Here is a 56389-nt window from a genome sequence, read left to right on the forward strand (position 1 = left end):
CCGACATCGACAGGGTTTCGACGACGACGGCGAATTTAGTTTGTGCAGACCAGTTCTCACTGCTGCGGTCATGTTCGGGCACGGGACGACCTTGTTTACGAAGCTGATTCCGCCAATTGTATAGCGTTGTTTCGGAGACCCCCTCCCTTTGTGCCAACTCGCGGATGGAGGGCGGATGCGGCGCTAGCATTCTGTTCAGGATGGCGTCTTTACGAGCCTTGGATAAACGCGACATGGTGAAATTCCGGCCCCCTGGATTGAGTATGAAATCCCTGAAAAGGGATCATCTCAACTACCCTGACACAGGGGGCGGCCGCCGGTTGGTTCAAGAATCTGGAATGGCGCGACGGCCAGGGGCTGTTCGCCACCGACGTCGAATGGACGCCGGCCGCCGCCAAGGCCATTGCCGACCACGAGTACCGTTTCATTTCGCCGGTATTCCGTTTCGACCCGCAGACCGGCGACGTGCAGCAGATATACATGGCCGCGCTGACCAACAATCCAGGGCTCGATGGCATGCAGTCGGTGGCCCTGTCCGCTTTCCTCTCCTCCCAAAAGGAACCCCCGATGAACAAACTGCTGGAGGCATTGCTCGCGCAATTGGGCCTGTCGACGCAGACGCCGGATGACCAGGCGTTGGCCGCGCTCAATGCCCACTTCGTCAAAGCCAAGTCCGACGCCGACCAGGTCGCCGCCTTGACGACCGCACACACGGTCAAGGATGCCCAGATCGCCGCGCTCAAGCTCGGCAGCACGCCGGACCCGGCCAAGTTCGTGCCGATCACGGTGGTCACCGATCTGCAAGGCCAGATCGCCGCGTTGTCGACCCAGATCAACGGCCGCGAGGTCGAGCAAACCGTTGCGGCAGCACTGAGCAACGGCCAGTTGCTGCCGGCCCAGGAAGCCTGGGCACGCGAGCTCGGTAACAAAGACCTGGCCGCGCTGCGCAGCTTCATCGCCACCGCGCCCAAGATCGCGGCGCTGACCGCGCAACAGAACGGCGGCCGCGCGCCCGAGACGGCACCCCAAGGTGCCGAGGGGCTGGATGCCGCCACGCTCGCGGTGTGCCGCCAGATGGGTATTAACCCGGTCGCCGTCGCCAAAGCCAAAGGAGCCGCGCAATGACCGCCGCCACCGCCGATCGCAATACCGGCTATCGCGAAGCCCGCATCGTCGCGATCCCGGTCGCCGCTGGCCAGATTGTCCACGCCGGGCTGCTGGTCATGGTCAACGCCAATGGCTTCGCCCTCGAAGGCAAGACGGAAGCCGATCTGACCTATGCCGGCCGGGCCGAGCAGTACGTCGACAACAGCGCCGGCGCCGACGGCGCCAAGAGCGTACAGGTCAGCCGGGGCGTGGCCTTCAAGTGGGCCAACTCGACGGATGACCCGATCGGCCAGTCCAGCTTCGGCAAGCCGTGCTTTGTCGAGGACAACCAGACCGTCGCCAAGACCAATAGCAACAACACCCGCGCGCAAGCCGGGATCGTGCTCGGCATCGATCCCGACGGCGTCTGGGTCCTGTAAGGGAGGGCTTCATGCTCGTTAATCAGGAAACCATCCAGGCGGTGTTCTGGGCGCTCAAGACGTCCTTCAACAACGCCTTCGACGCGGCACCGTCCATCTGGGAACGTATCGCCACCAAGGTGCCGTCGTCCGCCCGCCAGAACATTTACGCGTGGCTGGAACGCTTCCCGCGCATGCAGAAGTGGATCGGCGAAAAAGACATCAAGGCGCTGGCAGGCCATGGCTACACCATCGTCAACGACGACTGGGAAGCCACGGTCGAGGTCGACCGCAACGACATCGAGGACGACCAACTCGGCCTGTACGCGCCGCAAGCGCAGAACGCCGGCTTCTCGGCCAAGCAATTGCCGGACGAGATCGTCATCGACCTGGTCAATCACGGCTTCACCAACCCCTGCTACGACGGCCAGGCGTTTTTCAGCAACGCCCACGTCGTGCGCAACGCGCCGGTGTCCAACTACAGCAACCTGCCTCTGTCGGTTGCCGGCCAGGCCGCCGCTCGCGCGACCTACGGCGTGGTGCGCACCCAGATGCGCAAGATCACCGACGAGGAAGGCCGGCCGCTCAACATCAATCCCAACATCCTGCTGGTGCCGCCGGCACTGGAGGACATCGCTAACGCGCTGATGACCAACGACCGTCTGAACGACGGCATGCCCAACCCCTACAAGGGTACGGCCACCGTGGAGTGTGACGCGCGGCTGACCTCGGACACCGCCTGGTTCCTGCTCGATACCACCAAGCCGATCAAGCCGCTGATCTACCAGGAACGCAAAGCGCCGGTTTTCGTGCAGCAGACCGACCCGAACGCCGACGACGTATTCAACCGCAAGAAATTCAAGTTCGGCGCCGAAGCGCGAGCGGCCGGTGGCTACGGCTTCTGGCAGATGGCCTTCGGCTCGGACGGCACCGGCGCGGTACCGGCTGCGAACTGATGAACCCGGCGCCCCTGGCGACAGGGGCCGCCTTTCTGGAGAAACAGGATGTCGAATCGCGTTCTGCGCGTGAGCGCCAAGGCGGAGGGTTACCGCCGTGAAGGGCTGAAGTTCAGCATCAAACCCGCCAACATTCCGCTGTCGCTGCTGACCAGCGCCCAGATCGCGCATCTGAAAAGCGATCGCATGCTCGACTGCGAAGAGGTCGACGAGGTGCACGATCTGGTGATCGCGCCCGAGGAGTTGGCCGACCTGCGCGACAAAGCCGCCACGGCCGACGCGGTGCTCGCACTGCTGCCGGCCGACTGGGACGGCAGCGCCGCCGACTACGTGGTCCAACTGCAGTCGGCCGCCTCCGAGTCGCGCCAGACCGAAGCACCGGCGCCCGCCGCAGCCAAGGCCGATACCGGCCACCGCCGGGGTCGTTAAGCCATGGCCTATGCGATCCAGGACGATATGGTCAATCGCTTCGGCGAGGACGAAGTCGTCGCGCTGACCGACCGCAGCCAGTCGGGGCAGATCGATGCCACCGTGTTGGCCGGCGCGCTCGACGACGCCAGTGCCGAGATCGACACCTATCTGGCCGGCCGCTACACCCTGCCGCTGACCGGCACGCCGCGCTTTATCGCCGGCCTGTGTTGCGACATCGCGCGCTATCGCCTCAGCGGCAGCAACGCGCTGTTGAGCGAGGCCGCGCGTGATCGTCACCGCGACGCGGTGCGCTTCCTGGAGCTGGCGGCCGCTGGCAAGATCACGCTCGGCGAAATGCCCAACGGCGAGCCGGTCCAGCCCGGCGAGACCATCGCCTTCCGCCAGGGCACGCGCATCTTCAGCCGCGACGACAGGGGCGGATTCTGATGGCAACACCGGTGCCTATCCTGACTGCCGTCGAACTCGCACTGGCCGACAGGCTGCGCCGTGGCCTCGGCCGCATGGTCAATGCGGTCGAGACCTACGGCGGCGAGTTCGACGACGAGAACCTGCTCGAGGTACTCAAGCGCTTCCCCGCCGCCTGGGTGACCTTCGCCGGGGTCAAAAAGACCGTGCCGGTCGATACCCGACGCGAGAAATGGCGCGCCGAGGGCAGTTTCGTGGTCATGGTCGGTACCCGTAGCGTGCGCAGCGAGTCCGCGTCGCGCCTCGGCGGTCCCGGCGCGCGCGAGGTCGGCACCAATCTGCTGGTCTACGCAGTGCGCCACCTGCTGGCGCAACAGGATCTGGGCCTGCCGATCCGCGCCCTGGAGCCGGGTTCGGTGCGTACGCTCTACAACAGCCGGATTCAGGGGCAGGCGTTTTCGGTGTTCGCGCTCGAATTCCACACGGCCTGGGTCGAGGCGACGCTGCCGCTGGGCACCTTCCCGCAGCCGGTCGACCCGGCGAGCGTGGACGCCGGCGACCCGACCTCGGGCCTCGACAGTCTGTTCGCCCGCTTCGGTGGCCAGGTCGACCCGGCTACGCCGCAGTGGAACACCCTGGTCATGAATTACTACCTCAACCCGAGCCAGGAAGCCGGCGCTCCTGATGCTCAAGACGTTGTGTCTCTAACCGGAGCTACCGAATGAAAGTCAAAGCCGCCCCCGGCGTGCGCGTTCCCAAACAAGGCGCGCCGCGCAAATACATTACCGACGACGCGGAGGTCGTGGTCGACGCCACGCCGTACTACCTGCGCCGCCTGCGCGACGGCGACCTGATCGAGGTCGAGGATGGCGCTTCCACCGTCGAGACCCCAGTCGAGGCGAGCACGCCCACACCGACCGCCGACACCGCATCGGTGGAATCCAAGACCCCGCTGGCGGCCGCTACCTCGGCCCAGGCCTAACCGGAGACATCGATGGCCAGTCCGAACATCAGCTTCGACCAGATTTCGTCGAGCATCCGCAAGCCGGGGCAATACTTCGAATTTAATACCAGCGGCGCTGTCAATGCCCTGCCGGGTAACACGCAACGCGTGTTGATCATTGGGCCGCGTCTGCCGAGCGGCAGCGTGGCGGCGCTGGTGGCAACCAATATCTACTCGGATGGAGACGCCGAGGCCGCCTTCGGCATCGGCTCGATAGCGCATCTGATGGTGCGCGCCGCGTTGAAGGCCAACCCTTACTTGCAGCTGACGGTGATCGCGGTCGACGACGCGGCTGCCGGGGTCGTGGCGACCGGATCGTTGACCATGGCCGGCACCGCCACCGCCAGCGGTAACGTCACTCTGACGGTCGCGGGCGTGGCCGCCACCATCGCCGTCGCACTCGGCGACACGGCCCAGACCATCGCCGCCAACCTGCTCGAGCAGATCGAGAACCAGCCGGACCTGCCCATCACGGCCAGTCTCGATGCCAATAATCCCGCCAAGCTGGATATCACGGCCAAGAACAAGGGGCTGGCCGGCAACGGCATCACCTTGAGCATGCTGAGTCAGACCAGCGGCGTCACCGGCACCGTGGTGGCGATGGCCGGCGGCTTGTCCGACCCCGACATCCAGCCGGCGCTGACCGCCGTGTTTGGCGCCGGTCACAACATCCTGATCGCGCCGTTCTCCACCCAGGCGTCGCTGACCGCGCTGCGTACCCATCTCGACTACGTGTCGAACCCGATGGAACAGCGTGGCGCGCTCGGGGTCGCCGGCTGGCCGAGCTCGTTAGCCACCGCCACCACGCTGGCGGGACAGATCAACGGGGGGCGCATCACCATCGGTTGGCACAACGGTTCGGTATTACCGGCTTGGCAGATCGCGGCTGCCTATGGCGCGGTGATCGCCTCCGAGGAAGATCCGGCGCGACCGCTGAATACGCTGGCGCTGACCGGCCTCGACGTGACCGACATCACACAACGCCCGGGCCGCGAAGAACAGGAGACCGCACTGCACAACGGGGTGACACCGTTCGAAGTCGGCTCGGGCGACGTGGTGCAGATCGTGCGCGCCATCAGCACCTATCTGGTCAACGCCCAGAACATAAGCGATCCGGCACTGCTCGACATCACCACCATCCGCACGATGGACTACATGCGCTTGGCGTGGCGCCAACGTGTCGCCTTGCGCTTTCCGCGTAACAAACTCACCACTCGCATCCCGGCCAAGGTGCGCTCGGAATTGCTGGCGGTGGCGTATGAGGCGCAGGGGCTGGAAATTATCGAAAACGTCGACGCCAACAAGGACGGCTTCATTGTCGAGCCGGACTCGCAATCCACTGGTCAACTGAACGCCAAGCTACCGTGCGCGGTGGTGCCGGGGCTGCATGTGTTCGCGGGCGTGATCGAACTGATTCTGTAACGGGAGGATGCCATGGCATTGGAAGAATACGTCGGCGCGATCGTCCTGGACGTCGATGGCACCGAATACGAAGTGGTCGATCTGGACGTCCAGACCAAGACCGGGCGCAAGCTGGTCAAGACCATGAACAGTACCGGCAAGGCCAAGGGGTTTTCGAAGGGAATCACCGAATACTCGCTGTCCATCACGGTCGTCATTCCCCTGACCGGCGACATCGATTGGGCCGCGATCGAGGGCGCCAAGGTCTCGATCACCCCCGAGGCCAGCGGCGGCTCGCCCGTCAGCTATCTCAACTGCTGCACCACCGATGTCGGCGAGAAATACAGCGTCGACAACGAGGGGCGGCGCGATATCAAGATGTTTGCAACCGATAAGGTGAACGAATAATGATGACCCAGACCGATAGTCTGAAGTTCGGCGTTGAATACCCGGCCGACTCGGGCCAGATGCACTACGACTTCGAACTGCGCCTGCCGATGATCGCCGACAATATCGCGGTACTGCAGCACGTCGGCACCGTCTCCAATATGCAGGTCCGTACCGCGATCTTCGCACGCTGCCTGGTCCGGCTCGGCACCATTCCGACCGAGACGCTGACGTCCGACTTTCTGGCCGGCAATATGGTCGACGATGACTTCGACGTGCTGGCGGCCGCCGAGACCGAACTCAAAAAAAAGCGGATGCGCTCGAATCCGCCCTCGCCGAGTACCGACTCTCCGTCCTCCTCCTTGGTCGATACGGCATCCCCGAGTCCCGCATCCGGCAGCTGACGTCCGTCGAACTCGACGGGTATATGGCGGCCGCACGCCGCCTGAGCGCGCCCCCCAAGCGCCAGCGTCAGGGCGATGGGGGTGCGCCTCGCCAGCGCTTCATCTCGAAACGCCACGCCGCCAAGCCTAAGCCATGAGCCAGAACTTTCTCGTATCCCTGCTGCTAAAAACCCGCGACGAGCTGTCGGGGCCGCTCGCGCGTATCCTGCAGACGGTCAAGCGCGACAGCGCCGACGCCAGCGCGGCGGTGCGCGGGGTCGGCGACGAGAGCGCGCGCATGGCGGCGCAGCGCACGCGAGCCACCACCGCCAGCGAGAGCGCGATCCAGCGCGAACTGGCTCAGACCTCGGCCGCTTATGAGCGGCAAAGTCAGGCGGCAGTTGCCAGCGCGGAGTCAACCACGCGGGCGACGGACGGTAGCCTGTCCAAGCGCTTGCGCGACTATCAGCGCTTCCAGCAAGCATGGGAGGCGTTGGGGCTGCGTTCGGAGGCGGACATTCAGCGTGAGATCGCCCGCACCGAGGCCGCCTACCAGCGACTGGCGCGCGGCGGAATGATGTCGGCCGACGAACAGGCGCGTGCCTTCGACCAAATGACACGCCACGTTGCCGAACTCAATCGCGAGATGGGGCGGCTGTCGAGTACCGAACGCGGCATCCGCTTGTTTCAGGGCGGTGCCAGAGGCTTGCGCACGGTCGGCGACGGCATTCTCGGCGGTATCGGCGCCGCCCATGCGATCGCGACGCCGGTCAAGGAAACCATGGCCTGGGACCGTCGCGTCGCGATGATGTCCAATACCGCATTCAACGAGCGCGACGTCGGCGGCCGCATCTCGGGCGAGGCCGAGATCCGCGGAGCGATCAAGAACACCATCAGCCAGGTCGGCGGCAATCTCGACCAGGTCACCGAGACGCTCGACAATCTGCTGTCGCACAACACCATGACCCACGACCAGGTGTTCCGCCTGCTGCCGGTACTGCAGAAGTATGCAACGGCCGAGGGCGCGGACCCGAACGAGCTGGGCAATATCGCGTTTCGCGCCATTCAGAACTTTGGCTTCAACGAAAGCATGGTGCCGAAAGCGCTCGACATGGCGATTCGTGGTGGCCATATGGGCGGTTTCAAACTGCCGGACATGGCCAAATGGCTGCCGCAGCAGATGGCAGCCGCCAAGAATTCCGGGATGAACGGCGTTCAGGGTCTGGCTTCGCTGATCGCCCTGAACGAACTGTCGGTCACCACATCGGGCACCGTCGACGAGGCCGGCAACAACGTCATGGACCTGTTGACCCACCTCAACAGCCGTGACACCGCGCGCTCGGTTAAAAAATACCTGCACCGCGACTTGTCGGTGATGTTGGCCAACGGCCGTGGCAAGGGCCAAAACTCGATCGAGGTGTTCGGCGACCTGCTCGACCAGGTGGCCAAGCGTGACAAGAACTACCGTTTGCTCCAGGGGCGGCTCGCGAACGTGAAGAACGACGGACAGCGCCGCGAGACGCTGGAGAGCATGCTCGACATCGTGCAGGGGTCGGCGATCGGCAAGATCGTGCACAACCGCCAGGAACTGCAGGCGCTGATGGCCTATGTCAACCAGAAGCCGAAGTATCAGCAGATCCGCGATCAGGCGCTGGTCGCGTCCGGTTACGGTGACCGCGACTTCGACGTCATCTCGCGTACCGACGATTACAAGACCGAGCGTGCTAAGTCGATCGCCGGCATGGGAGAGAAGGACGCGCTGCGCGGCTTCGATAGCATGGTCGGCGATACCGCCGCCAAGCTCGCCAACTATGGCGCTCAGTACCCTGGCCTCACGGCCGCCGTGATGGGGGCCAAGACCGCATTCGAGGGCGTCACCCAGGCAATTCTAGCGATCGGACTCGGACGTTTGGTGTTCGGTAAGGGCGGGGAAGGCGCGGGCGGGGGGGAGACCAACGCGGGCGGGGGTGGCATCGCGTCCGGGGCCGGGCTCGGAGCACTTATTTCTAGGTTCCGCGCGGGGCTTGGCATTGGCGGGGGCGCGGTTGCCTTGGCCAATTTCACCTCGAACGAAGAAGACGAAGAACTGGCCAATGGCGATGCCACCTGGAAGCGTCTGCACGCGCACTACTCACAACAGGTGATCGATGCCGCGCGCAAAAAATACCAACCTTGGTATCAGTTCGGTGAGGGCTACGCCGCCGAGAACGAACAGTGGATCAAGCAATACCAAGCCGATCAACAGTCGGTACAAAGCCGTAACAGTGCGCCGGTCATGCCGTGGTCGGGGCAGAACGATGCAGGTAAGTTGAATCAGCAGGTGCTGGCGGCCTTGCAGGCACAGGCGACAGCCAAACCGCAGCCGATCACCATCAACAACCAGATCCACCTGGATGGCCATGTCATCGCCGAACAGGTGAACCAGATCAACACGCTCGCGGCCTTGAGGTATTGAGATGAGCTGGTCGACCTCGCTCCAAATCGCCACGTTTCGTGGCGTCACCTTCGACTGCCAGCGGACCAAGGACGCGACCAAGCGCGACGTGGCCGAACACGAGTACCCTTACCTGGACGGTACCGACACCGAGGACTTGGGGCGCAAGGGGCGCCGTATCGACCTGACGGCGGTGTTCTGGGGTGACACCTACGAGATCCAGCTCAAAGCCTTTCAGGCCGTGCTTGATCAGGCCGGCCCGGCCGAACTGATCCATCCGGTCTATGGCAGCATCCCGAAGACGCAGTTGCTCGACTACGAAGTCCTGCACGACGCGGACAACCCTGACCATTGCACGGTCGAACTGCACTTCCTCGAAAAGAGCGCCAGCAACCCGTTCTTCGTTCAGCAGCTGCCCGCGCAAAAAGCCGCTGCGATCAGCTCGCTGACCGGCACCATCCGCTCCAACGGCATCGCGGCGCTCGGCACCGCGTTAACAGCGTTGAAGGCCGCCAGCGGCAACATGCAACAGCTCAACGGCCTGCGTAGCGTGATGACGTCGACGCTGGGCGCCATCAACCGCCAGGTGCAGGGCATCACCGGCACCACGCTGGACATGATCCAGTATCCGCAGTCGTTCGCCTCCAGCGTGATCAACAGCCTGTCGGGCATCGCGGACCTGCGCTCGTTCGACGTCGGCGTCATCACGTCCGACTGGAAAAGCCTGTCCGGCCAGTTGGCGAGCGTGGTCAAACTGCCGGGCAACATCAACTCCGGTACCGCCGTCGTGCAAAGCAGCGGCGGTCAGGTCGCGGTCGGCGCCGCCAGCAACAATATCCCGGCGCCGACCACCACCAGTGGTGGCACGACCGCCACGACGCAAGCCAACCTCGACAGCGCGCTGGCGACGGGCTCTGCCTCGGTGCCGGTCAATGCGCCGGCCAGCGCCGTCGCCCCGGTCACGGCCTTCATCCAGTTGGCGGCCGCCGCGCAGTTGGCCGACACCGCTTCGTCCATTCTGCAAGACGAGGCCGACGACCCAACACTGACGCCAGATGAAATCGGGCAGATCGTTGGCGACACCCGGACCGCTATCCAAAGCGCGATCGACCTACACCGCCAGGTGTTCACGCTGGAGACCTCGCGCCCGATCGCCGAGAACCTAAAGGACACCGCCCTGGCGATACAGGACGCCGCCATCGCCGTCATCGAACAACAGCCTCAGCTGGTCCAGCGCGCCGTGACCATGCCGGGCAACCTGCATCTGACGGCCTTTCGCTGGTATGGCGACTACACGCGCGCCGACGAACTCGCGCGCCTGAACCCGAACATCACCAACCCCAACTTCCTGCAACCAGGAACCACGCTCAATGCCTACGCCCAATAAGTCCGCCACCACGGATGACAAGGTTAGCCTGATGATCGGCGGCCATGCCCATCAAGACTGGAGCAGCTACGACATCGACTCGCACCTGATCGTGCCCGGCGATGCCTGGCGCGTCGAACTGGCCGCGCCGCAAGGCTCTATTCCGGCCGAACTGGTCGTGGGCGCGCCGATCGAGGTGCGTGTCGGCAACGACAAAATCCTGGTTGGGCGCATCGACACCATCGAAGACGAAGTCGCCAAGGACCGCACTGTCTATACGCTCAATGGCCGCGACCAAGCGGCGATCCTGCTCGACTGCGCTGCGCCGATCTTCGTCGCTAAACAAGTCACGCTCGCCCAGGTCGTCGCCAACATCGTGCGACCGCTCGGCATCTCGCACATCAAGATCAACGCCGACAGCACCTATACCACCGAGAAGGTCAACGTCGAGCCGGGCGACCGCGCCTGGAACGTGCTGGCCAACGCAGCCGAGGCTAACGGCTTGTGGCCATGGTTCGCGCCGGACGGCACGCTGATCGTCGGCGGCCCCGACTACAGCGTACCGCCGGTGGCCTCGTTGATCCTGCGCCGCAGCGGACAAGGTAATAACGTCGAGAGTCTCAAGCGCACACACTCGATCGCCGAGCGCTATTCGGAAGTCACCGTGCTTGGCCAGAAGCACGGCACCGCTTTCGACCATGGCAAACACGCCATCGTAGGTAAAGCCACCGATCCTGGCGTGGCGTTCTACCGCCCCCACGTCGTGGTCGACCACGAATGCGAAAGCGTCGCCCAGGCGGTTTCGCGCGCGCGCAAGCTGTTGATGGACTCGCGCCTCAAGGGCTTGACGCTGGTCGCCAAGGTCAAGGGCCATCGCACCACCGACGGCGTGCTGTGGGCGCCGGGCCAGCGCATCCATGTGCTCTCGGAACCCCATGGCATTAACGCGGTGTTCTTCCTGTTGGGCCGGCGTCTGAGCAAGGGGCGCGGCGGTCAGGGCAGCTACACCCTACTGACCTTGAAAGAGGACGGCGTCTGGACGCTGGACGCGCATGCCCACCGCGCACGCACGCGTCGCCGTAAAAAGACCGATGGACCGGAGGAAATGATTGATGTGGGATCAGATTGACGCTCGCGTCCAGCGCGCACTCGGGCGCATTCGCCTGGCGTTTCGCGGCGTGCTGACCATGACCGGCAACGGTGTCGACAGCCAACTGGCCCAAGTGGAAGGGCTGGCGAGCGAACCGCTGCCCGATTGTGAGCTGTTCCAGCACTTCGGCTTCACCTCCAACCCGCCGCCCGGCACCGTGGTGGTGGTGTTGCCGGTCGGCGGCCGTACCGGTCATGGCATCATCGTCGCCACTGAGAACGGCGACTACCGGGTCTCAGGACTGGCGCCAGGCGAAACCGCGATCTTCAACGCCTTCGGCGATACCTTTGTGTTCAAGGACGGCCAAATCCTCGGCACCACCAAGACCTTCACGCTCACCGCCACCGAAGGCATGAAGTTCGACAGCCCGACCGCACAGTTTACCGGCCAGGTGATCGTCGATCAGCAGTTGTCGGGCAACGGCGGCCTGGCCGTCCAGGGCGGCGACGGCGCCACCTTCTCCGGCAGCGTCAAGCAGACCGGCGGCAGTTTCACCACCGACCAGGACGTGGTGGCCAGCGGCAAGAGCCTGGCCGGCCACGAGCACGAGGTCATCGCGCTGGGGGCGCCATCGTCGCCACCGCTTTAACGAGCGGCGCGGGCCTCCATACTGACACCCATCACCTGACGTCCCCATCCCCCATGCCGCGACAATCGCGGCATGGACCCCGCTCTCGATCCCGCCACCGGCACCTACACCGGGCAAATGACCCGCACGCTTTCCAACGCCGTGTACCTGCGCTTGCGTACGCCGTTGGGATCGTACTGGGCCGATACCACGCTCGGGTCCAAGCTCTACACGCTCGCGCGCGAGAAGGATGTGCCGCGTGTCGCTGTGCTGACCCGCCAGTACGCGGAACAAGCCTTGCAACCGCTGGTGGATGACGCCCGCGCGCAAAGCGTGACCGTCACGACCGAGCGCCCCGGCACAGGCTGGTTGTGGCTGTACATCGACGTGACCGACGCCAGCGGGCAGGTCCAGTCCTTCAAGCATCCGGTAAAGGTGGGCTGATGGCGTTCACACCGTTAACCTACGACCAGATCACCGCCAACATCCTGCGCGATATCGCCAATCGGCAGCCGGATGCCGACACCGGCGCGGACTCGGACTACGCGATCCGTGCCAACGCCAGCGCCAGCGCCAGCGCGGTCGAGGGGCTGTATCAGTACCAGGCGTGGATCGCCAAACAGATTTTTCCTGACACGGCCGACTCGGACATGCTGGCCCGCCATGCGCGGACGCGTGGCCTATCAAAGAAACAAGCCACGGCGGCGGCAGGCTCCATCCTGCTGTCCGGCCAGCCGGGTGCGCCGGTCACTGCCACGCTGATCGCGCAGACCCTCGACGGCAATCAATACCAGACCACCGCTACCGGGACGCTTGGAGCCGACGGCACGCTGACGCTGACCGCGAGCGCTGTCACGGCCGGCCGCGCTGGCAATGAAACGGCGGGCGCCACGCTGACCCTGCTGTCGCCCCCCAATGGCGTCAACTCGGCCGGCAGCGTCGTGTCCCTGGTCGGCGGCACCGACGAAGAAACCGACGCGGACCTGCTCGCGCGCTTGCTCGATGTCATCCAGCGGCCGCCGGCCGGCGGCAACCAATGGGACTTCCGGCGCTGGGCCATGAACGTCGACGGGGTCTCCTCGGCCTTTGTCTATCCACTGCGGCGCGGACTCGGCACCTGCGACGTGGTAATCACCTCGTCGGGCGGGCTGCCGTCCAGCACCACCCTTGCTGCCGTCCAGAGCTACATCGACAGCATGCGTCCGGTCACCGCCAAGAATTGCCTGGCGATCGCGCCGACGATCGTGACACTCGACCATGTGATCCAGGTCGCGTTCCCGAGCGGTACGGCGGATCAGGCCAAAGCGTTGGTCCAGCCGGTGCTGGCCAGCTATTTCGCCGGCCTGGTGCCGGGGGCGAGCTATATCCGCAGCCAGGTAGAAGCTCTGGTCAGCGGCGTATCCGGGGTGACTGACCGCTTGCTACTGACGCCGAGCGCCAACGTCGTGCCCGAAGCCGACGCCAACGCCGTGCAGTGGTGCCAGCTCGGCACTCTCAACGTGAGCCTGATGCCATGAAGCACGCCGACCTGCTGCCGCTGCTGATGCCGCCGGTCAGCTATGACCGGGCGGCGGACGCGCTGATCGCACAGCTAAGCGCCGAAGGCAGTGCACTCGACGCCGCGATGCAGAGCGCAATCACAGTACTGGACGCCATCACACCTTACGGTGCCGGCGCCATGCTGCCGGATTGGGAGCGCGTGCTCGGGCTCACCCCGGCCGCCGGCGCTACCACCCAGCAGCGCATCGACGCAGCCGTCGCCAAGGTCGCCCAGGTCGGCGGCCTGTCGATCCCGTACTTCACCCAGTTGGCAGCCCAGCTTGGCTACACCATTGCCATCGCCGAGCCGCAACCGGCGCGCGCCGGCACCAGCCGCGCCGGAGACGCGATGTGGATCACCGACATCATCTGGGTCTGGCAGGTCAACGTCAGCGGCACCGCCCTGGTGCGCTACCAGGCCTCGGCCGGCACCGCCTCGGCCGGCGACCCCATCACCTCGTACCAAGACCCGGTCATCGAGCAGGTCCTCAATGACCTCAAGCCGGCCTTCACCTACGTGCAATTCACCTATGGACGCTGACGATGCAACTCATCTCCTCCTCTGACAACCTGTTCCACGACGGCGACCCGACGAGCGGCGCGCTCGGCACCTTCCTCGCCGCCGCGTGGCACAACGCAGTACAGGGCGAGATCGCGGCCCCCATCCTCGCCGCCGGGCTGACGCTCGACCCGAACAACAACGCGCAACTGCTGGCGGCCATTCTGCTGCTGATCGAATCCAAGACCGGCAATTACAGTCTCGACACCGGCGCCGTCAACGCCTATGTGATCGCACTCAACCCAGCAATCAATGCTTACGGCAACGGGCTCGCGATCAAATACCGCGCCGCACACGCCAACACCGGGCCGTCGACGGTCAATGCCGGCGGCGGCGCCGTGCCACTGCTACGCGACGACGGCCAACCGCTACAGTCGGGCGACCTGCCGGCCAATGCCGTCGTCAGTGCCACCTACGATACGACGTCGGCCGCCTTCCTGGTGAACTCGGTGGTGGCCTCGCAATTCGATGCGATCCTGCAAGCTGGCGGGCCAACCTTCACGCTCGATACCGGTGCCGCCAACGCCTACGTTGGCGCCTACGCACCGGCACTGCAAACGCGCGGCGAAGGCATGGTGCTGCGGGTGAAGATAAAGACGAGCAATACCGGTCCGTCGACCTTCAACGATGGGCTTGGCGCCGTGACTGTCGTCGGCTTGGCACATCAAGCGCTTCAGGGAGGCGAGCTGGTCGCAGGGGGAGACGCCTGGTTCCAGTGGAATAGCACAGTAGGCACCGGTTCCTATGTCCTATTGCATTGCACAGGAGCACCAACACAGTTGGCATCGGCGACTCAGCCGCAACATGCGGTAACGCTGGGGCAGATCCAGACCGCAATTCAGGAAAATCTATACTCGGCGGCCACGGCGGGGGGCACTGGTGACGCCCTGACGGGCAATTTTACCCCGGCGATTTCGGCGGCAACGATGGCTGCCGGCGTTGTTGAGGTCACGGTGCGCGCTCTTTCCCCGAATGCCACGACAACGCCGACATTCACACCGAACCCAGGGGTGATTGCCCCTGCGGCAATTGTCAAAGGTGCTGGTGCGGCTCTTGCGCCGGGAGACATTGCAGGGGCAGGACACTGGGTCACGCTGCAACTGGATGCCACGCTGGGGAAGTGGGTGCTACTGAACCCTGCGACAGGCATCGCTCCGGCAGTGAATCCACAGGTCCGCCAGACGGTGCAAGCGGGAGCCACCGACAGCAATGGCCGGCCGGCCTGCATTACCGTAGGAGCAGGGCTACAGCCGCAGCTACTCGCCACCGTGATTGCTGTGCGCTTGGCCTTTGCACTGGGAACGAGCGATTACATCGAGACCATCTCTGCCGATACTCCATGGCCAGCTCTCCCCGCGAATAGCCTGGCCTACCTGTATGCCCAGCGTGCAAACGCCGGTGTGGTCACGCTAGGGAGTACGCTGGCACCGCCACAATATGGCTACAGCTACAACCAGGCGGCACAGTTGCTGCTGCATTTCGACGGCGCCAATGGGGCGACCGCCACGACTGATGACTTCGGCAATCCGGTTGCCCTGTATGGAGCGGCACAGCTCGATACCTCGGTCAGTAAATTCGGGACGTCGTCGCTCAAGCTGAACGGCACGACCGACTATGCAAAAATTCCGTCGATCACTGCACTCCCGAATGGCAGCTGGTCAATCCGGGGCTGGTTCAACCCCACATCGGTGACCGGCACCCAGACCTTTTTCAATCTGGTCAATGCGGCGGGATTTGGCCTCTCGCTGGAGATGTCTAGCGCGAAGACCTTCCTGTACCTGTCCAGCACCGGGGCGAGTTGGGATCTGGCCAACGGTACGGCCGGCACCACAGCACTCAGCATTGGCAACCAATACTTCATCGAAATCACGTTCGATGCCGTGGCGGGCAAATACTTCATCTATGTGAATGGCGCGCTGGACCAGACCATCAGCTCCTCGGCCAAAATATGCGCGGCACCAATTGGTTTTACCATTGGCGCGGTCACCTACAGTGCTGCTAACACCTTCTTTGCCGGCCATGTGGACGAGGTCGAGCTACTGCCCTATTGCGATCATCCGGCCGGCACGGCGTATGCCGTCCCGGCAGCCGTAAAATCGGTCGTCACTGCTGGCTACGCCAGTGACTGGTACAGCATCGGCGAGGGAATCCTGTACAAGGTGGCCGGCCCGAGCGCTGTATCCGGTGGTAATCCGGTGCTATTGGGTGCGGCTCGGCTGTATATAGGGGAAGGCATTGCAGGCGCGGCGAGCATCAGCAGCGTGACCGCGTATGCCTACAACGGAAGATACGACTCTGGACTGTTTGCAGCGGCAGCGGGCACGGCGTACTCCAAGTCCCACAACGTGGGCACGACGCAATATAACTGTGATGTCACCATGGCGGATGACGCTGCAGGCAGCAATGAGCGAAAGGCTACCGACTACTACTACACCGGCAGTATTCAGATCGGTTACATCGGCTATGCCCCGACCAGCCGTAACGTATACAGCCTCTACACCGGAGCGGGAGGCGTAGGGACGGGTTCCTCTGGTGGCACGGCAGCATCCGGCTATTACCGCCTGCGCGTTAGGAGGGCTTTCTGACATGACGTATATCAACACACAAGGCCAGCTCTACGAGGGCGACTGCCAACCAGGGGACCGCGAGGCGACGGATGCGGAAGTCTCAGGGCAATCTACGGCCAAGGCTTGGGTGGCCTATCAGGCCCAGGCGCAGATTCTTCTCGATGCCTGCGACCGGGTCGCGCTGCGCTGCTGGAAAGCTGGAGTCGCCTTCCCGGAAGACTGGCAAGCCTACGACAAGTCATGCCGAGCGATCGTTAGGGCCGCTGCGGGTGACCCGACGGCAGCATTGCCACAGCAGCCGAAGGACTATCCCGCAAATACTTAGTTGAGACAGCGACCGGGGGAGTGCGCGAACACTCCCCCGGACAGCTGACCCGCAGTCGTAGCCTGCAAGCCAACCCAAGACTGTCACTTTCAGCGCTGAAAGCGCCGTCAGTCTAGCGGAATAATTGGCACCACATAAGGCTTGCAGATGTTTAATGCTGAAATACGTTGTGGCCAGTGCGGTCGCAAACTGGCCTCCGGCCGCTATCTCGAACTCATCATCAAGTGCCCGCGTTGCCGGGCCATGAACCATTTGAAGGCCGAGAGCCTCACACCTGAGCGCCCTGGAGCGCCTCGACATGGAGAAGACGATGGATGCAAGTCCAATCATCCCGTGGCTAGGCGGAAAGCGCCGCCTGGCCGATAAGCTACTGCCATTGTTCCCGCCACATGAGTGCTATGTCGAACTGTTCTGCGGTGGCGCGGCCCTGTACTTCCTCCGCTACGCACCAGCCCAGACCGAAGTTCTGAACGACGTGAACGGCGAGCTGACCAATTTGTACCGTGTGGTGCAGAACCACCTGGAAGAGTTCGTCCGGCAGTTCAAGTGGGCGATCTCCAGCCGGCAGGTGTTCAAGTGGCAGCAAATGACCCGGCCGGAAACGCTGACCGACATCCAGCGTGCGGCGCGCTTTTATTACCTGCAACAGCATGCCTTCGGCGGTAAGGTCCAAGGGCAGAGCTTCGGTACGGCCACCACGGGTCCGGCGATCAACCTGTGCCGGATTGAGGAGAACCTGAGTGCCGCGCATCTACGCCTGTCGGGGACCTATATCGAGCACCTGTCTTGGCAAGATTGCCTGAAGCGCTACGACCGCGCGCATACCTTCTTCTATGCCGACCCGCCGTACTGGCAGACGGAAGGCTATGGCATCGACTTCGGCTTTGAGCAGTACGAGCAACTGGCGCAGTCCATGAGGACATGCAAGGGCAAGGCTATGGTCAGCATCAACGACCACCCGGACATCCGCCGGGTGTTCAACGGCTTCTGGATGGAAGGCGTGGACATCAAGTACAGCACTGCTAACGCTCATGGTACGCCAGAAATCAGCAAGGAACTGGTGATCACCAACTGGGAGCCGGCGGCACTCGGTGGGCTGTTTTGATTGTATTGGCGAGATATGCCAGTAAGGAGCACCACACATATACGAAGAAACTTCGGAGACTACCCGTTATGAAGCAGGGTCACTCGACGACATGAAATCGACATGAGCTGCACGCCGACGTTCATAAGCTTCTCGCCGCTCATCAAGGGTTTTGATCACATCTGTCAACGCTTGGTCCCTGTTCCATTCCCCCGGCTTGTGCTCAACAGGAGGCATCTTTGCATGCTCCCGAAGACGCTGGGCAAGATTGGATGCTTGAAGCCCCAAGTCAGCATAATCACGTTGGCGAGTCCAGAAATACTCGGGGTAGTACGGGGGGTCATCGTCGAGGTCCCCAAGAGCGGCAAGTTTATTTTGGATTTGCTCCCTCTGATCAGGCAACAGAAGGATCGCATACATCAGATCCTTGGGGAGCGCTTTCCACTGGACATCGAGATCAAGAGGTAAGAATTCAGGTGCAGCGACTGTTGAGACGCATATCCCGCCTTGCCCAGCAGGGCGACCGTACTCTGTTCCATCATCATAGGCGACCGCCGAACAACCGTTCGCAAACCTATCGAGGTGTGAGACAACAATGATTGCAAGATATTCAGTCTCTTTTTTGCGCCGGCGCCAACCGATCACAAACTCTTTTATAGCAACGAACGAGTTACCCAGTAAAACCCCGCTAATGCCCGCTGCGGCTGAAATGATCGCTGAGACGTTACCCGCGTCCATGCCCCCACCTGCCGTGGCACTCATCGAATCGCCCCTTGTCGTTAGCGTCGCCTAGAGAAGTTAGTGTGCCACACACCAATGGACGTAGAAAGGACAACGGCTATGGATGGTTTCGACACGAACAGATGCATAGCAGTGTCAATAAGCTTGTAAGCTTGCCTCCTGCCGGACCATTAACTTGGTGACAGATATTGTGCAAATCGGTGCCAAAACGCGCGCCACGTTACAGGCACGCGACAATTTGCGGAAACGAGCGGGTTGCGGAAAAACGAAACGGCCCCTGCATCGCTGCAAGGGCCGTCAATACTGGTGCCGGAGAGAGGAGTCGAACCCCCGACCTTCTGATTACAAGTCAGCTGCTCTACCAACTGAGCTACACCGGCGAGGGCGTCATTATGCTTATAACGCCGCCCGAACACAAGCGCTATTGCAAAGAGCGGTAGTTTTCGCGAAGCGGCCAAAACAGATCGGATTCCGGATTGGCCGCTCACTACGGAGGAGGGGGCTGCTTGCCGATCGGCGAGCAGCCTCGTTGCGGGAACAGGTAGGGGCGAGTGTCGAGAAATACACTATAAATAAGCACTGGATATTAATAAACACTAAGACATATCTCATATCCGTAGTGCGCTCGTTGTACCAGCGCACGCGCAGTGCTGTGCACGACAGTACTATTCCGCTACAGATGGGGTGCTTAACATGCCATGCCTTGCCAGGATAGTCCCATTCTTTTGCTTTGTGTTCTCGTCCGCTTTTGCCGCGACTCTTTCCGTCTACACGGTACACGAGCCGCCCTTGAATTTCACTACGGTCAAAGACGTCAGCTACGCCAGCGCCGAGGATGTCCGTGGGTTCTCGGTCGATATCGTCCGCGAAATCATGGCGCGCACCAAAGATCGAGGCGTCATCAAAATAATTCCCTGGCCCCGCAGCTATAAACTCTTGTCGACCGAACCCAATGTCGTACTGTTTTCCATGGCCAGAACACCGCTCAGAGAGCTGCAATTTCAATGGGTCGGTCCGCTGTCCTTCAGCAAGTCTTTGCTCTACGTCAGACGCGATAGCAAACGGGCCATCAACACCCTCGATGATGCTCGAAAACTGAACGGAATTGCCGTCATGGCCGATGATTCAAAAACGCAGTTCCTGGAAAGCCAGCATTTTACCAACCTGAATGTATCGACATCCTGGGGGGTGCTGTACCATAAAGTGCAGGCGGGGCGGATGGACGCACTGGCGGACACCAACCTCGACTTCCCGATCAAAGCGCGGGCGGAAGGGTTCAACCCGGTCGAGCTGAAACCCGTATTCGAACTTTTTGAGACCGATCTGTATATCGGTTTTTCCAAGTCCACCCCGCCGGACATCGTCCATAACTGGCAGGTCGCCCTCGATTCAATCAAGCGCGACGGAACATTTTTCAGGCTGGCAAAAAAATGGTCACGCTACTGGAACGTCCATTGGGTCGTAAAGGATGGCGCGTTGCAGCCAGAGTAGGGCTTGTCACGCTACCGGCAGCCAGGTAGCGAGTGCCCGCGTCTCGCTCATGGACTCGCCATGGTGCGGCGATGCAGCGCCGCACGATATCGACAGCGGATAAGACTGCCCCCAACCGACTAAGGAAACCCCCGGCACCTTGAGCCCGAATTCAATCATTCAGACACCGTTCGATCTCCCCTCGTTGTTGACAGAAGTAGGGCGATGCAATGCATGCGCTGCGCATCTGGTCGACGGCGTGCGTCCGGTGTTGCAAGCCGACGCGAAGGCTCGCATCCTGGTGGCGGGCCAGGCGCCTGGACGCAAGGTTCACGCGAGCGGGATTCCTTTTGATGATGCCAGTGGCGAACGGTTAAGGGCCTGGATGGGGGTAAGCCCGGAGGTCTTTTATGACGCCACGCGGGTGGCCATATTACCGATGGGGTTTTGCTACCCAGGCACGGGCAAGTCGGGAGACTTGCCGCCGCGCAAAGAATGCGCGCCGCTGTGGCGCACCCCGCTGTTGTCGGCGATGCCGCACATTGAACTGATGCTGTTGATTGGACACTATGCCGTCGCTTGGCATCTGCCGCAGTGTGCCGCGGCAAGCCTGACCGGGACGGTTCGTGACTGGCGCCGCTATTACCCCTCGGTATTGCCCCTGCCTCACCCTAGTCCACGCAACAACATCTGGCTGAAGGCGAATCCATGGTTTTCAGAGGAGGTCGTCCCCGCCTTGCAATCGCGTGTGGCAGACGTTCTGCGCTCATAGGACTCGAGCAGCCGGGTGCCCGGGAACAACCCGCCCCGTTTGTTCTGCCTCCCAATGGGGCGTGACGGGGATCGCGCTTGCGCAACACGGAAGTCGTTTCGCCTCATACCCGGTAAAGTCCGAGCGTTTCGATTTGGCCGCGCGCAAGCCTATCCAGGTGTGTGGCACTCTGTGCAGTCTGCTGGGCGGCCGCACTCGACTGCTCCGACATCTGGGCGGTATGCTCGACTTGGGATGCAATATTATTACTGGCAACGCCTTGCTCGCGAATGGCGGCCGTAATTTCGCTGATGCCCAGAACGGCATCCGCGACGTTGATTCCGATACGCCGGATGGCCTGGTCGGCATCGTCGGCGCGCGCGACGCCGGTTTCGACCCGTTGTTCGGCCGATTTCATCTGTGTGGTTGCCTGCTGCGCTTTAACGACCATGGCTTCTATGGTGGCCGATATCTCCTGGGTCGAGCGGGCGGTCCGCTCTGCCAGTTTGCGCACTTCGTCTGCAACGACGGCAAACCCGCGCCCCGTTTCCCCCGCGCGGGCCGCCTCGATGGCGGCGTTCAGCGCAAGCAGATTGGTTTGGTCGGCAATATCGCGAATGACGTCGATGATGGCGCGGACCTTTCCACTGTCCGCTTCCAATTCATGAATGCTTATGGCCGACATCTTGACCACGGATGATATTTCGTGAATATCCTTGATCGTCTGGCCAATGGTATAGGAGCCCTCATCGACGAGCTTGCCGGCTGCAGCTGCGCCGTCATGTGTCGAGCGTGCCTGATCGGCGACATGATTGACGCTTACCGTCATTTCTTCGACGGTCGCGGCCATGCTGGCGGCGGAAGCGCTCTGTGCCGAAGAGGTCGCAGAGACTTCCCCCGCCGTCTGGGAGAGTTCCCGCGAAGACGCTGCCACAGCTTGGGCGCCCTGCAGAAGACTTTGCAGACTCTTCTGCACCCCCTCCAGAAGCGCGTTGAAAGCCTGGGCGGTCCTGCCTATTTCGTCATTGGACGCAACCTTGGCGCGGACGGTAAAATCCCTGGACTCGCTGACATGCTCCAGCGTGTTCTGAATGCCTTCCAGTCCTCCTCGAATGCTGCGGTAGAGCTGCGCGGCGAGCAGCCCCGCCACCGCAAAGACCACGGCGATGATGATGGCCGACAAAAGCAAGGCCTGTTTGAATTGCTGGGTTGTTTCCTGCGCCACCTCATCCGCCAGATCGGTATTGAACTTGTAATGATCGTTCAGCGCCTTGAATACATTGTCGGCAGACTGGCGTCCCTGAACCAGAAGCTGCTCCACCGCTTCTTGCGTCTTGCCGGCTTTTGACAGTTCGATGGATTTGTCACGCGCTGCGCGGTACTCGGCCATTGTCTTTTTATCGGTACCCAGCAATTGCCTGTCGGCATCATTCGATACCTGATTTGCTTGATAGCCATCCATGGCGGCATCGAAAGCCTTGTCGGCATCGGCTATCGCGGCAAGCTCCATCTCTCTCTGGGACGGCTCCGCTGTCTGGAGGTACTTCAGTGCGTTCACGCGCATATCGGTCAGCGCCTGCTTCGAATCGTTCATCGTTTTCAGGCTGGGCAAGGTATTGAGTTGAATATAATTCAGTCGCGACTCGGCCTGTTTCAGCTGCCAGATGCCATACGCTCCGACGGCAAGCATCCCGGATAGAGCAATGGACAGAGTTAGAAATAGCCTTTTTGTGATAGTCATTTTTATTTCCCGCGCGATTTGATGGTTCAGGTCATACCAAGGGCCGAAATCCGGCAAGGATGGGAGCAGTACGATTAGGGCGAGCCTTTGATCGCAGGGCATACCGGAGCATGCCAATGACATTTGGATTTAATAAGTGGAAATTTATGAAATTGAAATAACTATAGGTTGTTATTTTCATAAATCCACTGGCGGGATCTACTCTTTCGTACAGTGCCGCGTGGGGCGGCGAGTCACGATATCTCTCAGCGTGCCTCCGGCTGGGGGTGGGTCTTGTCGACAAAAGTGACGCCGGTATCTATCGTCTGGCCGGGTAAAGCGTGTTCGGCGAGCGCGCGCACGGCGAGGGCGACGCCGCGATAGCCGATAGTGAACGGGTGCTGCAAGACCAGAGTGTGAATCTCGCCGTTTCTGACGGCAGAGAGAAGCAAGCCGTTGGCATCGAAGCCGATCAGCGGAATCTTGCCGGCCAGCCCCGCTTCGCGCAAGCTCATCAGCAGCGCCGAGCTGGTGGACTCGTTAGGGGTAAATATCCCGTTCATTTTGCCGGCCGCCGCCTTTAGCGCGTCGCTGGCACGCAGGCGCGCCATACCGATATCCGAGCCGAGATAGCCGCCGTCCCGCACGGTCAAACCGGACTGGCTCGCACCACGAATGAAGCCGGCCTCGCGCTGCTCTGTCGACACGACACCGGGCCGTAGTCGAAAGAGCAGCACCTGCCCCTTGCCGTTCAGCAGCTGCGCCATGCGCTGGCCGGCGGCAATGCCGGCGGCGAAATTATCGGTGCTGACCACGCCGGCCACTGCCGCCGAACCCGGGTTGCGGTCGATATAGACGGTGGGAATCCCTCTGCGTTTCAGTTTTTCGACGGTCGAGGCCAGCGAGGCCGCCATCGGCGCGAGGACGAGCGCCTTGCAGCCGCGTAAAACGATGGCGTCGATGATGCGCACTTGCAGCTGCGGCTGTTCTTCGTCTTTCGGGCCGCGAAAGTAGATATCGAAGCCCAGCTCCTGGCCTGCCTGCCTCGCGCCCGCCTGCACTTCGGACCAGAAGCGGGCCCCGCCACCGGCCGGGACGACACCGATGCAGTCGCGGGCGTGTACGAAAGCCGTCGACAAGACAAGGGGCAGGGCACAGAGCAGCGCGGGAAGAGAGAAGTGGAAGCCATGTTGACGATCAAACCTCATTGCAATCTCCTCGCGTCGCTCTTGCGCCGGCATGATTGACATTGACGGTTGCGGCGCCGGGCGCTGTTGCCGTGATGCACTACTCGTTTGATTTATAGCCCCTGACCGGGCGGTTTTGCCCGAAACCCTGTGTGAAGCGATCGAGGCGTCATCAGATGTGCGGCGGCCGGATGGCGCGCGGGCGCCCGGTGTCGGGCCATTCCGCCGCCTGTCGTCCCGCGCTTCAGTCCGCGACGACCCCCAACTGGCGCAACAGGCTCAGATTATCCTCCAGATGCCAGTTTTCGGCGATGCGCCCAGACTTGATCGTATAGATATCGACTGCGCGGAAATCGATCGCGCGCCCGTCGCCTTGCCGCTGTCCGAAGCGACCGCTGAAGTGGCCGCTGAAGTGTAAGCGACCAACCACCCTGTCACCGGCGACAATCATTTCTTCGACTTTCAGTCGCAGATCGGGCACCGCGCGTCGGAATACGGCGGCGGCTTGCAGCGGGCCGCCTGGACCTTGCGCGCGCCCCGCAGGCAGATTGGTGTCGATGAAATCGGGCGCGAGCGCGGCAAGCGCGTCGCTCGCATCGCCCTTGTTCCAGAAGCGATAGTAGCGTAGCGCCGCGTCGATTTGTCGATCGCGTTGGGCCGCTGGCAGACTGGCATCGACAACGATGTGCTCGGGACGCGGTGCATCGTCCGCCGCCGCCAGGGACGGGAGGGCGTACACGGTCAGGATGAGCCCGGACACTATCCAGGCCGGAACAGGGGCGATACGGGCGAATTTCATGGTGTTCTCCACGGTTTGAATGTGAAGCGATTATCTGTCGTTTACTTGGTGACGATAATTGACTAAATTCTACAACCATCTTTTCCAAAAAATTGAAGATGCGATGCTGGAACTGTCGGATATGCGTTTGTTTGTGCGCGCCATGCGCTGGGGGAGTCTATCCGCCGCGGGGCGTGAACTTGGGTTTTCACCGGCGGTGGCCAGCAAGCGGCTGAGTCGGCTCGAGACTGCACTTGGGGTGCGGCTGATTCAGCGCAGTTCGCGCCGCCTGGTTTTGACCGAAGAAGGGCGGCGCTATCTATCGCATGCGCAGGCTATTCTGGAGGATGTCGCACAAGCCGCCGCCGATATGGCCAGCGGGAGCGAGGCGAGCGGCTTGCTGCGGGTGACGGCGCCCAACGCGCTCGGGCGGCGTTGGGTAGGTCCCGAATTGGCGCGTTTCTGCGATACGCACCCGCGCGTCGATGCCAGTCTGAGCCTGGACGACAACGTGGCGGACCTGCTCGAGGGCGGCTTCGATCTGGCGATTCGCATTGGCGCTGCCGACGACTCTAGGTTGGTCTCGCGGCGCCTGGCTGGCAACCGCCGCATCGTGTGTGCATCGCCGGAATACCTGGCGCGATGCGGTTGCCCGGTGGTGCCGTCCGATCTCAAGGAGCACTCGTGCCTGTTGCTGCACGCGGCCGGAGCGCAGACGCAGACATGGCGCATCGACGGCGGACACGGTCCTCGCGATGTCCGTGTTGCGGGGCGCTTGTGCAGCGACAATGGCGAGCAGATCCACGACTGGGCGCTGCAAGGGCGGGGGGTGGCGTTCAAATCGATATGGGATGTGGCTGCCGATATCGTCGCCGGCCGGCTGGTCGAGCTTCTGCCTGGCATCAGCGGTGAGCAGGCCGATGTCTACGCCGTCTTTCCCTGCCGTCGCTTCCTGCCCGCGCGAACCCGCTTGTTCATCGATGCGCTCGTCGCTTTGTTCGGAGCGCAGGAACGCACGCTGCCATCCCTGGCTCCGATGGCGAACGCGAACCTTGGGTAAGAACGGTGGCATCTATCCTTAGTGAAAATTTTTCGTTCGGTTTCTTTTCGGCAGCTGTTATTCTTTCACGATCATAAGTCGGGTCCGCGCCACTGAATGCGGAGTCCGGAAGGAGAATGGAATGCGCTTTCGTCTGGCCGTCTTGTCGCTGGCCCTGTTGTCGCCGCTGGCTTTCGCCGCCAAGCCCCTGAGTGTCTGCACCGACGCGAACCCCGAGGGTTTCGATGTGGTGCAGTACAACTCGCTGGTTACGACCAATGCATCGGCCGATCCGTTGATGAACCGCCTGGTCGAGTACGATGCACGCACTCATAAACTGGTCCCCAGCCTGGCCACGAGCTGGAGCGCCGCCCCGGACGGGCTGTCCTACACCTTCCATTTGCGCGCCGGTGTCGCTTTTCATCACACCGACTACTTCGCCCCTAGCCGGCATTTTGCCGCCGACGATGTCGTGTTCACTTTCCAGCGCATGCTCGACCCGACTCACCCCTGGTACAAGTCTTCGCCCAATGGCTACCCGCACGCACAATCGCTGCAGTTGCCCAAGTTGATCAAAGCCGTGGTCAAGGTCGACGACCGGACCGTCCGCTTTGACCTCAACTATCCGGATTCGACCTTTGTTGCCAAATTGAGCATGGGGTTCGCTTCGATCTATTCCGCGGAGTATGCAGGCAAGCTGCTGGCGGCAGGGAGGACCGGTGACCTCAACTTCAAGCCGATCGGCACCGGGCCCTTCGTGTTCAAAAGTTTCCAGAAAGACAGCGTGATCCGCTATACCGTGAACGGGCTGTACTTCGGCCACGTCCCCAAGGTCAGCCAGCTGATTTATGTCGTTACCCCCGATCCGTCGGTGCGGGTACAAAAGCTCAAGGCGGGCGAGTGCCAGATCGCCCTGGCGCCGACGCCGCAGGATGTTCAGTCCGCGCAGTCCGATCCCAATCTGCAACGCTTGCAGACGGCGGCATTCCAGACGGCCTTTGTCGCCTTCAACAGCCAGAAGAAACCGTTCGACAATCCACGCGTACGGCAGGCGATCAATCTCGCCTTCGATCGTGCGGCCTATGTGAAAGCGGTGTTCGGTGGCCTCGCGCAGCCGGCGACGTTGCCCTACCCGCCGACGACATGGGGTTACGACCGCACGATCAAGCCCTATCCGCATGACATTGCGCGCGCGAAGAAGCTGTTGGCGCAGGCCGGCTATCCGGACGGTTTCTCCACGACTTTATGGGTGCGTCCGACGGGCAGCAGCAGCAACCCCAATCCCAAGGTCGGTGCCGAATTGCTGCAGGCCGATCTCGCCCGCATCGGCATCAAGGCCGAGATCAAGGTGGTCGAATGGGGTGAGCTGATCCGGCGCGGCAAGGCCGGCGAGCACGATATGCTGTTCATGGCCTGGTCCGGCGATAACGGCGACCCGGACAATTTCCTCACGCCACAGTTTTCGTGCGCGGCGGTCAAGTCGGGCACCAATTTCGCCCGCTACTGCGATGCGCGCCTCGACAAGCTGATCGCGGACGGGCTGCGGACCAGCGATATGGCCGCGCGTACCCGTTTGTATGCGGCGGCCCAGAACATCATCAGTTCGCAGGCGGTATGGCTGCCACTGGTCCATCCGACGACGTTCGCCCTGGCGCGCAAGAATGTCGTCGGTTATACGGTCAATCCATTCGGCCGCCAGGATTATTCTACGGTCGAGTTTCGTTGAACGGTTCAACCCCGGCGCCCACGCGGTGCCGGGGAGCGAGAATACGGTATGGATGCACTGCGTAGCAGGCCGGTCGCCGATGGCGTACCGCGTCCCCTTGTTCTGATCAGCACTTGCCACCGTGAGGTCGGCGATGTCGCTGCCCATGTCAGTTATCGTCGCTACACCGATTTCGTCCGTCTGGCGGGCGGCATCCCCCTTCTGGTTCCCGGGGCCCTGCCCGAGGAGCTCGATCTTTTGCTGGCGACGGTGGATGGCGTGCTGCTGACAGGGTCTGCCTCGAATGTGCATCCTTCCTGCTATGGCGAAAGCGTACTCGATCCCTCTTTGCCGCAAGATCGCGAGCGCGATGCCTGGACCTTGCCGCTGGTGCCGCGTGCCATTGCCGCCGGCATGCCACTGTTTGCCATCTGTCGCGGCGCGCAGGAAGTCAATGTCGCGCTGGGTGGCAGCTTGCATCAGGCGGTGCACGAAGTCGACGGTTTTTTCGATCATCGTTCCGAGTTCGCGCGCACCCCGCAGGAGCGTTATGCGCCCAGGCACACCGTCACGTTGGAGCGCGATGGTAGTCTGCAGCGCTGGCTCGGCTGCGATGAGATCACGGTCAATTCGGTGCACGGGCAAGGCGTGCAGGCGCTGGCAGACGGGCTGCGGGTCGAGGCGCGGGCACCCGACGGCCTGATCGAGGCCTTTTCATTTGCCGGCGGCACCGCTTTTAATCTTGCCGTGCAATGGCACCCCGAATGGCGCTGCGAACAGGACCCCGTCTCCCGGCGCCTCGCGCTGGCTTTTGCCGAAGCGCTGAGCGAGCACTGGTTCCGGCGCAATCGCTCAATGGCGCTGATCTGAACGACGACGCGCGCGCAGATAATGGACGAGACGCAGCAGCGCCGCGGCCACGACGAGCCCCCCCAGTCCGGCCAGTTCGAAGTGTTTGATGTCATGCAGCAACCACTGCAGGGTCTCTCCGAACACGAATCCGATGCCACCTATCAGTGGCGCCCATATGGCGGCGCCCAGCATGTTGAAAGCGACAAAACGCCAGGCACTGACCCCGCTCATGCCTATGGCCAGCGGTCCGGCTATCCGCAGGCCGTACATGAAGCGCACGGCGACGATCAACCCGCTGTGGTAACGCTCTATCAGTTTCTTGGCGCGTTCGGCACGCGTTGCGAGGCGCGGAAAGCGCGATAGCAGCGGGGGGCCATAGCGACGGCCGATGAAGAAAAAAAACTGGTCGCCAAGCGTTCCGCCGATGAAAGCCAGCGCGATGACCAACGGAAACGACAGGTAGCCGCGATGCGCGGCGAAACCGGCCAGCAGCAGCAGTGTTTCCCCTTCCAGCATGCATCCGATCAGAACCGCCAGATAGCCGTACTGGGCCAACAATAGAGTAAGTGACATGGCGGGTTTGTCCGGGTTTGCGCAGGCGGCATTCAAGGGCAGGGCAGGCTGCGGTTGCGCCCTGGCCGCGGGCGCCTGCCGTACAGTCTACACCGGGAAAGGGGGAAGGGCAGAGAAGGGACGGGCTGCCCGCGGCAGCGATGGCGTCGCGGGCAGGGAAAAGGGCGGCAGGCTTAGCGTGCCGCGCTCTTTTTTGGTGCGTGGCGGGCATGGGCCTTGTGCGTGTGCCGATGAACGCGCTTGCCATGATGCACACGGCGATGATGCTTGGCCGTCGATTTGGCATGCGGCTTGGCGGCGCGGTGGACGGCCGGTTTGGCCGGGACATTCACGCTGGCATTTCGGCTGCCCTTGACCCGGACGCTGCGCGTCGCTTGCGCCGGCGTTTTGCCGTGGGCGATGGCGTGCGCCTTGGCGCCATGTTTTCGATGGGCGCCGTGACGGGCTTTCTTGTGTGTCTGCTGCGTGCCCGTCGTCGTCGTGCTGTGGCGGACGGCGGCGTGATGGGGTTTGGCCGACGGGGCGGCAACCTGGACATCACCGGGCAGCGGGGTGTCTTCGGTGTCGGCCAGGGCCCCGGCCGCGGGTAGCAACAAGGTCAGGGAGAGCAGTGCGCTCAGAGTCAGCTTGAGTGTCATGGTGTCCGTTTTCGACCCCGTGCCGGCAGCGCAGCCGATGGGCGCGTGCCTTCGGCACCGGGTCGCATGTCTAGTCAAAAAGAGGCTTATAGTAGCATGAGCGTTCCCGGGTCACGAGTGCCGGCACCTGCATCGTGGCGAGCGCCTGTCGCGCGTGCGCTACGTGCGAGGGCAAAAGCCCAACATGGTGCGTGGAGTCTGTTAAACTTCGCACTATTCCCGCAGGTTTGGATTTTGTTGCACACATGCGTTGGACTTTTGCACGGACTTCCATGATTGCGACATAAATTGGCACAATTGCCCACGAGAACGCAGGTTTTGGGTACAATGGCACATTGTTTGCTTTGGGCTTTATGTGCCGGAGCGCTTCTGTCGGTACCGAATCGCGGCGTGGCGCAATCCGAAAGCGGATGACAGGGGGCTGCACAGGCAGCCTCCGCTTCGTTTGATGGCATTGAAGTTGATGTGCGGCGGCAATCCCGTCATTGAGTTTACCTACTAGGAGAGGTTGGATGAAAAAAACAATTGCAGCGCTGTCCGTGGTAATGCTGGCTGCCTCGCTGAGCGTTTCGGCGAAGGAAATCCGCTTTGGCGTCGATGCGTCCTACGCCCCCTTCGAATCCAAGGCCACCAGCGGCGAACTGGTCGGCTTCGACATCGACCTTGGCAACGAGATCTGTAAGCGTCTGCATGCAGACTGCAAATGGGTCGAAAACGACTTTGACGGCATGATTCCGGCGCTGAAGGCCAAAAAATTCGATGGCATCCTGTCTTCGATGTCGATGACCGAACAGCGCATGAAAGAAATCAGCTTCTCTTCCAAGCTGTTCAATACTCCGACCCGCATGGTCGCCAAGGCCCATTCCGGCCTGTTGCCGACCGCTGCCTCGCTGAAGGGCAAGCGCGTGGGCGTGGAGCAGGGCACCATCCAGGAAACCTATGCCAAGACCTACTGGGCGCCCAAAGGCGTAGATATCGTTCCTTACAAGGATCAGAACCAGGTTCAGGCTGACCTCGTGGCCGGGCGCCTCGATGCGACCCTGCAGGACGCCGTGGAAGCGTCCGAAGGCTTCCTCAAGAAGCCGGAAGGCAAGGGTTTCGACTTCGCCGGCAAGAACGTAGTCGACAAGAAGACGCTGGGCGAGGGCGCCGGCATTGGTCTGCGCAAGGAAGATGTTGCGCTGAAGGCCGATATCGACAAGGCCATCGCCTCCATCATCAAGGATGGCACCTACAAGAAACTCGAAAAGAAATACTTCGATTTCGACGTTTACGGCAAGTAAGCGCGGACCGACCCCGCGAGACGCGCTCCGGAGACGGTTCCGGGGCGCGTTTTGTGTTGAGGGTCTTCTGGTTCCAGCCTTCCGGTTGGGGATGTTGCACCCACTCATAGATTAGGGGAGTGGAGATGTTTTTGGATGGATTTGGGTCACTGATCATGGCCGGCACCTGGGTCACCATCGAGCTGGCGGTCATGTCGCTCCTGGTGGCCTTTGTCATCGGGCTTCTCGGCGCCGGCGGCCGTGTATCGACCAACCCGCTGGTCAACGCGGTGGCCACCGTGTACACCACGCTGATACGGGGCGTGCCCGACCTTGTTTTGATGTTGCTGATATTTTACAGCCTGCAAATCGGCCTGAACAAGATTACTGAAGCGTTGCACCTGAGCCAGATCGATCTCGATCCGATGGTTTCCGGCGTGCTGACGCTTGGCTTCATTTATGGCGCCTACTTTACCGAAACCTTTCGCGGCGCCTTCCTGGCGGTACCCAAAGGGCAGATCGAGGCTGGCGTCGCCTACGGACTGAGCGGCTGGCAGGTTTTTTCGCGCATTCAATTTCCGCAGATGATGCGTTTTGCCTTGCCGGGGATCTCCAATAACTGGCAGGTCATGCTCAAGGCAACGGCACTGGTTTCCATCATCGGGCTGGCCGATGTCGTGAAGGCGTCGATCGACGCGGGCAAGAGCAGTTATCGCGTGTTTTATTTTACCGTTATCGCAGGCCTCGTTTACCTGGCACTGACGTCGGTATCCAATCTGGTGCTGATGTGGCTGGAGCGTCATTACTCCACTGGCGTACGGGAGGCTGAGCTGTGAGCGATATCATTCAACAATTCTGGCGCGCCTTCCTGTGGAGCGACGGCTATCATTTCTCGGGTGTCGCCATCACCCTGTGGCTGCTGGCCATTTCGATCGCCTTCGGCTTCGTGGTGTCGATTCCCCTGTCCGTGGCGCGGGTTTCCAAAAACAAGCTGCTTGCGTGGCCGGTCTGGCTGTACACCTATGTGTTTCGTGGAACGCCGCTGTACGTGCAGCTGCTCTTGTTCTACACCGGCATGTACAGCCTGGACGTGGTGCGCAATCACGAAATGCTGAACGTGTTTTTCCGTGACGGCATGAACTGCACCTTGCTGTCGTTCGGGCTGAATACCTGCGCCTACACCACCGAGATCTTCGCCGGCGCGATCAAGGCGACTCCCTATGGCGAGATTGAAGCCGCCCGCGCCTACGGCATGTCGCGCTTCACGCTGTACCGCCGGGTCATCATTCCGTCCGCCCTGCGCCGCGCCTTGCCGGCCTACAGCAATGAAGTGATCCTGATGCTGCACGCGACGACGGTTGCCTTTACCGCGACCGTGCCCGACATACTGAAAGTCGCGCGCGACGCCAATTCGGCCACCTACGATTCTTTCGATGCTTTCGGCCTGGCCGCCTTGCTCTATCTGTGCATTACCTTCGTTCTGGTGGCCCTGTTCCGCCGCGCCGAACGCAAACTGCTGGCGCACCTGCGTCCGATGAACGGCTGATTATAAATACCGCCGCCCCGGCGCGAAGCGCGGGGCGGGTCGCCCGCGGGGCGTAAACAAGGATGTTCCTTATGTACAAACTGACAGTTGAAGACCTGCACAAAAGCTATGGCACGCATGAGGTGCTGAAAGGCGTATCTCTCAAGGCGCGCGCCGGCGATGTGATCAGCATCATCGGTTCGTCCGGCTCGGGCAAGAGCACCTTTCTGCGCTGCATCAATTTTCTGGAAAAACCGAACGCTGGCATCATAAGCCTGAACGGCGAAGCGATTCGCCTGGAAAAGGCCAAGAACGGCGAGCTGCATGCGGCCGATCACAAGCAATTGCAGCGCATGCGCACGCGGCTGGCCATGGTGTTTCAGCACTTCAATCTGTGGGGGCACATGACGGTACTGGAAAATGTCACCGAGGCGCCGATTCACGTATTGGGAGTGAACAAGGACGAAGCGCGGCACAATGCCGTGCGCTACTTGCAAAAAGTCGGTCTGGATGAGCGGACCTATAACAAATACCCGTCGCACCTGTCTGGTGGGCAGCAGCAACGTGTCGCCATCGCGCGTGCGCTGGCGGTCGAACCCGAAGTCATGCTGTTCGACGAGCCCACGTCGGCACTGGACCCGGAGCTCGTCGGCGAGGTGCTCAAGGTCATGCAAGACCTGGCCGAAGAGGGGCGCACCATGGTGGTGGTCACGCATGAAATGAGCTTTGCCCGCAATGTGTCGACCCACACCTTGTTCTTGCACAAGGGCCTGGTCGAAGAAGAAGGGCATCCGGATCAAGTGTTCGGCAATACCCAAAGCGAACGTTTGCGTCAGTTCCTGTCCGGCAGCTTAAAGTAAGCCCCCCCCGCGCCGCCGCAAGGCGGCGCGTCATTTATCCGCACCAGTTTCCCTTAGATCATACTTTATTCGTATTGGCATATTTTCTCTCGCCCCTCAGACTTGCGGTACGGCTTGGATTGCGCGCGTGCGGGATGTCCGTTTGGGTGCAGCGGTCAGAACATGATCAAAATCGGGGAAAATATGAAAAAAACACTGCTGCTTGCTTCTCTAGTGCTGGCCTCGGCCGTCGCGCATGCGGATGTGCTCAATATCTACAGCACCGGCGTTTCTGCCAACGGCAGCAGCGACACCCACTGGACGTTCGCCCAGGGGCTGGGCTCCGGAGTCTTCAGTGCCGCGCAGATCGTATCCACCGCGGGCTTCCCGTTCAACGGCGCGTGGTCTGCCGATACGGCGACTTCGTCCTGGATCGCCCCGCGTGCGAGTTATGTCGGCAATCTGTCCGATAGCGCCTACTCGACCTATACCTTCCAGACGACATTCACTATCGGTGCCGGCGACAATGCGGCGACGGCTCTCATCAACGGCGCCTGGCAGGCTGACAATATCGGCGTCCAGGTCTCCCTTAACGGCCATGCCGTCGCGGTCAGCACCTTGCCGGGCGCATCGGGCGGAGCCGGATACCAAAACTGGACACCGTTTACCATCAGCAGCGGTTTTCAGCAGGGTGTGAACACTTTGCAGTTTACCGTCCTGAATACCGGGACCGATGCCGGCAACACCGGCAACCCGACCGGGCTGCGCGTCGAATTCAGCGGCGCGACGGTTTCGCCCGTTCCCGAACCCGAAAGCTACGCCTTGATGGGTCTGGGTCTGGCCGGGGTATTGCTGGCCCGCCGTCGCCGCCGGGCATGAGAGGGCGTTGCGTATTTACGTTTGGAAACGGAAATCATATTGTCGTAATTTTCTGTTAAAATTATACTGTTGACGATACCGGTTCCAATTTTCGAAACGGAGAACCGGATTGTGTTTTTTCGCGGCGATTCGCGGATTCGCTATTGGGGGCGTAAATGAAGAAAACCGTCTTGCTGGCCTTGTTGAGTGCTGCTGCGGGCGCGGCTCATGCCAACGTCCTCGGCCTTTCGAATACCGGCACCTCTGTAGCCGCCGGCAGCGACCGCAACTGGTCGTTCGAAGTTGGCAACAGCGGGGTCTTTTCTGCCGCGCAACTCGTTTCCGCCGCCAGTTTTCCGCTGAACGGCTCATGGTCCAGCGACAGCGCGACCTCGTCCTGGGTTGCGCCACAGGCCAGCTACGGCGGCTTGGTGTCGGATGCCGCCAACACCGCCTACACCTACCAGACGACCTTCACCATAGGCTCGAACGAACTGGCTTCGACGGCCAGGCTCCTCGGCCAGTGGCAGGCTGATAATTACGGCGTGCAAATCACGCTCAACGGGCACGTGATCAGCCAGACGTCAATGCCCGGCACCGGCAGTGGCGTGGGCTTTCAGGGCTGGACCCCGTTCGCCATCGCCAGCGGCTTCCAGCAGGGTGTGAATACGCTCGATTTCACGATTCAGAACACGTCGACCGGTGCGGCCAACATTGGCAATCCGAGCGGTATACGCGTCGAATTTTCCACGGCGTCGATTTCTGCCGTACCGGAACCCGAGACCTATGCTTTGCTGGGCCTGGGACTGGCTGGCGTGTTGATCGTGCGCCGCCGCCGTCACCGCTAGACCCGGGACCCTTCGCCGCGCGCGGCGAAAACCGGACCCGTCGCCCCGTTCCGGGGGTGCGACGGGTCCGGTTTTTTATTTCACCCCCGCCATCAGCACGCCGCGCAAGGCGCCCGCTCCCCGCCCGTGTCGCCGCGCGCAGACGCGAACGTGTCACGGCACGGGCAGGGACGGCCCCCTTTTTTCGCGCCGGACGGCGTTCCCCGCCTGGGCCGCCGTACGCCCTGGCGGCATCCCCATCGCCTCACGACGGCCTTGCCCCGCAGACAAGGGCCGTGCGGCCGTGGTTTTTCATGGCCCGGCCATGCGGGAAAGCTGACGGCGTGGTAGAATTACCCTCTATTTGCCAATACAAGAAGATAAGCTTTTACCCATGACAGATCAGCTTTTCGCCAAGGAAACGATTCCGATCAGCCTGGAAGAGGAAATGCGCCGCTCTTACCTCGATTACGCCATGAGCGTGATCGTCGGGCGCGCCCTTCCCGACGTACGGGACGGTCTGAAGCCGGTACATCGACGCGTGCTGTTCGCCATGCACGAACTCTCCAACGACTGGAACCGAGCCTACAAGAAATCGGCCCGTATCGTCGGCGATGTCATCGGTAAATACCACCCCCACGGCGACTCGGCGGTTTACGACACCATCGTGCGCATGGCGCAGGATTTCTCTCTGCGCTACCCGCTGGTCGACGGACAGGGCAACTTCGGTTCGGTCGACGGCGACCGCGCCGCGGCGATGCGGTACACCGAAATCAGGATGGCGCGAATCGCGCACGAGTTGCTGGCCGACATCGACAAGGAAACCGTCGACTTCGGACCCAACTACGACGGTTCGGAAAACGAGCCGCTGATCATGCCGGCCAAGATCCCGAACCTGCTGGTCAACGGCAGCTCGGGCATCGCCGTCGGTATGGCGACCAATATTCCGCCGCACAACCTGCCCGAGGTGATCGACGCCTGCCTCGCCGTACTGGCGAACGCTGAGATGACGATCGACGAACTGATCGACATCATCCCGGCGCCCGACTTCCCGACCGCCGCCATCATCTATGGCACGGCCGGCATCCGCGAAGCCTATCGCACGGGCCGCGGGCGAGTGATCATCCGCGCCCGCACCCATTTCGAGGACATCGGACGCGGTGACCGACAGGCCATCATCGTCGACGAACTCCCTTACCAGGTCAACAAGGCGCGTCTGCTGGAACGGATCAGCGAACTCGTCCGCGACAAGCAGATCGAAGGAATTTCCGATCTGCGCGACGAGTCGGACAAGTCCGGCATGCGCATGGTGATCGAGCTCAAGCGCGGCGAAATGCCCGAAGTCGTGCTCAATCACCTGTACAAACTGACCCAGCTGCAGGACAGCTTCGGCATCAACATGGTGGCGCTGGTCGACGGCCAGCCGCGACTGCTCAACCTGAAGCAGGTGATCGAAGAGTTCCTGCGGCACCGCCGCGAAGTGGTCACCCGGCGGACCCTGTTCGAACTGCGCAAGGCGCGCGAACGCGGCCATGTGCTCGAAGGCCTTGCCGTTGCCCTGTCCAGCGTCGACGAAATCATTGCCCTGATCAAGGCGTCGGAAAATCCGGCACTCGCAAAGAGCGCGCTGATGCAGCGCGGCTGGCACTCGCAATTGGTCGAGGACATGCTGTCGCGCGTCGACCAGACCCGCGCCCGTCCGGACGGGCTGGGCGCCGAGTTCGGCCTGCAGGCCGATGGCTACCATCTGTCCGACGTGCAGGCCCAGGCGATTCTCGACCTGCGCCTGCAGCGCCTGACCGGACTCGAGCAGGACAAGATCGTCACCGAATACCACGAGATCATGGAAGTCATCCTGGACCTGATCGACATCCTCGAACGTCCGGAACGCATCAACCAGATCATCGCCGACGAAATGACGGCGATCAAGGTACAGTTCGGCGATCCGCGCCGTTCCGAGATCGAGCCGTTCGGCGGCGACATCAACATCGAAGACCTGATCACGCCGCAAGAGATGGTGGTCACCTTGTCTCACACCGGCTACCTCAAGGCGCAGCCGGTCGACGACTATCGCGCGCAGCGCCGCGGCGGACGCGGCAAGCAGGCGGCGGCCACCAAGGATGACGATTTCATCGAGACCCTGTTCGCAGCCAATACCCACGACTATGTGCTGTGCTTCACCTCGCGCGGACGCTGCTACTGGATCAAGGTCTACGACATGCCGCAGGGTGGGCGCGCGAGCCGCGGCAAGCCCGTGGTCAATGTGCTGCCGCTGGCCGATGGCGAAAAAATCAATGCCATGCTCCCGGTCAAGGAGTTCGGCCAGGATCAGTATGTCTTCATGTGCACCGCAGGCGGCACGGTCAAGAAAACCTCGCTGGCCGATTTCTCGCGACCGCGTTCGGCCGGCATCATCGCGCTGGATCTGGACGACGGCGACAACCTGATCGGCGTCGCACTGACCGGGGGCGAGCATGAAGTCATGCTGTTCTCGAGCAATGGCAAGGCCGTCCGCTTCAGCGAAAGCGATGTGCGTGCGATGGGCCGCAATGCCCGCGGCGTACGCGGCATGGACCTGCCCGATAACTGCACCGTGATTTCGCTGCTGGTTTCCGATAGCGAACTCAGCCAGGTGCTGACCGCCACCGAGAACGGTTATGGCAAGCGCACCCCGATCTGCGACTATCGCAAGAGTCGGCGTGGCACGCAGGGCGTCATCGCGATCGACACCTCCGAGCGTAACGGTGCGCTGGTTGCCGCCACGCTGGTGACCGAAGCCGACGAGGTGATGCTGATCACCACGGGCGGCGTGCTGATTCGCACCCGTGTCGCGGAAATCCGCGAAACCGGCCGCGCCGCGCAAGGCGTGCGCCTGATCAACCTCGACGAGGGCGAAAAGTTGATCGGCCTTGAAAAAGTCGCCGAAAGCGAAGCCGAGGACGAGGATGGCAGCATCGATGCAGAGGAGGGCGGCGCGGTCGACGGCGACGAGCCGGCAGTCGAATGAGCGGGGGGGCGAATCCCGGATTGCTTGAATCGCTGAGCCGGCTGTTCGTGAGTTTGCCGCATTCGCTCGCGCTCGGTCTGAGCTACCTGGGGTGCGACGCCGAGAGGCGAGTCACCCTTAGGGTGGATTGGCGCGAAGACCTGGTCGGCAACCCGGTCACGGGGGTCATCCACGGCGGGGTGATCACCTCGCTGGTGGATACGTCGAGCGCCACCGCCGTTGCGGCGCAGCTCGACAGAGCGGAGGCGATAGCCACGCTGGACCTGCGCATCGATTACCTCAAGGCGGCCCAGCCCGGACGCGCGATTTTTTGTCGGGCCGAGTGCTACCGCCTGGCGCACCAGGTGGCTTTTACGCGTGCGGTCTGTTTTCACGACACGCCGGACGATCCGATCGCCCACGGCGTTGCGACATTCATGCGCGAGTCGAGCCCGATGCCGATGAGTGGCGAGGAGGCGGTTCGATGAGCGAATTCATGCAGGCTTTTTCGGCTCTGCGCGATGCCCGTCGCTACAGCGACATCATCAATCTGTTGCCGTATGCCCGCTTCATGGGGGCCACCCTGGGTGAAGATGCGGAAGGCAGTCTGTTGTTTACCCTGCCTTATCATCCCCGCCATGTCGGCAACACCGCCTTGCCCGCACTGCATGGCGGCCTGATCGGAGGGTTTCTCGAAAATGCAGCGCTGATTCACCTGATGTGGAATCGCGACTCGCTGGAAACCCCCAAGATTGTCGACTTTTCGCTCGACTATCTGCGTCCGGGCAGGCCGCAGACCTTGTTTGCACGGTGCACCATCACCCGCCAGGGCAAGCGTGTGGCGCATGTACTGATCGAGGCATGGCAAGACAGCCCCGAGAATCCCGTGGCGGTGGCGCGGGCACATTTTCTGCTGGCCACCAACCAGTAACGCTGATTTCAGAGGATGGACATGACAAAGGTGTACAACTTCTCCGCCGGACCGGCTGTATTGCCGCACGAAGTGCTGGCCGAAGCGCAAAGCGAGCTGCTCGACTGGCACGGTTCGGGCATGAGCGTCATGGAAATGAGCCATCGCGGCAAAGAATTCATGAGCATCATCCACGAGGCCGAGCAAGATCTGCGGTCGTTGATGAACATTCCGTCCAATTACAAGGTTCTCTTCCTGCAAGGCGGTGCCTCGCAGCAGTTCTGCATGGTGCCGCTCAACCTGGCGGGTCCTGCGGCATCGATCGATGTGGTCAATACCGGGCACTGGTCCAAGCTGACGATGAAAGAGGCCCGGCGCTATACCCACGTCAATATGGTCGCCTCGAGCGAGGACCGCAATTTTTCCTATGTTCCCGATCCGTCGACCTGGCACCGCGATCCGCAGGCCGCCTATCTGCACTACACCTCCAACGAGACCATCGGCGGTTTGCAGTTCCCCGACGTCCCCGACAGTGAGGTGCCGCTGGTCTGTGACATGTCGTCCGATTTTCTGTCGCGCGAAGTCGATGTCAGCAAGTTCGGGCTGATTTATGCCGGGGCCCAGAAAAATATCGGTCCGTCCGGCCTGACGCTCGTGGTGGTGCGCGAAGACCTGCTCGGCCATGCACGGCCGGAGACGCCGACCATGCTCAACTACCAGGTGCATGCCGATGCCGATTCGATGTACAACACGCCGTCGACCTTCCCGATTTATATTGCGGGACTCGTGTTCAAATGGTTGAAGGAACGCGGCGGCATCAAGGGGGTTGCGGCGCGCAACACCGAAAAAGCCGGCTTGCTGTACCATGCCATCGATTCCAGCGAAGGGTTTTACTACAGTCATGTAGAGAAGCCGTTCCGCTCGCAGATGAACGTCGTGTTCCGCCTGCGCGACGATGCGCTGGAAGACAGCTTCCTCAGCGAGGCACGCAAGAACGGCCTGATCCAGTTGAAGGGACATCGTTCGTTTGGCGGACTACGCGCTTCGATTTACAATGCCATGCCGATCGAAGGCGTGAAGGCGCTGGTGCATTTCATGCAGGACTTTGCCCGTCAGCACCATTGAAGCGTGCCGAGGCTTGTGCACCCACCCCGCCGACGAGCGGGGTTTTTTATTGCTTTTGCTCGAACGGCAAGTCACTTATCATAACGAGTGTGCCGCAGCATTCTCGAGCCGGAGATTAGCACCAGGGGAGGCATCATGCTGAGTCCTAGCACCTTGCAACATCTGCACGCTATCTGGGAACAGGGCGCGGCCGCGAACGCAGGAGCGATAGCCCCTGCCAGTGGCCGGTTTCTATATCAATTGATTCGCGCCAGCTCCGCTCGCCGCATACTCGAAATCGGCACCGGTATCGGGTTGTCCTGCCTGTGGCTGTCACTGGCCACGCAGGCGAGTCAGGGACATGTCACCAGCCTCGACCTGGACGCCGCGTGTCAGAAGCAGGCGCTGTCCCATCTGGAATCGCTGGGGGTGGAAGGCGTTGCGAGCCTGCTGACCGTCGACGCCGGAACCTGGCTCGCACGGCTGGAAACCAGCCCGGTCGACTTCCTGTTTCTCGATGCCGACCTGGCGTCCTACCCGCAGTGGTGGCCCCATATCCAGCGCGTTCTGCGGCCGGGCGGACTCGTCGTGATGGACAAGGCGCTGAGCCGGGCGCGAGAGTGCCAGGAATTTATCGCCCAGGTGCTTGCCACCCCAGGCTATCTCGCGGAAACTTACCCGATTGAAGAAGGTCTGTTTGTCATTGTGAAAGACGAGTAAACGTGTCGGAACAACTACTGAAACAACATCGCGACGCCATTGATGCGTTGGACGCCCAGGTCCTGGACCTTCTGAACCAGCGCGCCCTGCATGCCCGCCATATCGGCGAGATCAAGGGCGGGGGTGTGGTTTATCGTCCCGAGCGCGAAGCACAGGTGCTGCGCCGGATCAAATCCATCAACCCGGGGCCGCTCCCGGACGAGGCCGTCGCCCGGCTGTTCCGTGAAATCATGTCCGAGTGCCTGGCGCTCGAACGACCGCTGTCGATCGCCTATCTCGGCCCCGAGGGTACGTTTACCCAACTGGCCGCCATCAAGCATTTCGGCCACGCGGCCCACACCGTTGCCTGCGCCACGATAGACGAGGCATTCCGCCTGGTCGAGGCGCGCACGCTTGACTATGTCGTGGCGCCGGTCGAGAACTCCACCGAAGGCGGGGTAGGACGCACCCTGGACCTGACGGTGTCCAGCCCCTTGTCGATATGCGGCGAGGTCGTGCTGCGCATCCATCACCATCTGTTGCGCAAAGGCGCAGGCTCCGACGGCATTCGCCGCGTCTATGCCCATGCCCAGGCGCTTGCGCAGTGCCACGAATGGCTGAACAAGAACCTGCCGGAGACGGTCGAACGGGTGTCGGTCGCCAGCAATGCCGAGGCGGCGCGACTGGCGAGTCTAGACGAGGGGGCCGCCGCCCTGGCGGGCCAGGCGGCGGCCGAACGCTACGGCTTGCTGAAGATCGCATCGAATATCGAGGACGAGCCGCATAACACGACCCGGTTCTGGGTGCTCGGTCGCCAGGAAACCAGCCCGAGCGGCGAGGATAAAACCTCGCTCGTGGTTTCGGCGCCGAACAAACCAGGCGCGGTTTATACCTTGCTGGCCCCCATCGCCGAAAATGGGGTTTCCATGACCCGCCTCGAGTCGCGTCCATCGCGCGGCGGCCTGTGGGAATACGTCTATTTCATCGATATGGAAGGGCACAAGGACGATGCCGGCGTGGCACGCGTCCTTGACGCTCTGGCCGAACGTGCACCCTACCTCAAGGTACTCGGGTCCTACCCGGTCGCCGTTCTGTGAGTTCGCCCGGGACGGGCGCCCGCCTCGCGCGGCAGTTGCGTAGACTGGCCCGCTGGCCGTTGTTGCTGCTGGTGGCTGCGGTCATCCTGTTCGAGGAGCTGGCATGGGACGAACTGGCACGCCTGCTGGGCCGACTGGCGGCTTTGCCCTTCGTCGCGCGCCTCGAGGCACGCATTGCTCGCCTGTCGGCGCCGTGGGCGATGACATTGTTTTTTGCCCCCTACCTGACGCTGCTGCCGTTGAAGATCCTGGCCGTCTATCTGGTTGCCGAAGGGCAGGGGGGCAAGGCGCTGCTGCTGATTTTGATCGCCAAGATCGGAGGGACGGCACTGGTGGCGCGTCTGTTCGTCCTGACACAAGCGACGCTGATGACCGTGCCCTGGTTCGAGCGCGTGTTCTTGCGCTATCAGCGGCTTAAGCAACAGATCGTGTCGGCCCTGACCGAGAGTCAGTTGTGGCGGCTGATTCTTGCCGTACGACGCATGCGCGCCCCGTGGCGGGAGGCGCTGGCCCGAAGCTGGTGCCGGGGGCGCAAGATCGTGCGACGCTGGCGCACCCCTCGCGACCGCAGACTTTAGGATATCCCATGATCATTCTTATGGCTCGTCAGGCCGACGAGCAGCAAATCGAAGCCGTGGTCGCCCGCATCCGGGCCGCCGGACTGACCGAGCATGTCTCGCGTGGCAGCGAGCGTATTCTTATCGGCGCCATCGGCGATGAGCGCACGATATCCCCGGAACACTTCGAACAACTGCCTGGCGTCGAGCGCGCGATGCGCGTGCTGAAAGAGTACCGGATGATCGCACAGGCGGCCAAGCCGGACAGCGTGCAGGTCCGGATCCGGGATCAGGCTTTCGGCGGTGCCGCCTTGCCGCTGATTGCGGGTCCGGGAACGGTGGAGAGCAGCGACCAGATGGCGCAGATTTCCAGCTTCGCGCGCGGGGCAGGGTGCCGTCTGCTGCATGGCGGCGCTTTCGCTCCCAATGTCAGTCCCTACCGTTTTCAGGGCATGGGAGCGGCCAGCCTCGAGATCGTGCGCGATGCGGCGCGCACGCAGGGCATGTCATCGATTGCCGAGCTGATCGACAGCCGGCATCTGGACAGCTTTCTCGAACTTGACATCGATGCCTTCGATATCGGGGGGGCTGCGCTGTCCAACCCGGAGTTGCTGAAAGAAGTCGGACGACTCAACAGGCCGGTCGTGCTGCGCCGTCCGCCAACCGGCACGCTGAGCGAATGGTTGCTGGCCGCCGAACGGATCGCGGCAGGCGGCAACCACCGAATCGTTTTTTGCGAGAGTGGCGTCAGGAGCCCGGGCGATGCGAGACTGACGCTGGATCTTGGAGCGATCGGAGCCTTGAAGCAGGAGTCCTACCTGCCCGTCATCGTCGATCCGACCCGAGCGGCGCTCAAACCGACGCAGCTGAGCGCGCTGTCATGTGCCGCCATCGCGGCAGGAGCGGATGGTCTGGTGCTCCGCACGCACCCCGACCCGCACGAGGCGCTCATCGATGCGGAGCAGTCGCTGTCTCCCTCGGCGCTGCAGGCGCTGGTCTCGCAATTGCAAGAGCTGGCGCCGGTCGTCGGGCGCGCGCTAGTGTAGATTCTGCCCGGCCGCTTGCGCTGGGCTTTGCGCAGATGCCGGGCGCCTCTGTTTCTTCTGCGGCGTCAGCCGGCCGGGCCCGGACAGTGGGCGCCCCCTTCAAGGCCTACCCCACGGCCTCGACGGCATCTGTACGCCCGAGGCCCCGGGGGCTGTTGCGCGCCCGGGGCCTCGCAGCAAGGCGTGCACACTGGCCGCTGACAGTTCGGGATGATTGTTCGCTTGTGTGGTCAGCGTGAGCGCCGCGCAGGCGTTGCCGAACGCCACGCTATCTGCGAATGGAAGGTCGTGCAGGTAGCCGTAGGCCAGACCGGCCATCAAGGCATCGCCGGCACCCGTAACGTCGATCACATCGACCGGCAGCGGCGCCATCCAGCCAGACTGCCTGCCATCGCTGTAATACAGCCCATGTGCGCCCAGACTCAGTATCACGTGCCGCACCCCGGCGCGATGAAACCAGTTGGCGACGGCCGGAGCCTCTTCGCGCGAGTTGAACGGCAACCCCGACAGAAGGCTGGCTTCGCGGCGATTCGGTTTCAGGGTATGCACCTGTCTCAGCCAGGGGCGAATGCGGTCCGCGACCGAGTCATTGACCGTATCAAAAAAGAGCGGACAATCGCCGTGGCAGGCAAACAGCCAGGCCAGCGCGTCTTCGCTGAGGTCCGTGTTCGCTACGATCAGAGCAGCGTTACCGAAGAGTTCGCTCTTGGTGGCCAGCCAATCGGGGGTCAGCCGTTCGACGATGCCCGGATCCCCCATCATGAAGAACATCTCTCCAGCGTGATCGTTCAGTATCAGACAGGTCGCGGTCGTTGCATCGGATACCACCAGGCAATGCGATAGATCGACGCCGGCCAGCTGTGTGGCCGCCATCAGTTCGCGTCCCTGCTCATCGTCGCCGAAAACGCTGATCAAGTGGCAGATGCAACCCAGCAGCGCCAGATTCTCGGCACTGTTGCGTGCAACACCCCCCCGTTTATAGCGCACGCAGCCACGGGTGCTTCCGTTCGGGCGCATGGGTCCGGCGGTGTGTTGTGTGCAGGCAATGTCGACATGTGAGTCGCCGATCACCAGAACATGAGGAGTGGACCCGAAAGCGGCGGGCTCAGGCAGCGGCTTTTTCATTCTCATGGACAGTCTTATTTGATGGTTATCGTTTAAAGTAATATTCGATTTTGTCGTCAGTCAAGCCGACGCTGCCGCCCGGCAATACCCGTTCCGCGTAGCCTCGGCGCAGCTTGCCGCGAGCGCTAGCATGGTCGGCGTTGAACGGGCTACGTTCATTTCACACACAAGGGACATGATGACGACACGAATGGAGAGCAAGTCGATGGGCGTCGCCGCCCTTTGCATGGCGCTGATGGTGGCGCCGGTCCAGGGCGCATCCTTCTTGCCCGGCTTGATTACGATGGGAAACAAACATGACAAAGGTTTCTACGAGATGGCGTACATCGGCGCCGAGCGCTTCAAGAAAGAATTCGGAACACCGTATCTCGAGATCCAGGTGGTCAACACGGCGCAGTATGGTCAGACCCTGCGCGCCATGGCACGCCGTGGTGCCAATCCCGTCCTGGCGATGGCTCCCGCCATGGCGCCGGCGGTTGCGAATGTCGCGCGCGAGTTCCCAAAAGTGCAGTTCATCCTGATCGATGCGAATGACGCTTCCGGGCCGAATGTGTCGAGTCTCCGTTTTCGCGAACAGGAAGGCTCATTCCTGGTGGGGATGGCCGCCGCCATGAAAAGTCGCACCCATGTCATCGGTTTTATCGGCGGAATGGAACTGCCGCAAATCCGGGCCTTCGGCTGTGGCTATGTGCAAGGCGCGCGCTATATCGACCCCAAGGTCAGGGTGGCTCAGAACATGGCAGGCGCCACGGAGAAGGCCTTTTTCGACCCGGTGCGCGGCGCCGAGCTGGCACGCAGTCAGTTCGCCCGGGGAGTCGACGTGGTATTTTCCGCTGCCAGCATGACGTCATTGGGCGTGCTGCAGCAGGCCAAGCAGTCCGGAAAACTGGCCATCGGCGTCGACAGCAACCAGAACGGCCTCTATCCGGGCACGATGCTGACGTCGATGGTCAAGCGCATGGACAACGCGGTCTACGGCGCCTTGCTGGCAATGAAAGACGGCAGCTGGAAGCCGGGAGTCAAGTCCCTGGGCTTGAAAGAGGGCGCCGTAGACTGGGCGATGGACGAACATAACCGCGCCTTGATAACGCCGGGGATGGAGCAGCGTATCAAGCAGGCGCGCGCGGACATCATCGCGGGCAAAATCAGGGTGACGGATTTTCGCACCGACAACAGCTGCCCCGTGAAGTAAGTTTGCGCGCCAGGAAGCCAGCTATCCGCTGCCGGGCGAACCATGCCGGACGCTACCGGCATCGGCGCTGGAAGTCATGGCGCGAAGTAACCGGATTGCCGCATATCGTCCAGAAGGGAGGGCTGAACGGGAGCCCAGCCCAGCCATTCCCGCGTCCTGTGCGCGGATGCCGCCGCCTCCATTTCGGCAAACGCCGTGAACCATGTGAAGTGCGCCTGGGCCTCGTCTTGGGATCTGCCCTCAACGGGCAGCTGCAACTGGCGGCCGATTTCGGTGGCAATATCACGAAATGGTATCCGTTCTTCCGCTACGGCATGGTAACGCACGCCCTTCGCTGCCCGCTCGAGGGCCAGCCGAAAGACCGCAGCGGCATCCAGCCGGTGCACCGCGGCCCAGGGATTCAGTCCCTCGCCGATATAGGCCGAAACGCCGTGCCGGCGCGCGATGTCGATCAAGACAGGCACAAAACCATGGTCGCCGGCGCCGTGCACGGAAGGGGGCAACCGAACCACGGATGCGTGAATGCCGCGCTCGACAAGCGCATCGGCAGCCGCCTCGGACGCACGGGGAAAGGCGGCTGAAATCCGGGGCGCAGGGTCGTCCTCGCGTACCGCGCGCCCCTTGACGATAAGGCCCGTCCCGGCAGCAATGACGATGGGGCGCTCGGATGCGGCGAGTTCCTCACCCATGGCCTCGATTGCACGCCGGTCGAGCATGCAGTTCTCTGCAAAATGCGAAAAATCGTGATTGAAGCCGGTATGGACCACCCCCTCGGCCCATGCCACCGCTTTACGCAGACCCGCCGTATCTTCCAGGCTGCCGCGATGCACCTTGGCGCCTGCCTGTTCGAGCGCCGCAACCCCCTTGTCCGAGCGCACCAGCCCCAGCACCTCATGCCCCGCACCGAGTAACTCCGCTACGACGGCAGAACCAATGAATCCGGTCGCTCCGGTAACAAAAACGCGCATGATCGTTTCCTCTTCGTTGGGCCGATACCGATTTCATCAGCCATTCGACGATCCTACGGCCTTGTGCCGAGACGGTCCATGCGATAAAGTCTCTATTACATTCGCAATCGTCCTGAATCGACATGGATCCACTGTCTAACGCGCTTGCCTTGCTCAAGCCACGCCACTATCTGGCCGGCGGCATGGATCTGGGCGCAAACGTTTCCTTGCACTTTGGACGGCATGAAGGCATCAAGTGCTATTCGGTTGTTTACGGCGATTGCTGGATCTCGCTCGACGATGATTCACCCGCGGTTCACCTCATGGCCGGCGACAGTTTTCTGCTGCTGCATGGCCGGGCGTTTTGCCTGTCGACGGATCTCGACACCCCTCCCGTCGATGCGATTCCCTTTTTGAGCACCATCCGCCGGGAAAACGGCGTGGCGCGCATCGGCGGCGGGGGGCGCTGCAGCATTGTCGGCGGCTTCTTTACCTTCGAGGGCAGCGACGCAAGGAGTCTCTTCACACAATTTCCGCCCATCGTGGCATTGCAGTCCGATGCGGACAAGAACGCAATGCGCGCATCGATAGAGAGCATGCGGGAAGAACTGAAGGCACAGCAACCGGGAGTCGATCTGGTCGTGCAAAACCTGGCATATCTGATGCTGATCCAGGCACTCAGACGACATCTCAGCGACCAGCGCCCGCCTTGCGCGGGTTGGCTGTTCGCGTTGAGCGATCCCGTCATGAAACACGCCATCAGCGCAATGCATCAGTTGCCGGACCAGGCCTGGACTGTCGAAAAACTGGCCCGGCATGTCGGCATGTCGCGCTCGGTCTTCGCGCAGCGGTTCAAGGAACGTGTAGGCACATCCCCCATCGAATACTTGACCGAATGGCGCATGCGGCTGGCCGAGGACCGTCTGAAAAATACGCACGACTCTCTCGGCGAAATTGCACTCTCGCTGGGTTACGAGTCGGAAAGCGCCTTCAGCACGGCCTTCAAACGCGTGATGGGCAGCTCCCCGCGCAAGCATGGCAGAAAACGCGCGGAACCGTCATGACTCCGCCGAAATAGAGCCCACCGGACTCGGCTTCCTGCCGATCACGAACAGTCTCGGCGACCCAGCGGGCCGACGTCTTCGATCACGGGCAACGAAGCCGCGCCGATACCGTGTTAGCCCCTCAAACGTGTGCCGACAGTCGATCACAAAGCGAACGGCGCCCGGCGATCGCCAATTGGCCACCCGATGGCAAGATCGCGGCTCATGCCCGCATTCTCATGCTTGCTTGCCGATGGTCAATCGGGACCATCCGTGAGCCAACTCTGGGCGGCGGCAAGATGAACCCGCCACGTCGGTCGCGGGTTTTTTCATGCAGGGAAGCTTGCAAAGCCTTGCCGTCATTTGGTTACACCCGCATGACCGTCTATAACGCAATATCGTTTCCGCAATGCCATTTATCTATTTGACGGATAACTTATGCCCAGATCAATTCGAAAACCATGGAAAGTGTTTCTCTACGTCCGTCTGCTCTGGGTGTGCGCAGGGTTTATCCTGCTGTCTGCGGCCTGTTTCTGGTGGCTTCAGCAGTCAGAAGGGCAGCGCGAAGAGGCCGCCAGGCGGCAGATCGTCGAGCAGGAGGCGCTGCCGGCCTTGACGGCCAAGCAGAAGACCTTGCATGACCTGTTCGACACGATGTACGAGAACACGCGCACCATCAGTCTGCTGCCGAGCGTCAGGGCGATTCAGGGCGGCAATCGCGCGGACGAAAAAGAAGACATCGTCGCCAATCACCGTTTTTCCGCCGATGCATTCAATACGGTGCAGCAGATTTTCAATAATATCGCCGCACGAGCCAATGTGTCCGAAGTGTATGCCGTGATGGAAGGACTGGACTTCAAAAAAGGGCAGGTGCCCTTCTTCATGTTCGATACCGTGCGTCTGGAACCGTTGGTAAACAAGCCGAAAGAAGAAGAGAAGATCAAGAACCCGGACCATCCGGAAGAACTGGAAGACGAAGAGTATACCTATTTCCCCAAGCAGATCGCAGCCATAAAGGCGGCGCACCCGGTGTTCGATTTCAAGTCGCTGGATGATATCCCGGCGGCCACATCCCCCCTGATGCGCACCTGCGACAATACCCAGTATTACTCGATCAAAGAGTGCAATGTCTACGACGCATCCGGCTTTTTGTACTCAGTGCCGATCTACGACCTCGGCCACAAAATGCGGGGGGTGATTTCATCCATCGTTCGCGCCAATGTTTTCGAAGCCGCGATGCTGGACGTTCCGTTTCTGGTACTGACCGGCAAGGATAGGGAAGAAGCGCAAAAAGCCGGCTTCAGCATGCCGCCGCAACCGGGTAATTTCGCCTTGGCCAACGCCGAGCGCGGCATCCGGATTTTCGATCGTCGCAATACCGCCCTGCCGCGCATCCTGGCCAATCCCGATCTCGCTCAACGCCTCGGCGGCGTGCTGCTGAGCCGGCCCTTGCCCATTCATAGCGACACAGCCTGGACCGTATACTACTACCTCTCTCCGGCCGTGCTGACCGAGCGGCTGGCGCCCCTGCATGCGAGCTATCGCAGCCGTTTGCTGAATGCCGCATTGCTCATGGGGCTGCTGCTCGTCTTTGCCCTGTTCGTGGTCTACCGCCAGTACCTGGGATTTAAAGAAGTCTACGATTTGCGTCTCATCGAAAAGACCATCACCCGCGTGGCCGACACCCACGACTTGACATGCCGTGTCGATGGGCTGTGCAGCAAAAAGGCCGAGCATACCGCCATGGCGCTGAACCGACTCCTGGGGACCTTGCAGAGCAGCATGCTGGAGGTCGACGACAGGCTGGGGCGCACGGTCGCGGCAAGCCAGAGCATGGGCGCGGCATCGGTGCGGCTGACCCGCTTCGCCGAAGCGGGAGAAGAAGCCTCCCAGCATATCGAGCAGGAACTCGGCCAGTTGAACCTCGCCATGCAGCAGATTTCGCAAAACAGCGGGCAGGCACGGGAACTGAGCGCGGGTTCGGTCGATGTCGCCAAGCGCAACAATGCGGTCATCCACGTCGCGCTGGCAGACATCCGTTCCGTTTCGGCTGCGGTCGAAAAAACGGGAGACTGCCTCAAGCAATTGCAGAACTCCAGTCAGGAAATCACCAAGATTGTCAGCGTCATCGAATCTCTGGCCGCGCAGACCAACCTACTCGCGCTGAATGCCGCAATCGAGGCGGCACGCGCGGGCGAGGCCGGACGCGGTTTCGCTGTCGTGGCCGATGAAGTTCGCAAACTGGCGGACAGCACCAGCCGTTCGACCGGCGAAATCGATTCCATCGTAAAATCCATCCACTCGCAAGTCCAGGTCGCGGTGCATGATATGGAAGACGTCGAAGTGCGCGTCTTGTCCAGTGTAAGCAATATCGACTCCGCAGGCGACTCGGTCAAGGCGATCAGCGATCAGTCGGACCAGGTCATGGCACTGGTGGGGACGGTCAGTACGAGCGTCGGGGTCCAGCAGCAGAGCTGCGCCAAGGTGGCCGACAATGTCGGAGACATCGCACGCAACGCCTCGCACACACTTGAGGTGGTGCAGGCCAGTAATCAGGAGCTCGGCCGTCTGAACGAGCATGTCGAGGAAATGCACGCGATCGTCACGCGCTTCAAGCTCTAGCGCAAGCCTGTGCCGGCAAGCCGTAGCCGGAGGGATGGCGTGCAGCGGGGTCAGAAGTAGCGCAGGATGGCCGGCACCATGACACGGGCAAGCTCGATGGCGGCCAGCGGCATCGCCAGCGTCCCGACGGCCAGCGCCAGCCACCCGAGGTGGCCGTTACGCCGCAACAAGGCGGCGTAAACGCGATATAGCAGATAAACCAGAGCCGTCATCAGAGGCGGCAACATGATATAGAGCGCCAGGGCCTTGCCCCGGCCCAGCGCGGTCGTCGCGGCGATGCCCACATGCAGGCAGAGCACGGCCGCAAAATACCCGGCCAGTTCGGGCTCCGTGCCGACAAAGCGCACGCCATGGCGGTCGGCGCGCAGTGCGGAGATGCTCCACAGCATGGCGGCAGCCCCGCTGACGGCATAGGAGTAGAAGAAGGGCAGCCACACCGGCGTCAACGCTTCGTGCGGCAGCACGGCGCGCACGGTGACGGCGACCATGAAAAAGCCGGCGACGTAACAGGCCTGGGCGTTGCCGTCGCGGCTGGCCATCAGACGCCACAAACCGTGCAACCAGGCCAGAGCCAGCCAGGCGGCAAACAGTCCCGACAGCGGAAACAGACTCACGCTCGATCCAGAATACGCAACCACGCCGCCGCGATCAGATCGCCGATCTGAGCCAGATAATGGGTGTGCATGTCGAAAGTAAAACGCTCCGGATCTTCGCTGGCCAACACCAGAATGCCGAACGCTTCGCCGCGATCATCGCGCAGCGCGAGCTGGCTGAACGACTGCAACACCGGCATGGGGGGAAACCAGCTGAGCACTTCGTCGTTGGCATAGGGGCCGCAATAGGGGGCGGACAGATTGCGCGCGAGGCTGCGTATATCGAGCCGGGCGGTATAGGCGGGGGCGGCCAGGACTTCAGCGGCGGGGTGCCAGAGGCGCAAGGCCGAGCGGTCCAGTCCGAACTGTTCGGACAGGGCGGCCGGCAGCACCTGCAACAGGGCCTCGGGTGTGCTGGCGCGCACGAGCGCCAGCGCCAGCTTGTGGCTGCGCAGCTGGATCAGATCGTTGGCTTCGCCATGCCGCAACAGCTGCGCGAGACGCGCCTCCTGCTGCCGGTTCTTGTCCTTGAGCTCCAGCAACTGGCGGTCGACCAGCGACACCACGACCCGGTCGTGGCTGCCGGGCTTGAGGCCGAAGCGATCAGCGTGGTGGGTCAGAAAATCCGGATGATTCTCCAGAAAAGCCAGTACGTCGTCACTCTGCATGAGAACTCCCAGACTCAGATATCGATTTCGCCGTTGAAAACCGTGATTGCGGGGCCGGTCATGCGCACGGGCGTGCCGACGCCAGCCCATTCTATCGTCAAGTCGCCGCCGCGGGTATGGACCCCGACCCGCGGATCGAGCAGGCCCAGGCGGATGCCGGACACCACCGCCGCGCAGGCGCCGGTGCCACAAGCCAGTGTCTCGCCCGCGCCGCGTTCGTACACGCGCAGGCGGATTTCATCGCGCGCGAGTACTTGCATGAAACCGACATTGACCCGCTCCGGAAAACGCGGGTGCCCTTCAATGGCCGGCCCGATGCGGGCGACTTCGGCGGTGGCGACATCCGCCACGCACAGCACGGCATGCGGATTGCCCATCGACGCCAGAGTGACTTCGAATCGCCCGGCCTCGGTGTCCAGTACCTGGCGCAGACTGTCGCTCCCGGCCAGAAAGGGGATCTCGTCCGGTGCGAAACGCGGCTGCCCCATATCGACCTCGACCAGGCCGTCCTCGTGCAGCAGCGGCACGATCACGCCCTTGGCGGTCTCAACGCGGATTTCGTTTTTGTTGCTCAGACGCTGATCGCGGACGAAACGGGCAAAACAGCGCGCACCATTGCCGCACTGTTCGACTTCATTGCCGTCGTTATTGAAAATGCGATAGCGGAAGTCATTATCGCGGTCGACCGGCGCCTCGACCAAAAGCAACTGGTCGAAACCGATGCCGAAATGGCGGTCGCCGAGCTGGCGGATGCGTGCCACGTCGAGCTTGACGGTCTGCCGGACTCCATCGATGACCATGAAGTCGTTGCCTAGCCCGTGCATCTTACTGAATTTGAGTTTCATGCCAGCCGTCGTCCCGTGTGTTCGAATTTGCATCATAACGCATCTCGGCGACCGTCACAGATCGTGCGCTACGGCGATCATCGAACGCAAGTGCGCCTCCGAACGTTCGAAAGCCCGCGTCTCATCCTCGGTGAAGCGGTAACTGAGAATCCGGTCTACGCCATGCCGGCCGATGACGCAGGGCACACTGACCACCACGTCATCAAAGCCATATTCGCCCTGCAGCATGACGCCGACGGGAAGGACGGAGCGTTCATTGGCCTCGATCGCGCGGATGATACGAAAAACGCCGGCCGCAATGCCGTGATTGGTGTTGCCCTTGCGGTTGAAAATCTCGAAACCGGCATCGATCACGCGCTGGCGGATCGCCGTCTTGTCGATGGGCGGCAGGCCATTGAGTTCGCAATAGCTGTCGACATCCAGTCCGCAGACGTTGCAGATGCTCCACGGGATGAAACAACTGGCGCCGTGGTCGCCCAGCACATAGCCGAAAATGTTCTTCGGGTCGATCTTGACGTGATCGCTGAGGATGCGCATGAAGCGGGCCGAATCTACCAGCGTGCCGGCCGAGATCAGACGTGTGCGCGGGTAGCCGGAATGGTGCAGGGCGACCTGGGTGATGACATCGACCGGATTGGTCACGATGATGACGACCGCCTCGGGCGAATAGCGTTCGACGGCGGCGATGACAGGCTGGATCAGCACGGCGTTCTCGCGCACGATCGCATCCCGCGACTGCCCCTTCTGTATCTGAGCCCCCGCGGTAATGACAACGACATCACTGCCGGCGGTATCGGCATAATCGCCAACCACCAGGTCGGGATTCTTTGCGTACGTAAAGGCCGTCGTATGCGCAAAATCCCACATTTCGGCTTCGGATTTCTCGCGCGATTTATCCACGGCCACGATCTCGGTCGCTTCCGACATATGCAGCAGGCAACCGACCAGTTCGGTGCCGACGGCACCCATCCCTATCACTGAAACTTTCACGATTTCACCCTCGTAGACGAATGCTTGTCTTGACTGTTTTTATGTCCGGTATTCTATTCGCTTGGCTGGCGGACGTCTGTGAAAAGCAAATGTCGGGCCGGGCGTCTGTTGCCTCGACGCAGACACCGGCCGCAAGGACATGCCACAAGCATTGACAGCTTACCAAGCAGTAAGTAGAGTCGGCGCATGGCACCCGACACCGACCCGCGCGGAGACACCCGCAAACGCATCCTGGATATCGCCGAGACACTCTTGCTGACCCGGGGGTTCAACGGCTTCAGCTATCAGGCGATCAGCGGCGAGCTGGGGGTGAAAAATGCCGCTATTCATTACCATTTTCCACACAAGACCGACCTCGGCATCGAATTGATCCAGCGCTACCGTCGCCGTTTTCGCCGTTTCACCGAAGCCCAGGCCGACCTCGATGCCGCCTCGCGGCTGGATGCGTATTTCGAATTGACGGACAGCTACTATCGCCGGCATCGCCAGGTCTGCCCGAGCGGCATTCTATCGACCGAGTTTCACACCCTGCCTTGCGCAATGCAGGACGAAGCCGCCCTTTTCATCGAGGAGATGCGTGCCTGGTCGGTGGCCATCGCCCGACAGGGACGCGACGGCGGCGTTTTCCACTACGCCGGGAGCGCCGAAGCAATGGGCGCGGTCATGTTTTCAGCCTTGCAGGGTGGCTTGCAATTGGCCAGGGTCGACGCGGAGCTGCTGGGCACCCTGAAATATCAATTGAAGACATTGCTTGGCATCGCCCCTGCCTTGCCGGAACGCGGGCAACAGGCCTTGAGCCTCCCCGTCGAGGGCTGACTCACCCGCCCGTCGCCATGCCTTGCGCGGATGGGTGATCACAGGGCAGAAGCCGATTCACGTCGCCAGCCCCGGCTAGCGCACGGCAGACAGTCCGCCGGCTCCGCCGCAGAGCGATGGACGCGACTCGATCCGGAGCCTGGCGGCGACTGCTGTCGTCGCTGCACGGCATGGCCAGACCCGTTATCGGATTCGGCGCTTGCAATAGGGCCCGGGCCTCGATACCCAAAACGTGGAGACACCCGATGCAATTTCGATCGATTCATTTCGAACTGCGCGACGGCATTGCCATCATCAGCCTTAACCGTCCCGATAAAGCCAACGCGCTCGACGATACGCTGTGGCAGGAGCTGCGCGCCGCGATGGAGAGCTGCGACGAGATGGCCGAAGTACGCGTCATCGTGCTGGCCGGTGAAGGGCGTCATTTTTGCGCCGGCATCGACTTGGGGATGCTGATGGGGGTGCAGGCGGCAATCCGGGACGATTGCGAGGCACGCAAGCGCGAAAAACTGCGACGCCTGATTCTCGAGTTGCAAGCCACTGCGAGCGCCCTCGAACGCTGTGGCAAACCCGTGATCGCCGCCATTCACGGCGCTTGTCTCGGCGGTGGACTGGATATCGCCCTGGCGGCCGACTTCCGCTATGCGACGCAGGACGCGATTTTTTCGGTGCGGGAGCTGGATCTGGCCATGGTGGCGGACATCGGCACCTTGCAGCGCTTGCCGCGCATCGTAGGCGAGGGGGTGGCCAGGGAAATGGTACTGACCGCGCGCGATGTGGGCGCGATCGAAGCGCAGGGCATCGGCCTGGTCAACCGGATTTATCCCGATGTGCCTGCGCTGCGGGCGGCGGCCCTGGCCTGCGCGCACCAGATCGCCGCGCGCTCGCCGCTGGCCGTACGCGGCTGCAAGCAGGTATTGAACTTCAGCCGCGACCATAGCGTGGCCGACGGTCTCGAATACGTTGCCACCTGGAACGCCGCCATGCTCCTGTCGGACGATTTGCCCATCGCAGCCATGGCCATGGCTGCGGGCGACCGCCCACGCTATCGCGACTGAAAACAGCGCTGAACGCGCATCAAGCATGAGGCCGACAAGGAACGTCCGGCCAACTCTGATAGACAGCCCTCCGTGGTGCGAACCCGTCGCCTTGCGTGTCGCGAGGGTGGGTTGGCCATGTGCTGCACATACGGCTGTTTGCACCTGTTTCGGTTAACGAAAACACATTTACTATAAATTTCAGCTTTGACAAACGGGCAGCAATCGGCCAAAGTTCGATCCTATAAGTTGCCGCTTTCCCGGATGATTCTCATTGGACCAGGCTTTTATCTCTCAGCAGTGCCCATTCAATGCGACGCCGGGATATTCCTCATGCGTTCGACAACGAACCACTCGCAACAGGAACACGCCATGAACCGTTTTCTGATTTCCGCCGCCTTCGCAGCGATCGCCACTGCTCCTGCAATGGCAGCCGATGTCGGTATTTCGATCAACGTAGGCCAGCCGGGATTCTACGGACGTCTGGATATCGGTGGTTTTGCGCCGCCGCCGGTCGTTAATGTGCAACCGGTCTTCGTGACTCCGGTCCCGGAAGACCGTCCCCCGATCTACTTGCGCGTGCCGCCCGAGCATTCGCGCCACTGGAAGCGCTACTGCCGGCAATATCACGCCTGTGGCGAACGCGTATTTTTCGTGCAAGACCAGTGGTACAACCACGAATACGCCCCGCGCTACAGGCAGGAACACGGTCATGGAAACCATGGCGATCACGGTGACCACCGTGACAATGGCCGCCACGACAATGGCCGCCACGACAACCATCAAGATCCACGCTGGATTGACCAGAATGGCGGCGACCACCGCAATTGATCGCAAAAACGGCGCCCACTGCGGCGCCGTTTTTGGGTACCAAGGACTCCCGCCTCTCAGCCGGGCAAGTCGAACAGCAATATTTCAGCCGCAAGCCCCGCATCCAGCACCAGCGGCAATGCACCTTGCAATTTGACGCCATCTCCCGCACGCATGACGTGCCCATTGAGTGTGACCTCGCCGCGCGCAACATGCAGATAGCCTTTGCGCCCGTCTTCAAGCGTCCACGTTATCTTTTCTTTGCCCTCGATCAAAGCCGCGTACAGATACAGGTCCTGATGCACGAGCAGGCTATCGTCACGCCCGTCCGGCGATACCAGCAGGTGCAAGCGCCCGCGCTTGGCCGTATCCGGATAGTGCCGTTGCTGATAAGCCGGCGTGAGCCCCGATTGCTTGGGGTGGACCCAGATTTGCAGAAAATGCACCTGTTCCGTCGCGGAATGATTGAATTC

General features: G+C 61.9%; 60 protein-coding genes and 1 tRNA gene (1 of these 61 cut by a window edge). 46 read left to right on the forward strand and 15 right to left on the reverse strand.

Annotation, left to right across the window (positions count from 1 at the left end; all coding sequences use genetic code 11):
* The coding region (locus G520_RS24415) for a transposase (RefSeq protein ID WP_084637570.1) at positions 1-235 on the reverse strand (235 nt) is incomplete at its 3' end.
* A gap of 62 nt (positions 236-297) precedes the next feature.
* Between G520_RS24415 and G520_RS22385 the strand changes: the two genes are divergently transcribed.
* The 21 genes from G520_RS22385 (at position 298) to G520_RS0110470 (ending at position 18085) form a co-directional block, all read left to right on the forward strand.
* Entirely contained in the window at positions 298-1125 is an 828-nt protein-coding gene (locus tag G520_RS22385) for a phage protease (RefSeq protein WP_281424767.1), read from the forward strand.
* Complete coding sequence (locus tag G520_RS0110380; RefSeq protein WP_028535604.1) at positions 1122-1526, forward strand: hypothetical protein; 405 nt, start codon at positions 1122-1124, stop codon at positions 1524-1526. The genes G520_RS22385 and G520_RS0110380 overlap by 4 nt, the downstream gene beginning before the upstream one ends.
* 11 nt (positions 1527-1537) lie before the next feature.
* Positions 1538-2461 (forward strand): Mu-like prophage major head subunit gpT family protein, encoded by a 924-nt coding sequence (locus G520_RS0110385; protein WP_028535605.1) that lies wholly within the window; start codon positions 1538-1540, stop codon positions 2459-2461.
* A 48-nt stretch (positions 2462-2509) separates the two neighbouring features.
* Complete coding sequence (locus tag G520_RS0110390; RefSeq protein WP_028535606.1) at positions 2510-2890, forward strand: hypothetical protein; 381 nt, start codon at positions 2510-2512, stop codon at positions 2888-2890.
* A 3-nt stretch (positions 2891-2893) separates the two neighbouring features.
* On the forward strand, positions 2894-3319 hold the full coding sequence (locus tag G520_RS0110395; protein ID WP_028535607.1) for a gp436 family protein: 426 nt from the start codon (positions 2894-2896) through the stop codon (positions 3317-3319).
* Positions 3319-4023, forward strand: coding sequence for a DUF1834 family protein (locus G520_RS0110400; protein WP_036666014.1), 705 nt, complete (start codon positions 3319-3321; stop codon positions 4021-4023). Before G520_RS0110395 ends, G520_RS0110400 begins: the two co-directional genes overlap by 1 nt.
* Entirely contained in the window at positions 4020-4280 is a 261-nt protein-coding gene (locus tag G520_RS22390; RefSeq protein WP_036666018.1) for a DUF2635 domain-containing protein, read from the forward strand. Before G520_RS0110400 ends, G520_RS22390 begins: the two co-directional genes overlap by 4 nt.
* A gap of 12 nt (positions 4281-4292) precedes the next feature.
* Positions 4293-5723 carry a phage tail sheath subtilisin-like domain-containing protein gene (locus G520_RS0110410; RefSeq protein WP_028535609.1) on the forward strand — a complete coding sequence of 477 codons (1431 nt, stop codon included), beginning with the start codon at positions 4293-4295 and terminating at the stop codon, positions 5721-5723.
* A gap of 12 nt (positions 5724-5735) precedes the next feature.
* Positions 5736-6110, forward strand: a complete 375-nt coding sequence (locus tag G520_RS0110415; RefSeq protein WP_028535610.1) for a hypothetical protein — start codon at positions 5736-5738, stop codon at positions 6108-6110.
* Positions 6110-6493, forward strand: a complete 384-nt coding sequence (locus tag G520_RS0110420) for a hypothetical protein (protein ID WP_036666020.1) — start codon at positions 6110-6112, stop codon at positions 6491-6493. Before G520_RS0110415 ends, G520_RS0110420 begins: the two co-directional genes overlap by 1 nt.
* A 133-nt stretch (positions 6494-6626) precedes the next feature.
* Complete coding sequence (locus tag G520_RS22395) at positions 6627-8927, forward strand: phage tail tape measure protein (RefSeq protein ID WP_028535612.1); 2301 nt, start codon at positions 6627-6629, stop codon at positions 8925-8927.
* Between the two features lies 1 nt (position 8928).
* A complete protein-coding gene (locus G520_RS0110430) occupies positions 8929-10293 on the forward strand; it encodes a DNA circularization protein (RefSeq protein ID WP_028535613.1) in 1365 nt (454 codons plus the stop codon).
* Complete coding sequence (locus G520_RS0110435) at positions 10277-11401, forward strand: phage baseplate assembly protein (protein ID WP_028535614.1); 1125 nt, start codon at positions 10277-10279, stop codon at positions 11399-11401. The genes G520_RS0110430 and G520_RS0110435 overlap by 17 nt, the downstream gene beginning before the upstream one ends.
* Entirely contained in the window at positions 11385-12011 is a 627-nt protein-coding gene (locus G520_RS0110440; protein WP_028535615.1) for a phage baseplate assembly protein V, read from the forward strand. The genes G520_RS0110435 and G520_RS0110440 overlap by 17 nt, the downstream gene beginning before the upstream one ends.
* Positions 12012-12083: 72 nt before the next feature.
* On the forward strand, positions 12084-12434 hold the full coding sequence (locus G520_RS0110445; RefSeq protein WP_028535616.1) for a phage GP46 family protein: 351 nt from the start codon (positions 12084-12086) through the stop codon (positions 12432-12434).
* Positions 12434-13507, forward strand: a complete 1074-nt coding sequence (locus G520_RS0110450) for a baseplate J/gp47 family protein (RefSeq protein ID WP_028535617.1) — start codon at positions 12434-12436, stop codon at positions 13505-13507. The genes G520_RS0110445 and G520_RS0110450 overlap by 1 nt, the downstream gene beginning before the upstream one ends.
* Positions 13504-14070: a YmfQ family protein gene (locus G520_RS0110455; protein ID WP_028535618.1), complete on the forward strand. Its 567-nt coding sequence runs from the start codon at positions 13504-13506 to the stop codon at positions 14068-14070. Before G520_RS0110450 ends, G520_RS0110455 begins: the two co-directional genes overlap by 4 nt.
* Before the next feature lie 2 nt (positions 14071-14072).
* Positions 14073-16673, forward strand: a complete 2601-nt coding sequence (locus G520_RS0110460; RefSeq protein WP_028535619.1) for a LamG-like jellyroll fold domain-containing protein — start codon at positions 14073-14075, stop codon at positions 16671-16673.
* A 1-nt stretch (position 16674) separates the two neighbouring features.
* A complete protein-coding gene (locus G520_RS0110465; RefSeq protein WP_028535620.1) occupies positions 16675-16980 on the forward strand; it encodes a hypothetical protein in 306 nt (101 codons plus the stop codon).
* Between the two features lie 147 nt (positions 16981-17127).
* Entirely contained in the window at positions 17128-17346 is a 219-nt protein-coding gene (locus G520_RS24420; protein WP_084637572.1) for a Com family DNA-binding transcriptional regulator, read from the forward strand.
* The gene (locus tag G520_RS0110470) at positions 17291-18085 is read left to right on the forward strand and encodes a DNA adenine methylase (RefSeq protein ID WP_028535621.1); all 795 of its coding nucleotides are present in this window, start codon (positions 17291-17293) and stop codon (positions 18083-18085) included. Before G520_RS24420 ends, G520_RS0110470 begins: the two co-directional genes overlap by 56 nt.
* Before the next feature lie 66 nt (positions 18086-18151).
* Here the strand turns inward: G520_RS0110470 and G520_RS24425 are convergent, their stop codons facing one another.
* Positions 18152-18826: a hypothetical protein gene (locus tag G520_RS24425; protein WP_211222804.1), complete on the reverse strand. Its 675-nt coding sequence runs from the start codon at positions 18824-18826 to the stop codon at positions 18152-18154.
* A gap of 283 nt (positions 18827-19109) precedes the next feature.
* A tRNA-Thr gene (locus tag G520_RS0110480) sits at positions 19110-19185 on the reverse strand.
* Positions 19186-19594: 409 nt separating this feature from the next.
* On the opposite strand from G520_RS0110480, the gene G520_RS0110485 reads away from it, so the two are divergent.
* Positions 19595-20296: a substrate-binding periplasmic protein gene (locus G520_RS0110485; RefSeq protein ID WP_028535623.1), complete on the forward strand. Its 702-nt coding sequence runs from the start codon at positions 19595-19597 to the stop codon at positions 20294-20296.
* A gap of 139 nt (positions 20297-20435) precedes the next feature.
* A complete protein-coding gene (locus tag G520_RS0110490) occupies positions 20436-21047 on the forward strand; it encodes a uracil-DNA glycosylase family protein (protein ID WP_156876919.1) in 612 nt (203 codons plus the stop codon).
* A gap of 103 nt (positions 21048-21150) precedes the next feature.
* Here G520_RS0110490 and G520_RS0110495 read toward each other — a convergent pair whose 3' ends face one another.
* From G520_RS0110495 to G520_RS0110505, 3 genes are all read right to left on the reverse strand, one after another.
* Positions 21151-22767 carry a methyl-accepting chemotaxis protein gene (locus G520_RS0110495; RefSeq protein ID WP_169449831.1) on the reverse strand — a complete coding sequence of 539 codons (1617 nt, stop codon included), beginning with the start codon at positions 22765-22767 and terminating at the stop codon, positions 21151-21153.
* A gap of 245 nt (positions 22768-23012) precedes the next feature.
* Positions 23013-23954 carry an ABC transporter substrate-binding protein gene (locus G520_RS0110500; protein WP_051229313.1) on the reverse strand — a complete coding sequence of 314 codons (942 nt, stop codon included), beginning with the start codon at positions 23952-23954 and terminating at the stop codon, positions 23013-23015.
* Between the two features lie 223 nt (positions 23955-24177).
* Positions 24178-24732, reverse strand: coding sequence for an ester cyclase (locus tag G520_RS0110505; protein ID WP_051229314.1), 555 nt, complete (start codon positions 24730-24732; stop codon positions 24178-24180).
* 103 nt (positions 24733-24835) lie between these two features.
* On the opposite strand from G520_RS0110505, the gene G520_RS22400 reads away from it, so the two are divergent.
* The 3 genes from G520_RS22400 (at position 24836) to G520_RS0110520 (ending at position 28325) form a co-directional block, all read left to right on the forward strand.
* On the forward strand, positions 24836-25771 hold the full coding sequence (locus tag G520_RS22400) for a LysR family transcriptional regulator (protein ID WP_051229315.1): 936 nt from the start codon (positions 24836-24838) through the stop codon (positions 25769-25771).
* A 121-nt stretch (positions 25772-25892) separates the two neighbouring features.
* Positions 25893-27476: an ABC transporter substrate-binding protein gene (locus tag G520_RS0110515; RefSeq protein ID WP_028535628.1), complete on the forward strand. Its 1584-nt coding sequence runs from the start codon at positions 25893-25895 to the stop codon at positions 27474-27476.
* A gap of 48 nt (positions 27477-27524) precedes the next feature.
* Positions 27525-28325, forward strand: coding sequence for a gamma-glutamyl-gamma-aminobutyrate hydrolase family protein (locus tag G520_RS0110520; RefSeq protein WP_051229316.1), 801 nt, complete (start codon positions 27525-27527; stop codon positions 28323-28325).
* Here the strand turns inward: G520_RS0110520 and G520_RS0110525 are convergent.
* Positions 28308-28880 (reverse strand): DedA family protein, encoded by a 573-nt coding sequence (locus G520_RS0110525; RefSeq protein ID WP_028535630.1) that lies wholly within the window; start codon positions 28878-28880, stop codon positions 28308-28310. The genes G520_RS0110520 and G520_RS0110525 overlap by 18 nt on opposite strands.
* Before the next feature lie 173 nt (positions 28881-29053).
* Positions 29054-29518 (reverse strand): hypothetical protein, encoded by a 465-nt coding sequence (locus tag G520_RS0110530; RefSeq protein WP_028535631.1) that lies wholly within the window; start codon positions 29516-29518, stop codon positions 29054-29056.
* A gap of 512 nt (positions 29519-30030) precedes the next feature.
* Here G520_RS0110530 and G520_RS0110535 point away from each other — a divergent pair.
* From G520_RS0110535 to G520_RS0110600, 14 genes are all read left to right on the forward strand, one after another.
* On the forward strand, positions 30031-30801 hold the full coding sequence (locus G520_RS0110535) for an ABC transporter substrate-binding protein (RefSeq protein WP_028535632.1): 771 nt from the start codon (positions 30031-30033) through the stop codon (positions 30799-30801).
* A 125-nt stretch (positions 30802-30926) separates the two neighbouring features.
* Positions 30927-31616, forward strand: coding sequence for an ABC transporter permease (locus tag G520_RS0110540; RefSeq protein WP_028535633.1), 690 nt, complete (start codon positions 30927-30929; stop codon positions 31614-31616).
* Positions 31613-32326 carry an ABC transporter permease gene (locus G520_RS0110545; RefSeq protein WP_028535634.1) on the forward strand — a complete coding sequence of 238 codons (714 nt, stop codon included), beginning with the start codon at positions 31613-31615 and terminating at the stop codon, positions 32324-32326. The genes G520_RS0110540 and G520_RS0110545 overlap by 4 nt, the downstream gene beginning before the upstream one ends.
* 71 nt (positions 32327-32397) lie before the next feature.
* Complete coding sequence (locus G520_RS0110550; protein WP_028535635.1) at positions 32398-33165, forward strand: ABC transporter ATP-binding protein; 768 nt, start codon at positions 32398-32400, stop codon at positions 33163-33165.
* Between the two features lie 183 nt (positions 33166-33348).
* Entirely contained in the window at positions 33349-34023 is a 675-nt protein-coding gene (locus G520_RS0110555) for a PEP-CTERM sorting domain-containing protein (protein ID WP_028535636.1), read from the forward strand.
* A 155-nt stretch (positions 34024-34178) separates the two neighbouring features.
* Complete coding sequence (locus G520_RS0110560; RefSeq protein ID WP_028535637.1) at positions 34179-34850, forward strand: PEP-CTERM sorting domain-containing protein; 672 nt, start codon at positions 34179-34181, stop codon at positions 34848-34850.
* Positions 34851-35223: 373 nt separating this feature from the next.
* Entirely contained in the window at positions 35224-37836 is a 2613-nt protein-coding gene (gene gyrA, locus G520_RS0110565; RefSeq protein WP_028535638.1) for a DNA gyrase subunit A, read from the forward strand.
* The gene (locus tag G520_RS0110570; protein WP_036666024.1) at positions 37833-38303 is read left to right on the forward strand and encodes a PaaI family thioesterase; all 471 of its coding nucleotides are present in this window, start codon (positions 37833-37835) and stop codon (positions 38301-38303) included. Before gyrA ends, G520_RS0110570 begins: the two co-directional genes overlap by 4 nt.
* Positions 38300-38746 (forward strand): PaaI family thioesterase, encoded by a 447-nt coding sequence (locus G520_RS0110575; RefSeq protein ID WP_028535640.1) that lies wholly within the window; start codon positions 38300-38302, stop codon positions 38744-38746. The genes G520_RS0110570 and G520_RS0110575 overlap by 4 nt, the downstream gene beginning before the upstream one ends.
* Before the next feature lie 21 nt (positions 38747-38767).
* Positions 38768-39850: a 3-phosphoserine/phosphohydroxythreonine transaminase gene (serC, locus tag G520_RS0110580; RefSeq protein ID WP_028535641.1), complete on the forward strand. Its 1083-nt coding sequence runs from the start codon at positions 38768-38770 to the stop codon at positions 39848-39850.
* 135 nt (positions 39851-39985) lie between these two features.
* On the forward strand, positions 39986-40549 hold the full coding sequence (locus G520_RS0110585; RefSeq protein WP_028535642.1) for an O-methyltransferase: 564 nt from the start codon (positions 39986-39988) through the stop codon (positions 40547-40549).
* A 2-nt stretch (positions 40550-40551) separates the two neighbouring features.
* Complete coding sequence (pheA, locus tag G520_RS0110590) at positions 40552-41625, forward strand: prephenate dehydratase (protein ID WP_028535643.1); 1074 nt, start codon at positions 40552-40554, stop codon at positions 41623-41625.
* Complete coding sequence (locus G520_RS22405; RefSeq protein ID WP_156876920.1) at positions 41622-42203, forward strand: hypothetical protein; 582 nt, start codon at positions 41622-41624, stop codon at positions 42201-42203. Before pheA ends, G520_RS22405 begins: the two co-directional genes overlap by 4 nt.
* Before the next feature lie 8 nt (positions 42204-42211).
* Entirely contained in the window at positions 42212-43228 is a 1017-nt protein-coding gene (locus tag G520_RS0110600) for a 3-deoxy-7-phosphoheptulonate synthase (RefSeq protein ID WP_028535644.1), read from the forward strand.
* Positions 43229-43327: 99 nt separating this feature from the next.
* Here G520_RS0110600 and G520_RS22410 read toward each other — a convergent pair whose 3' ends face one another.
* On the reverse strand, positions 43328-44359 hold the full coding sequence (locus G520_RS22410; protein ID WP_084637577.1) for a PfkB family carbohydrate kinase: 1032 nt from the start codon (positions 44357-44359) through the stop codon (positions 43328-43330).
* 169 nt (positions 44360-44528) lie between these two features.
* On the opposite strand from G520_RS22410, the gene G520_RS0110610 reads away from it, so the two are divergent.
* Positions 44529-45545: a BMP family lipoprotein gene (locus G520_RS0110610; RefSeq protein ID WP_246542650.1), complete on the forward strand. Its 1017-nt coding sequence runs from the start codon at positions 44529-44531 to the stop codon at positions 45543-45545.
* A 74-nt stretch (positions 45546-45619) separates the two neighbouring features.
* Here the strand turns inward: G520_RS0110610 and G520_RS0110615 are convergent, their stop codons facing one another.
* Positions 45620-46513: an SDR family oxidoreductase gene (locus G520_RS0110615; protein WP_028535646.1), complete on the reverse strand. Its 894-nt coding sequence runs from the start codon at positions 46511-46513 to the stop codon at positions 45620-45622.
* A gap of 122 nt (positions 46514-46635) precedes the next feature.
* Here G520_RS0110615 and G520_RS0110620 point away from each other — a divergent pair, with 122 nt between their 5' ends.
* Positions 46636-47556 (forward strand): AraC family transcriptional regulator, encoded by a 921-nt coding sequence (locus G520_RS0110620; protein ID WP_028535647.1) that lies wholly within the window; start codon positions 46636-46638, stop codon positions 47554-47556.
* Between the two features lie 417 nt (positions 47557-47973).
* The gene (locus G520_RS0110625; protein ID WP_084637578.1) at positions 47974-50157 is read left to right on the forward strand and encodes a methyl-accepting chemotaxis protein; all 2184 of its coding nucleotides are present in this window, start codon (positions 47974-47976) and stop codon (positions 50155-50157) included.
* Positions 50158-50207: 50 nt separating this feature from the next.
* Here G520_RS0110625 and G520_RS0110630 read toward each other — a convergent pair whose 3' ends face one another.
* Genes G520_RS0110630 through G520_RS0110645 form a run of 4 tightly spaced genes read right to left on the reverse strand, consistent with a single transcriptional unit; the run spans position 50208 to position 53253 of the window.
* On the reverse strand, positions 50208-50771 hold the full coding sequence (locus G520_RS0110630) for a hypothetical protein (protein ID WP_028535649.1): 564 nt from the start codon (positions 50769-50771) through the stop codon (positions 50208-50210).
* Complete coding sequence (locus tag G520_RS0110635) at positions 50768-51418, reverse strand: DUF484 family protein (protein WP_028535650.1); 651 nt, start codon at positions 51416-51418, stop codon at positions 50768-50770. The genes G520_RS0110630 and G520_RS0110635 overlap by 4 nt, the downstream gene beginning before the upstream one ends.
* A 14-nt stretch (positions 51419-51432) precedes the next feature.
* On the reverse strand, positions 51433-52263 hold the full coding sequence (gene dapF, locus G520_RS0110640) for a diaminopimelate epimerase (RefSeq protein WP_028535651.1): 831 nt from the start codon (positions 52261-52263) through the stop codon (positions 51433-51435).
* A gap of 54 nt (positions 52264-52317) precedes the next feature.
* Positions 52318-53253, reverse strand: a complete 936-nt coding sequence (locus tag G520_RS0110645) for a lactate/malate family dehydrogenase (RefSeq protein WP_028535652.1) — start codon at positions 53251-53253, stop codon at positions 52318-52320.
* A gap of 186 nt (positions 53254-53439) precedes the next feature.
* Here G520_RS0110645 and G520_RS22415 point away from each other — a divergent pair, with 186 nt between their 5' ends.
* From G520_RS22415 to G520_RS0110660, 3 genes are all read left to right on the forward strand, one after another.
* Positions 53440-54069 (forward strand): TetR/AcrR family transcriptional regulator, encoded by a 630-nt coding sequence (locus tag G520_RS22415; protein WP_051229321.1) that lies wholly within the window; start codon positions 53440-53442, stop codon positions 54067-54069.
* Between the two features lie 245 nt (positions 54070-54314).
* Positions 54315-55127 (forward strand): crotonase/enoyl-CoA hydratase family protein, encoded by an 813-nt coding sequence (locus tag G520_RS0110655; RefSeq protein ID WP_028535653.1) that lies wholly within the window; start codon positions 54315-54317, stop codon positions 55125-55127.
* 351 nt (positions 55128-55478) lie between these two features.
* Positions 55479-55937: a hypothetical protein gene (locus G520_RS0110660; protein WP_028535654.1), complete on the forward strand. Its 459-nt coding sequence runs from the start codon at positions 55479-55481 to the stop codon at positions 55935-55937.
* A 56-nt stretch (positions 55938-55993) separates the two neighbouring features.
* On the opposite strand, the gene G520_RS0110665 is transcribed toward G520_RS0110660, so the two are convergent.
* Positions 55994-56389: the 3' portion of a pirin family protein gene (locus G520_RS0110665; RefSeq protein ID WP_028535655.1), read on the reverse strand. 306 nt of this gene lie beyond the right edge of the window; only the last 396 of its 702 coding nucleotides appear in the window; its start codon lies off the right edge, out of view; the stop codon is at positions 55994-55996.

The sequence above is a fragment of the Paludibacterium yongneupense DSM 18731 genome (genome assembly GCF_000422925.1).
GTDB lineage: Bacteria > Pseudomonadota > Gammaproteobacteria > Burkholderiales > Chromobacteriaceae > Paludibacterium > Paludibacterium yongneupense.

Excerpts from the sequence above, each read along its gene's own strand:
- G520_RS0110380 (WP_028535604.1), top strand. The coding sequence starts at position 1,122 with ATGACCGCCGCCACCGCCGATCGCAATACCGGCTATCGCGAAGCCCGC.
- G520_RS0110385 (WP_028535605.1), top strand. The coding sequence starts at position 1,538 with ATGCTCGTTAATCAGGAAACCATCCAGGCGGTGTTCTGGGCGCTCAAG.
- G520_RS0110390 (WP_028535606.1), top strand. The coding sequence starts at position 2,510 with ATGTCGAATCGCGTTCTGCGCGTGAGCGCCAAGGCGGAGGGTTACCGC.
- G520_RS0110395 (WP_028535607.1), top strand. The coding sequence starts at position 2,894 with ATGGCCTATGCGATCCAGGACGATATGGTCAATCGCTTCGGCGAGGAC.
- G520_RS0110400 (WP_036666014.1), top strand. The coding sequence starts at position 3,319 with ATGGCAACACCGGTGCCTATCCTGACTGCCGTCGAACTCGCACTGGCC.
- G520_RS22390 (WP_036666018.1), top strand. The coding sequence starts at position 4,020 with ATGAAAGTCAAAGCCGCCCCCGGCGTGCGCGTTCCCAAACAAGGCGCG.
- G520_RS0110410 (WP_028535609.1), top strand. The coding sequence starts at position 4,293 with ATGGCCAGTCCGAACATCAGCTTCGACCAGATTTCGTCGAGCATCCGC.
- G520_RS0110415 (WP_028535610.1), top strand. The coding sequence starts at position 5,736 with ATGGCATTGGAAGAATACGTCGGCGCGATCGTCCTGGACGTCGATGGC.
- G520_RS0110420 (WP_036666020.1), top strand. The coding sequence starts at position 6,110 with ATGATGACCCAGACCGATAGTCTGAAGTTCGGCGTTGAATACCCGGCC.
- G520_RS22395 (WP_028535612.1), top strand. The coding sequence starts at position 6,627 with ATGAGCCAGAACTTTCTCGTATCCCTGCTGCTAAAAACCCGCGACGAG.
- G520_RS0110430 (WP_028535613.1), top strand. The coding sequence starts at position 8,929 with ATGAGCTGGTCGACCTCGCTCCAAATCGCCACGTTTCGTGGCGTCACC.
- G520_RS0110435 (WP_028535614.1), top strand. The coding sequence starts at position 10,277 with ATGCCTACGCCCAATAAGTCCGCCACCACGGATGACAAGGTTAGCCTG.
- G520_RS0110440 (WP_028535615.1), top strand. The coding sequence starts at position 11,385 with ATGTGGGATCAGATTGACGCTCGCGTCCAGCGCGCACTCGGGCGCATT.
- G520_RS0110445 (WP_028535616.1), top strand. The coding sequence starts at position 12,084 with ATGGACCCCGCTCTCGATCCCGCCACCGGCACCTACACCGGGCAAATG.
- G520_RS0110450 (WP_028535617.1), top strand. The coding sequence starts at position 12,434 with ATGGCGTTCACACCGTTAACCTACGACCAGATCACCGCCAACATCCTG.
- G520_RS0110455 (WP_028535618.1), top strand. The coding sequence starts at position 13,504 with ATGAAGCACGCCGACCTGCTGCCGCTGCTGATGCCGCCGGTCAGCTAT.
- G520_RS0110460 (WP_028535619.1), top strand. The coding sequence starts at position 14,073 with ATGCAACTCATCTCCTCCTCTGACAACCTGTTCCACGACGGCGACCCG.
- G520_RS0110465 (WP_028535620.1), top strand. The coding sequence starts at position 16,675 with ATGACGTATATCAACACACAAGGCCAGCTCTACGAGGGCGACTGCCAA.
- G520_RS24420 (WP_084637572.1), top strand. The coding sequence starts at position 17,128 with ATGTTTAATGCTGAAATACGTTGTGGCCAGTGCGGTCGCAAACTGGCC.
- G520_RS0110470 (WP_028535621.1), top strand. The coding sequence starts at position 17,291 with ATGGATGCAAGTCCAATCATCCCGTGGCTAGGCGGAAAGCGCCGCCTG.
- G520_RS24425 (WP_211222804.1), bottom strand. The coding sequence starts at position 18,826 with ATGAGTGCCACGGCAGGTGGGGGCATGGACGCGGGTAACGTCTCAGCG.
- G520_RS0110495 (WP_169449831.1), bottom strand. The coding sequence starts at position 22,767 with ATGACTATCACAAAAAGGCTATTTCTAACTCTGTCCATTGCTCTATCC.
- G520_RS0110500 (WP_051229313.1), bottom strand. The coding sequence starts at position 23,954 with ATGAGGTTTGATCGTCAACATGGCTTCCACTTCTCTCTTCCCGCGCTG.
- G520_RS0110505 (WP_051229314.1), bottom strand. The coding sequence starts at position 24,732 with ATGAAATTCGCCCGTATCGCCCCTGTTCCGGCCTGGATAGTGTCCGGG.
- G520_RS22400 (WP_051229315.1), top strand. The coding sequence starts at position 24,836 with ATGCTGGAACTGTCGGATATGCGTTTGTTTGTGCGCGCCATGCGCTGG.
- G520_RS0110515 (WP_028535628.1), top strand. The coding sequence starts at position 25,893 with ATGCGCTTTCGTCTGGCCGTCTTGTCGCTGGCCCTGTTGTCGCCGCTG.
- G520_RS0110520 (WP_051229316.1), top strand. The coding sequence starts at position 27,525 with ATGGATGCACTGCGTAGCAGGCCGGTCGCCGATGGCGTACCGCGTCCC.
- G520_RS0110525 (WP_028535630.1), bottom strand. The coding sequence starts at position 28,880 with ATGTCACTTACTCTATTGTTGGCCCAGTACGGCTATCTGGCGGTTCTG.
- G520_RS0110530 (WP_028535631.1), bottom strand. The coding sequence starts at position 29,518 with ATGACACTCAAGCTGACTCTGAGCGCACTGCTCTCCCTGACCTTGTTG.
- G520_RS0110535 (WP_028535632.1), top strand. The coding sequence starts at position 30,031 with ATGAAAAAAACAATTGCAGCGCTGTCCGTGGTAATGCTGGCTGCCTCG.
- G520_RS0110540 (WP_028535633.1), top strand. The coding sequence starts at position 30,927 with ATGTTTTTGGATGGATTTGGGTCACTGATCATGGCCGGCACCTGGGTC.
- G520_RS0110550 (WP_028535635.1), top strand. The coding sequence starts at position 32,398 with ATGTACAAACTGACAGTTGAAGACCTGCACAAAAGCTATGGCACGCAT.
- G520_RS0110555 (WP_028535636.1), top strand. The coding sequence starts at position 33,349 with ATGAAAAAAACACTGCTGCTTGCTTCTCTAGTGCTGGCCTCGGCCGTC.
- G520_RS0110560 (WP_028535637.1), top strand. The coding sequence starts at position 34,179 with ATGAAGAAAACCGTCTTGCTGGCCTTGTTGAGTGCTGCTGCGGGCGCG.
- gyrA (WP_028535638.1), top strand. The coding sequence starts at position 35,224 with ATGACAGATCAGCTTTTCGCCAAGGAAACGATTCCGATCAGCCTGGAA.
- G520_RS0110570 (WP_036666024.1), top strand. The coding sequence starts at position 37,833 with ATGAGCGGGGGGGCGAATCCCGGATTGCTTGAATCGCTGAGCCGGCTG.
- G520_RS0110575 (WP_028535640.1), top strand. The coding sequence starts at position 38,300 with ATGAGCGAATTCATGCAGGCTTTTTCGGCTCTGCGCGATGCCCGTCGC.
- serC (WP_028535641.1), top strand. The coding sequence starts at position 38,768 with ATGACAAAGGTGTACAACTTCTCCGCCGGACCGGCTGTATTGCCGCAC.
- G520_RS0110585 (WP_028535642.1), top strand. The coding sequence starts at position 39,986 with ATGCTGAGTCCTAGCACCTTGCAACATCTGCACGCTATCTGGGAACAG.
- G520_RS0110600 (WP_028535644.1), top strand. The coding sequence starts at position 42,212 with ATGATCATTCTTATGGCTCGTCAGGCCGACGAGCAGCAAATCGAAGCC.
- G520_RS22410 (WP_084637577.1), bottom strand. The coding sequence starts at position 44,359 with ATGAGAATGAAAAAGCCGCTGCCTGAGCCCGCCGCTTTCGGGTCCACT.
- G520_RS0110610 (WP_246542650.1), top strand. The coding sequence starts at position 44,529 with ATGATGACGACACGAATGGAGAGCAAGTCGATGGGCGTCGCCGCCCTT.
- G520_RS0110615 (WP_028535646.1), bottom strand. The coding sequence starts at position 46,513 with ATGCGCGTTTTTGTTACCGGAGCGACCGGATTCATTGGTTCTGCCGTC.
- G520_RS0110620 (WP_028535647.1), top strand. The coding sequence starts at position 46,636 with ATGGATCCACTGTCTAACGCGCTTGCCTTGCTCAAGCCACGCCACTAT.
- G520_RS0110625 (WP_084637578.1), top strand. The coding sequence starts at position 47,974 with ATGCCCAGATCAATTCGAAAACCATGGAAAGTGTTTCTCTACGTCCGT.
- G520_RS0110635 (WP_028535650.1), bottom strand. The coding sequence starts at position 51,418 with ATGCAGAGTGACGACGTACTGGCTTTTCTGGAGAATCATCCGGATTTT.
- dapF (WP_028535651.1), bottom strand. The coding sequence starts at position 52,263 with ATGAAACTCAAATTCAGTAAGATGCACGGGCTAGGCAACGACTTCATG.
- G520_RS22415 (WP_051229321.1), top strand. The coding sequence starts at position 53,440 with ATGGCACCCGACACCGACCCGCGCGGAGACACCCGCAAACGCATCCTG.
- G520_RS0110655 (WP_028535653.1), top strand. The coding sequence starts at position 54,315 with ATGCAATTTCGATCGATTCATTTCGAACTGCGCGACGGCATTGCCATC.
- G520_RS0110660 (WP_028535654.1), top strand. The coding sequence starts at position 55,479 with ATGAACCGTTTTCTGATTTCCGCCGCCTTCGCAGCGATCGCCACTGCT.